This is a genomic window from Paenibacillus wenxiniae (assembly GCF_039822605.1).
Classification (GTDB): Bacteria; Bacillota; Bacilli; order Paenibacillales; family Paenibacillaceae; genus Saccharibacillus; species Saccharibacillus wenxiniae.
Genome location: NZ_JBCGUH010000001.1, coordinates 410,289 through 467,959 on the forward strand (window position 1 = coordinate 410,289; position 57,671 = coordinate 467,959).

Annotated in this window: 51 protein-coding genes, 1 tRNA gene, 1 other RNA gene and 1 pseudogene (1 of these 54 only partly in view); 11 read left to right on the forward strand and 43 right to left on the reverse strand. The window is 43.8% G+C overall.

Annotated elements, in window-relative coordinates; all coding sequences use genetic code 11:
- On the reverse strand, window positions 1–470 hold a 470-nt coding region (locus AAHF22_RS23835; protein ID WP_371833996.1), incomplete at its 3' end, for a hypothetical protein.
- A 104-nt stretch (window positions 471–574) separates the two neighbouring features.
- On the opposite strand from AAHF22_RS23835, the gene AAHF22_RS01745 reads away from it, so the two are divergent.
- Window positions 575–1,222: a bifunctional 2-keto-4-hydroxyglutarate aldolase/2-keto-3-deoxy-6-phosphogluconate aldolase gene (locus AAHF22_RS01745; protein ID WP_347323244.1), complete on the forward strand. Its 648-nt coding sequence runs from the start codon at window positions 575–577 to the stop codon at window positions 1,220–1,222.
- Between the two features lie 166 nt (window positions 1,223–1,388).
- Here AAHF22_RS01745 and AAHF22_RS01750 read toward each other — a convergent pair whose 3' ends face one another.
- The 6 genes from AAHF22_RS01750 to AAHF22_RS01775 all read right to left on the reverse strand — a co-directional run bounded on the left by AAHF22_RS01750 (window position 1,389) and on the right by AAHF22_RS01775 (window position 6,586).
- Window positions 1,389–1,676, reverse strand: a complete 288-nt coding sequence (locus AAHF22_RS01750; protein ID WP_347323245.1) for a barstar family protein — start codon at window positions 1,674–1,676, stop codon at window positions 1,389–1,391.
- A gap of 228 nt (window positions 1,677–1,904) precedes the next feature.
- On the reverse strand, window positions 1,905–2,348 hold the full coding sequence (locus AAHF22_RS01755; protein WP_347323246.1) for a ribonuclease: 444 nt from the start codon (window positions 2,346–2,348) through the stop codon (window positions 1,905–1,907).
- A 553-nt stretch (window positions 2,349–2,901) separates the two neighbouring features.
- A complete protein-coding gene (locus tag AAHF22_RS01760) occupies window positions 2,902–3,210 on the reverse strand; it encodes a barstar family protein (protein ID WP_347323247.1) in 309 nt (102 codons plus the stop codon).
- Window positions 3,211–3,625: 415 nt separating this feature from the next.
- Window positions 3,626–4,744 carry a glycerol dehydrogenase gene (locus AAHF22_RS01765; RefSeq protein WP_347323248.1) on the reverse strand — a complete coding sequence of 373 codons (1,119 nt, stop codon included), beginning with the start codon at window positions 4,742–4,744 and terminating at the stop codon, window positions 3,626–3,628.
- 476 nt (window positions 4,745–5,220) lie between these two features.
- Window positions 5,221–5,541 carry a cupin domain-containing protein gene (locus AAHF22_RS01770; protein WP_347323249.1) on the reverse strand — a complete coding sequence of 107 codons (321 nt, stop codon included), beginning with the start codon at window positions 5,539–5,541 and terminating at the stop codon, window positions 5,221–5,223.
- 226 nt (window positions 5,542–5,767) lie between these two features.
- Window positions 5,768–6,586, reverse strand: coding sequence for a helix-turn-helix transcriptional regulator (locus tag AAHF22_RS01775; RefSeq protein WP_347323250.1), 819 nt, complete (start codon window positions 6,584–6,586; stop codon window positions 5,768–5,770).
- 136 nt (window positions 6,587–6,722) lie between these two features.
- On the opposite strand from AAHF22_RS01775, the gene AAHF22_RS01780 reads away from it, so the two are divergent.
- Complete coding sequence (locus tag AAHF22_RS01780) at window positions 6,723–7,928, forward strand: MFS transporter (RefSeq protein ID WP_347323251.1); 1,206 nt, start codon at window positions 6,723–6,725, stop codon at window positions 7,926–7,928.
- A gap of 100 nt (window positions 7,929–8,028) precedes the next feature.
- Here AAHF22_RS01780 and AAHF22_RS01785 read toward each other — a convergent pair.
- The 5 genes from AAHF22_RS01785 to AAHF22_RS01805 form a co-directional block, all read right to left on the reverse strand.
- A tRNA-Leu gene (locus AAHF22_RS01785) sits at window positions 8,029–8,112 on the reverse strand.
- A 657-nt stretch (window positions 8,113–8,769) separates the two neighbouring features.
- Window positions 8,770–9,522, reverse strand: a complete 753-nt coding sequence (locus AAHF22_RS01790) for an HAD family hydrolase (protein ID WP_347323252.1) — start codon at window positions 9,520–9,522, stop codon at window positions 8,770–8,772.
- A 65-nt stretch (window positions 9,523–9,587) separates the two neighbouring features.
- The gene (locus AAHF22_RS01795) at window positions 9,588–10,625 is read right to left on the reverse strand and encodes a zinc-dependent alcohol dehydrogenase (protein WP_347323253.1); all 1,038 of its coding nucleotides are present in this window, start codon (window positions 10,623–10,625) and stop codon (window positions 9,588–9,590) included.
- A gap of 21 nt (window positions 10,626–10,646) precedes the next feature.
- Window positions 10,647–11,888 (reverse strand): aspartate aminotransferase family protein, encoded by a 1,242-nt coding sequence (locus AAHF22_RS01800; protein WP_347323254.1) that lies wholly within the window; start codon window positions 11,886–11,888, stop codon window positions 10,647–10,649.
- Window positions 11,889–12,594: 706 nt separating this feature from the next.
- The gene (locus AAHF22_RS01805) at window positions 12,595–13,794 is read right to left on the reverse strand and encodes an MFS transporter (RefSeq protein ID WP_347323255.1); all 1,200 of its coding nucleotides are present in this window, start codon (window positions 13,792–13,794) and stop codon (window positions 12,595–12,597) included.
- A 129-nt stretch (window positions 13,795–13,923) separates the two neighbouring features.
- Here AAHF22_RS01805 and AAHF22_RS01810 point away from each other — a divergent pair, with 129 nt between their 5' ends.
- Together AAHF22_RS01810 and AAHF22_RS01815 are read left to right on the forward strand one after the other, a co-directional pair.
- Complete coding sequence (locus tag AAHF22_RS01810; protein WP_347323256.1) at window positions 13,924–14,556, forward strand: DUF1349 domain-containing protein; 633 nt, start codon at window positions 13,924–13,926, stop codon at window positions 14,554–14,556.
- 502 nt (window positions 14,557–15,058) lie between these two features.
- A complete protein-coding gene (locus tag AAHF22_RS01815; RefSeq protein ID WP_347323257.1) occupies window positions 15,059–15,553 on the forward strand; it encodes a YhjD family protein in 495 nt (164 codons plus the stop codon).
- Window positions 15,554–16,045: 492 nt separating this feature from the next.
- On the opposite strand, the gene AAHF22_RS01820 is transcribed toward AAHF22_RS01815, so the two are convergent.
- The 19 genes and pseudogenes from AAHF22_RS01820 to AAHF22_RS01910 form a co-directional block, all read right to left on the reverse strand.
- The gene (locus tag AAHF22_RS01820; protein WP_347323258.1) at window positions 16,046–16,294 is read right to left on the reverse strand and encodes a hypothetical protein; all 249 of its coding nucleotides are present in this window, start codon (window positions 16,292–16,294) and stop codon (window positions 16,046–16,048) included.
- Between the two features lie 251 nt (window positions 16,295–16,545).
- Window positions 16,546–16,875 (reverse strand): hypothetical protein, encoded by a 330-nt coding sequence (locus AAHF22_RS01825; protein ID WP_188776511.1) that lies wholly within the window; start codon window positions 16,873–16,875, stop codon window positions 16,546–16,548.
- A gap of 850 nt (window positions 16,876–17,725) precedes the next feature.
- Window positions 17,726–18,295: a xanthine phosphoribosyltransferase gene (locus tag AAHF22_RS01830; protein ID WP_347323543.1), complete on the reverse strand. Its 570-nt coding sequence runs from the start codon at window positions 18,293–18,295 to the stop codon at window positions 17,726–17,728.
- A gap of 237 nt (window positions 18,296–18,532) precedes the next feature.
- Window positions 18,533–19,711, reverse strand: a complete 1,179-nt coding sequence (locus tag AAHF22_RS01835) for a glycosyltransferase family 4 protein (RefSeq protein WP_347323259.1) — start codon at window positions 19,709–19,711, stop codon at window positions 18,533–18,535.
- A 445-nt stretch (window positions 19,712–20,156) separates the two neighbouring features.
- Entirely contained in the window at window positions 20,157–20,978 is an 822-nt protein-coding gene (locus AAHF22_RS01840) for a Cof-type HAD-IIB family hydrolase (protein ID WP_347323260.1), read from the reverse strand.
- Window positions 20,979–21,156: 178 nt separating this feature from the next.
- Complete coding sequence (locus AAHF22_RS01845) at window positions 21,157–21,918, reverse strand: pseudouridine synthase (RefSeq protein WP_347323261.1); 762 nt, start codon at window positions 21,916–21,918, stop codon at window positions 21,157–21,159.
- A gap of 3 nt (window positions 21,919–21,921) precedes the next feature.
- Window positions 21,922–23,643: an RsmB/NOP family class I SAM-dependent RNA methyltransferase gene (locus AAHF22_RS01850; protein ID WP_347323262.1), complete on the reverse strand. Its 1,722-nt coding sequence runs from the start codon at window positions 23,641–23,643 to the stop codon at window positions 21,922–21,924.
- 268 nt (window positions 23,644–23,911) lie between these two features.
- Window positions 23,912–24,400 carry a DUF309 domain-containing protein gene (locus tag AAHF22_RS01855; protein ID WP_347323263.1) on the reverse strand — a complete coding sequence of 163 codons (489 nt, stop codon included), beginning with the start codon at window positions 24,398–24,400 and terminating at the stop codon, window positions 23,912–23,914.
- The gene (gene yjbM, locus AAHF22_RS01860; RefSeq protein WP_347323264.1) at window positions 24,390–25,208 is read right to left on the reverse strand and encodes a GTP diphosphokinase; all 819 of its coding nucleotides are present in this window, start codon (window positions 25,206–25,208) and stop codon (window positions 24,390–24,392) included. The genes AAHF22_RS01855 and yjbM overlap by 11 nt, the downstream gene beginning before the upstream one ends.
- Window positions 25,209–25,266: 58 nt before the next feature.
- On the reverse strand, window positions 25,267–26,361 hold the full coding sequence (locus AAHF22_RS01865) for a quinone-dependent dihydroorotate dehydrogenase (protein WP_347323265.1): 1,095 nt from the start codon (window positions 26,359–26,361) through the stop codon (window positions 25,267–25,269).
- Between the two features lie 214 nt (window positions 26,362–26,575).
- Window positions 26,576–27,991 (reverse strand): L,D-transpeptidase, encoded by a 1,416-nt coding sequence (locus AAHF22_RS01870; RefSeq protein ID WP_347323266.1) that lies wholly within the window; start codon window positions 27,989–27,991, stop codon window positions 26,576–26,578.
- 385 nt (window positions 27,992–28,376) lie between these two features.
- Window positions 28,377–28,613 carry a ferredoxin gene (locus AAHF22_RS01875; RefSeq protein WP_347323267.1) on the reverse strand — a complete coding sequence of 79 codons (237 nt, stop codon included), beginning with the start codon at window positions 28,611–28,613 and terminating at the stop codon, window positions 28,377–28,379.
- Between the two features lie 305 nt (window positions 28,614–28,918).
- Window positions 28,919–30,214: a DNA polymerase IV gene (locus AAHF22_RS01880; RefSeq protein ID WP_347323268.1), complete on the reverse strand. Its 1,296-nt coding sequence runs from the start codon at window positions 30,212–30,214 to the stop codon at window positions 28,919–28,921.
- A 320-nt stretch (window positions 30,215–30,534) separates the two neighbouring features.
- Window positions 30,535–30,978, reverse strand: coding sequence for a hypothetical protein (locus AAHF22_RS01885; protein ID WP_347323269.1), 444 nt, complete (start codon window positions 30,976–30,978; stop codon window positions 30,535–30,537).
- A gap of 100 nt (window positions 30,979–31,078) precedes the next feature.
- A pseudogene (locus AAHF22_RS01890) lies at window positions 31,079–31,789 on the reverse strand (SDR family oxidoreductase).
- On the reverse strand, window positions 31,779–32,144 hold the full coding sequence (locus AAHF22_RS01895) for a MerR family transcriptional regulator (protein WP_347323270.1): 366 nt from the start codon (window positions 32,142–32,144) through the stop codon (window positions 31,779–31,781). The pseudogene AAHF22_RS01890 and the gene AAHF22_RS01895 overlap by 11 nt, the downstream one beginning before the upstream one ends.
- Before the next feature lie 231 nt (window positions 32,145–32,375).
- Window positions 32,376–32,738 carry a hypothetical protein gene (locus tag AAHF22_RS01900; protein WP_347323271.1) on the reverse strand — a complete coding sequence of 121 codons (363 nt, stop codon included), beginning with the start codon at window positions 32,736–32,738 and terminating at the stop codon, window positions 32,376–32,378.
- Between the two features lie 147 nt (window positions 32,739–32,885).
- Window positions 32,886–33,578 (reverse strand): metallophosphoesterase family protein, encoded by a 693-nt coding sequence (locus AAHF22_RS01905; protein WP_347323272.1) that lies wholly within the window; start codon window positions 33,576–33,578, stop codon window positions 32,886–32,888.
- 486 nt (window positions 33,579–34,064) lie between these two features.
- Complete coding sequence (locus AAHF22_RS01910) at window positions 34,065–34,625, reverse strand: Imm50 family immunity protein (RefSeq protein ID WP_347323273.1); 561 nt, start codon at window positions 34,623–34,625, stop codon at window positions 34,065–34,067.
- Between the two features lie 283 nt (window positions 34,626–34,908).
- Between AAHF22_RS01910 and cimA the strand changes: the two genes are divergently transcribed.
- Window positions 34,909–36,528 carry a citramalate synthase gene (gene cimA, locus AAHF22_RS01915; RefSeq protein WP_347323274.1) on the forward strand — a complete coding sequence of 540 codons (1,620 nt, stop codon included), beginning with the start codon at window positions 34,909–34,911 and terminating at the stop codon, window positions 36,526–36,528.
- Between the two features lie 126 nt (window positions 36,529–36,654).
- On the opposite strand, the gene AAHF22_RS01920 is transcribed toward cimA, so the two are convergent.
- Together AAHF22_RS01920 and AAHF22_RS01925 are read right to left on the reverse strand one after the other, a co-directional pair.
- Window positions 36,655–37,863, reverse strand: coding sequence for a modification methylase (locus AAHF22_RS01920; RefSeq protein WP_347323275.1), 1,209 nt, complete (start codon window positions 37,861–37,863; stop codon window positions 36,655–36,657).
- A 19-nt stretch (window positions 37,864–37,882) separates the two neighbouring features.
- A complete protein-coding gene (locus tag AAHF22_RS01925) occupies window positions 37,883–40,261 on the reverse strand; it encodes an ATP-binding protein (protein ID WP_347323276.1) in 2,379 nt (792 codons plus the stop codon).
- Between the two features lie 314 nt (window positions 40,262–40,575).
- Between AAHF22_RS01925 and AAHF22_RS01930 the strand changes: the two genes are divergently transcribed.
- Window positions 40,576–41,193 carry a M67 family metallopeptidase gene (locus tag AAHF22_RS01930; protein WP_347323277.1) on the forward strand — a complete coding sequence of 206 codons (618 nt, stop codon included), beginning with the start codon at window positions 40,576–40,578 and terminating at the stop codon, window positions 41,191–41,193.
- 16 nt (window positions 41,194–41,209) lie between these two features.
- On the opposite strand, the gene AAHF22_RS01935 is transcribed toward AAHF22_RS01930, so the two are convergent.
- The 3 genes from AAHF22_RS01935 to AAHF22_RS01945 are packed head-to-tail and all read right to left on the reverse strand — an operon-like array spanning window position 41,210 to window position 44,453.
- Window positions 41,210–41,941, reverse strand: coding sequence for an exonuclease domain-containing protein (locus AAHF22_RS01935; protein ID WP_347323278.1), 732 nt, complete (start codon window positions 41,939–41,941; stop codon window positions 41,210–41,212).
- The gene (locus AAHF22_RS01940) at window positions 41,938–43,011 is read right to left on the reverse strand and encodes a DUF294 nucleotidyltransferase-like domain-containing protein (protein WP_347323279.1); all 1,074 of its coding nucleotides are present in this window, start codon (window positions 43,009–43,011) and stop codon (window positions 41,938–41,940) included. Before AAHF22_RS01940 ends, AAHF22_RS01935 begins: the two co-directional genes overlap by 4 nt.
- A gap of 50 nt (window positions 43,012–43,061) precedes the next feature.
- Complete coding sequence (locus AAHF22_RS01945; RefSeq protein ID WP_347323280.1) at window positions 43,062–44,453, reverse strand: ammonium transporter; 1,392 nt, start codon at window positions 44,451–44,453, stop codon at window positions 43,062–43,064.
- Between the two features lie 416 nt (window positions 44,454–44,869).
- Here AAHF22_RS01945 and AAHF22_RS01950 point away from each other — a divergent pair, with 416 nt between their 5' ends.
- Both AAHF22_RS01950 and AAHF22_RS01955 read left to right on the forward strand, forming a co-directional pair.
- Window positions 44,870–45,304: a MerR family transcriptional regulator gene (locus AAHF22_RS01950; RefSeq protein ID WP_347323544.1), complete on the forward strand. Its 435-nt coding sequence runs from the start codon at window positions 44,870–44,872 to the stop codon at window positions 45,302–45,304.
- A 31-nt stretch (window positions 45,305–45,335) separates the two neighbouring features.
- Window positions 45,336–46,013 carry a zinc metallopeptidase gene (locus AAHF22_RS01955; RefSeq protein ID WP_347323281.1) on the forward strand — a complete coding sequence of 226 codons (678 nt, stop codon included), beginning with the start codon at window positions 45,336–45,338 and terminating at the stop codon, window positions 46,011–46,013.
- Between the two features lie 486 nt (window positions 46,014–46,499).
- On the opposite strand, the gene AAHF22_RS01960 is transcribed toward AAHF22_RS01955, so the two are convergent.
- Window positions 46,500–47,219, reverse strand: coding sequence for a rhomboid family intramembrane serine protease (locus AAHF22_RS01960; protein ID WP_347323282.1), 720 nt, complete (start codon window positions 47,217–47,219; stop codon window positions 46,500–46,502).
- A 282-nt stretch (window positions 47,220–47,501) separates the two neighbouring features.
- Between AAHF22_RS01960 and tpx the strand changes: the two genes are divergently transcribed.
- A complete protein-coding gene (gene tpx, locus AAHF22_RS01965) occupies window positions 47,502–48,023 on the forward strand; it encodes a thiol peroxidase (protein ID WP_347323283.1) in 522 nt (173 codons plus the stop codon).
- Window positions 48,024–48,251: 228 nt separating this feature from the next.
- Here tpx and AAHF22_RS01970 read toward each other — a convergent pair whose 3' ends face one another.
- The 5 genes from AAHF22_RS01970 to AAHF22_RS01990 all read right to left on the reverse strand — a co-directional run bounded on the left by AAHF22_RS01970 (window position 48,252) and on the right by AAHF22_RS01990 (window position 54,084).
- Window positions 48,252–48,647 carry a DUF1499 domain-containing protein gene (locus tag AAHF22_RS01970; RefSeq protein ID WP_347323284.1) on the reverse strand — a complete coding sequence of 132 codons (396 nt, stop codon included), beginning with the start codon at window positions 48,645–48,647 and terminating at the stop codon, window positions 48,252–48,254.
- Window positions 48,648–48,931: 284 nt separating this feature from the next.
- Window positions 48,932–49,122, reverse strand: a non-coding RNA gene (gene ssrS / locus AAHF22_RS01975) — 6S RNA.
- Between the two features lie 880 nt (window positions 49,123–50,002).
- A complete protein-coding gene (locus tag AAHF22_RS01980) occupies window positions 50,003–50,878 on the reverse strand; it encodes a YesL family protein (protein ID WP_347323285.1) in 876 nt (291 codons plus the stop codon).
- 589 nt (window positions 50,879–51,467) lie between these two features.
- Window positions 51,468–52,676, reverse strand: coding sequence for an ABC transporter permease (locus AAHF22_RS01985; protein WP_347323286.1), 1,209 nt, complete (start codon window positions 52,674–52,676; stop codon window positions 51,468–51,470).
- Between the two features lies 1 nt (window position 52,677).
- Entirely contained in the window at window positions 52,678–54,084 is a 1,407-nt protein-coding gene (locus AAHF22_RS01990) for an HlyD family secretion protein (protein ID WP_347323287.1), read from the reverse strand.
- A gap of 331 nt (window positions 54,085–54,415) precedes the next feature.
- Between AAHF22_RS01990 and AAHF22_RS01995 the strand changes: the two genes are divergently transcribed.
- Window positions 54,416–55,318, forward strand: coding sequence for a LysR family transcriptional regulator (locus AAHF22_RS01995; RefSeq protein WP_347323288.1), 903 nt, complete (start codon window positions 54,416–54,418; stop codon window positions 55,316–55,318).
- Window positions 55,319–55,468: 150 nt separating this feature from the next.
- Here the strand turns inward: AAHF22_RS01995 and cshA are convergent, their stop codons facing one another.
- Window positions 55,469–57,070, reverse strand: a complete 1,602-nt coding sequence (gene cshA, locus AAHF22_RS02000; RefSeq protein ID WP_347323289.1) for a degradosome RNA helicase CshA — start codon at window positions 57,068–57,070, stop codon at window positions 55,469–55,471.
- Window positions 57,071–57,495: 425 nt separating this feature from the next.
- On the opposite strand from cshA, the gene AAHF22_RS02005 reads away from it, so the two are divergent.
- A protein-coding gene (locus tag AAHF22_RS02005) for a YitT family protein (RefSeq protein WP_347323290.1) crosses the window boundary here: on the forward strand, window positions 57,496–57,671 show its start. The gene runs 646 nt beyond the window's last position; 176 of the gene's 822 nt are visible here — the first part of the coding sequence; the start codon lies at window positions 57,496–57,498; its stop codon lies off the right edge, out of view.

Genomic DNA, 57,671 nt, shown 5'->3' on the forward strand with positions numbered 1-57,671 from the left:
TTGCGACCAGAAGCTTTTGGCAACAGACCTTCGCGATTACTGAACGTATCGCCACCGATACTTTTACCCGGTGCCACTTCAGCTAGATTGCCCTTAGAAGAATCCCAACCCAGGCGTTCAGCCTGCTTTTTCGTCATATAATTGCATGGCAGCTCGCCATCATGCTGACGCAAATAATTAGCAACACCGTCAAACGTATTGATAACTGTACAGGTTTTCGATGTGGTTGCGCCTGACGTTGCTTTACCTGAATTTGCTGTACCTGAATCGGTCCCATCTAACGTTCCTGTAGCAGATGTGCTGCCATTAGACGAATGATTGGAGCGATCGGAGCTAGTTTCCTGATGGACTGTAGTTGAAGCAGTCTGCTTGGCAGGTGTCTGCTGTCCATCAAATTCATTAACACCAAATAACACCGCCACCATAGCGATAATGACAAAAAGAATACTCGATAACATTTTTCTGGACATAATTTCTCCTGTCTGTTGTAGTATGATTTATATATTATACAAAACTTTGTATCGATATGTATCATACATATGACAAAGATAGACGACAATAAGGGGGATATGCTATGTGGAGAAAGCTTGATCATCTGAATCGGATTGCCAGTACAGGGATTGTGCTCATTATTCGTACCGATAGCGAACAGGAAGCGCTGGCTGTAGCAGAAGCCGCAATTCAAGGAGGCATCAAAGCGCTGGAGATTACGATGAGTGTACCGAATGCATTGGACATTATACGCACACTGTCTCAGCGTCATAAGCAGAACGATATTTTAATAGGTGCAGGCACTGTGATGGATGGGGAAACCGCTCGTGCTGCGATCCTTGCCGGGGCAGAGCTGCTGGTCAGTCCGCAACTGAATCCGGATATGCTGCGCGTTGCCAATCGCTATCAGGTCATTACGATTAGTGGCGCTTATACACCGACCGAGATTGTCGCCACACTGGAAGCGGGCGCGGATATCGTGAAGCTATTCCCGGCAGAAACACTCGGACCGGCTTATATCAAAGCAGTTACGGCTCCGATCTCACAGGCACCGCTTGTACCAACAGGCGGCGTAACACCAGCTAATGTACATGAATGGTTTCAGGCTGGCTGTATTGCTGTCGGCGTGGGCAGCTATATTACAAAAGCAGCGCAAAAGGATGGCAACTATAGTAAGGTCACAGCAGCAGCGCAGCAATTTCTAGCTGCCGTAGCAGACGCCCGATCCTAATAAAAAAAAGCAGTTCCTCCTCACGCGCCCGATCGAATGATCGCTGCGATAGGATCGGACTGCTTTTTTCATTGCTCGTCTGTGTTTCCATATGCAAAAATAACGCTTGTATCCATCTAGCATATCTACAGATGAATTGGCATGTCTAAAAAAATGAAGTGTATCCTCACGTCTGCACTTCATTTTCCACGATCACTCGGAAGCCGATTCCTTCTTCTTCCGCTTCCTCCAGCAATGCTTTTACATGTTCGGCACGCTCACCCAAACGCTGCTTGCTCACATTATAATGATGCCAGTGAAGTTCCAGCGGCAGCTCGATCATCCCTGTCAGGCAATCCCACAGTGCATCCAGATTCGCACCGTAAAAGTCCGGCAGTTCCAGCTTTTCTTTCAGCTGCTCATGCAATTGTGCAATCGTAAAGAAATCACGTCCATCGATATATACTCGTTTCATGCTGTCACGTCCTTGTCTGGCATAATACTCATCTGATCCATTTTCTTATTTCATCCTATACTAGCATATCATCACACAACAAGCCCGTCTTCCTATCGCCATCAGCGATTACGAGAACGGGCCTGTCCTTTCAATAACGTATATCTGTGTCTGTATGCGTCTGTTTACACGTCTTTTATTACGTGGTTCTGTTACGTACTACGTATTTGTACATGATCATTACCGAAGTTATCTCATGCGGGTAAAACTTTCATAATGATCTGTCGTTTTATAGATCAATCCATCATTAGAGTACAGGATACGCTTGGAATTGCGGAATCCAGACGTGTAGTCGATATCCGCTTCACGCCATACGCGTCCGCTTGCTTTGGGCAGTAAGCCTTCACGGTTGCTGAACGTGTCGCCACCGATACTTTTGCCTGGTGCTACATCAGCCAGATTGCCTTTGGAGGACACCCAACCAAGTGAGCTTGCCTGTGATTTCGTTATGTAATTGCAAGGCAGCTTGCCATTGGCATCTAAATAATTAGCGACACCGTCAAATGTGTTAATAATCGTACATGTTGCCGCAGACGCTGTTTGCGCATTTGCCGCAGGAATTGCCTGTGATCCAGTAAAAAATACCACTACCAGCATCATTGCAAGTAAAGCTGTTGACCAAAACCGTTTCATCCTGTCATCCTCCTGTACACCGTATAATGTTGAATTTGATACCCTAAAAACGACTAATCACTTATAGATATCAACCTTCACTTACCAGTTATACCATATGATGTTGTTAAAATCTTTAATTTTATGATTCAATTTTGTAAAATTTTAAATAATTGTGTGCTATATCCATATTTCAATATCCCTACATTTCTATATTTCCAGATTGCTATGTCTCGATATTTCTGTACCGCTATACTTTTGTATTTCTATTTCTCCATATTTCTGTATTTGCCATATTAGGATGAGCTGATTCCTTTGACATACGATGATTGATATGACCGTGCATACGAATACGCTCATAAACATATTGCTAAACAGAAAAAAAGCCGCTGTCCTTTATCGCCCAAATTCCTCTTGCTGATTCATATCAGCACAGAATTTCGGCCATCCAAAAGACAAGCGGCTTTTCAATTACGAAATCAAGCAGTATGGCGTCCACATCGTATACACAACGTGCACAATGCAGATCATTATATGTCACGCTGGCTTCATGCTGACAAGCTGACGGCCAAGCTCAAAATGCCATCGCATCGCTGCTTTGCAGCACCCAAACCCGGAAGCCATTGCCTTCACTTTGCACTTCTTCCATCAGTCCAAGCACCTGCTCTGCATAACTACCGAGACGTTCATAGCTTAGCTCGTAGTTGAGCCATTCAATTTGCAGTGGCAGCTCGATCTGCCCGGTTAATCCATCCCACAGTGCATCGAGATTGGCACCATAACTAGCAGGCAATTCTAACACCTGCCGTAGTGTCATATGCAGTTCTTCCACCGTTGCAAAATCTTCCCCGTTTAATACGACTGTCTTCATATTTGTTCTCATTGCCCACACCCTACCTTGTTCAACATTTGTATACCTTATTTGCAGTCTCCGGCATCTCAACGTGAACCTGTACGTTTGCAGTCGCCCACTCCCGAGCGTTGCTGTAACGTGACAGCCGTTTCTGCACCTGTCAGAATCGGTACTGTCTTTTCATGCCTGTCCAATCATTTGTTGCTTGCTGTTTACTTCCCCCTATCTTTTATATCATATTCAGGCAAAAAATAGACCGATTTTATTGCGAATGTTTGTAAAAAATAAACACGCTGGAGCAGCAGCAAAACCCTGCTACCGGGTGACTGGCAGCAGGGTCTGCACAGATGCTAGTTGTTTATTGTTTGGATAAACCAGATGCTTCTGATTCGTCAGTAGCCGTATCCTATGGAGACTCTGTTGTATTGCGTTTACGTGCTAGCCATCAGTGACGTGCATGCTTTTGCTTATATGCATGCGAATATTGATCAGCGGCGATAATCGCGTCTTTCACATCCGCAGCTGTGACCGGGAATGGCAAATTATGTGCCGTTTCATCCGGCTTTGTTGCTGCTTCGGCTACACGATACAAATCTTCATCAGACACATTACCAATATGCAAATCTTCCAGCGTCACCGGCAGACCGAGACTCATATAAAAGGCGATATATTTCTCAATTTCATGAATCGACCGCTGTTCTAATGCTAACTGAGTCAATGTACCAAAAGCAACTTTTTCGCCATGCGTCATATGGTGAATATCACCTTCCAACACAGTAAACCCGTTATGGATCGCATGCGCACCAGCAAGACCGCCGCTTTCAAATCCAAGACCGCTGAGCAACGTATTCGCCTCCACTACCGCTTCCAATGCAGGTGTGACGACTTTACGTTGCACAGACTCGTAAGCGAGCAGACCGAAGTCGAATAATGTTTCTTCGCATTTGCGAGCAATCGCTTCTGCTGCCAGTGTCGGCAGACCACCAGCCATCGTGTTCGCACGGGCTTCGATCACTGCTCTTGCTTCCACCCATGTTGCCAGCGCATCGGCAATGCCTGAAGCGAGGAAGCGTGGTGGTGCGCCTGCAATGATTGTCGTATCAACCAGAATCAAGTCTGGATTTTTATTGTAAAATTTGTAACTTTCAAAAATACCTTCATCTGAATAAATAACAGACAACGCACTCGTTGGTGCATCAGTAGATGCGGTAGTCGGCACGATCACCGTATAGCCGCCAAGTGAATCACTTACTGCTTTCGCGGTATCTAGCGTTTTACCACCGCCAACGCCAACGACAATCCGTGCATCCTGTTCGCGTCCGGTCGAGGTCAATCGCTCAATCTCATTCGTCGATGCCTCACCATTAAAGACAACTTTCACATATTCAACCGAAGCTTGCTCCAGACTATGCAGTACATCATTACCTGCAATATCCCATACAATCTCGTCAGCAATAACTAACGCCTTACCGCCATCCAACGCTTTTACATACTCGCCTGCTTTGGCGATCACACCGCGACCTTGTACGTATTTGCCTGGACTAATAAATACTCGTTCTGTCATTGAAATTGCTCCTTTCAATTATAGACATCGTATTATGCACGAAGGCTACGCTCTCCAACTATGTACCTGTCCATATCGTGTACTTGCTCCTATGCTGCTTAGAGGTAGATATCATTCGGACGGCTGCATGGGCATAGCCCTCTTACTCTATTCACCATAACAGGCCGCAGGTAACCGGGCAATTCCGCACAATCCTGTGAAGACATCGTCCAGCTCCTGCGGCCTATACAGTTGAGTGTATATAGCGGCTTGCTACAGCGTATCGATTCGCTCATGCTGCATGATCGTTTATATGATTTATATCGTTTACGTTCATATTATAACTGGACGACTCCATACTTTGACGATGTTATAACTCCACGACTTTATAGCTCTGCGACTTATGAGTTCATGACTTTATGAACTCATCACTCTGTGACAGATGGGCTTAACGCGACTCTGCTTCAGTTCGATATGAACGGTTTAACCAAATGAACTTAACGCTTCAGCAGATCCTCACGAATCGGCGTAAATGTATCGAGCAACGCCGAATTTTCCTCCAATGCGACCACACCATGACGCGCATGTGGCGGAATCGCAATCGTCTCGCCTGCGCTGACGATCGTCTCTACATCATCAATCGTAAAAATGAACGAACCGCTCAGACAATAGCTCATCTGTTGATGCGGATGGCTGTGCTGATAGCCCTCTGCTCCTTTTTCAAAATGAACTTCCATCATCATCAGCTCACCCGCAGCATTCAAAATACAGCGTTTCACGCCTGGCTCTGCCGATTCCCATACTCCAATATTGCTCATTATGCACAGCTCCTTTTTGTTTACGATTCCAACCTACTACAGAGTCTCCACTATTGATCTGTACGATCATGTAAAGCCGACTCTCTTGTTTGATTATAAAACATATTTTTTCGGAGCGGACACGGACAAATCTATTTCGGAAGGGGGGATAAAACAACTGAACTCATCACGTGTGATTCGCATATGAGCATCTAGCGCAAGCATTGGCGTAAAGGAACCATTTTATTCAATCATTTAATAGTCGCTCAACCTTTTGCTTGGAAGTGCTGCCTGTCAGCATATGTATTGTAATCGAAGCTTGAGGCACATCTTCGCATTGAAATGAAAGATAATCCAAGCGAATCTCGCCTACAAGTGGATGAAAGATACGTTTGCTGCCTTCGGGAGTGCCGGATACATTTCCTTGCAACCACCAATTTTTGAATTCATAGCTCTGTTCGATCAATTGCTCAACTAAACGAAGCCCATTCGGATCATTTGGACATTGGCCCAAACGCATACGCAACTGGCTAACACGGAGCTTGGCATGACTTTCCCAATCTTCCAGCAGATCCTTCATACTCGGATCGGTAAAGGCGCGCCAGATGGAATTACGCTCAAGAGGCGACATTTTATTGTAATTACCAAATACTACACTCGCGGCACGATTCCATGCTATGATCGTCCAATAATAATCCATTACATACGCTGGATGTGGTAGCTGAACGTCAAGAAAACGCTGCATTCGCTCCGAAACGCCGTCCAGCATAGGAACCGTTTCTGGCCATCGATGCTGTGCCAATGAGAACAAATACTGTTGCTCTTGCATATTTAGCTGCAAAGCATGAGCGAGCGACGCTAACACTTCAGGTGACGGATGAACAGCTCTTCCCTGCTCTAACCGAACATACCAGTCTATACTTATATTCGCCAGATCAGCAACTTCTTCTCGGCGTAATCCAGCTACCCTGCGCGTCCGCTTATCCATGATGCCTAACTGTTCAGGACTAAGGCTATTACGTTTACGTTTCAAAAAATCGCCCAGTTCACGATACTGTTGCTTCATCATGACAACCTCACTTTCTCATTATCGGGCCGATACTCAAGGTAGTATTGTTAATCCTAGGATTAAGGCTCCCTTCAACAACGTTGCTGCTCCTTTTACAATAGGACACAAATGAAGGGAAAGCAGGGATAGACCTATGCACGCATTTCACTCTAAACGTCAAACGATTTCATCTACAATGGAATGGACATTAAGCATCATCTGTATGCTGGTCGTTGCCAATTTGTATTATGACCAGATGTTATTACCTGATCTTGCACATACTTTTCATCTTCCTTTTCAACATATCGGAGTTGTATTAACCGTCCTACAACTTGGTTATACAGCAGGTTTATTGCTTATTGTGCCCTTGGGAGATCGATGGGAACGAAAACGACTCATTATGCTCAGCCTAGGATGCTCTGCATTATGTCTGTTTATGATGACGATAGTGCATTCATTTGGCTGGCTGCTCTTTTTTGCCACTTTATTAGGCTTTAGCGGATTCGCTGCACAGATGATCATTCCTTATCTCGCCTCTACACTTGTAGCTCCGCGCAAGTCGGCTGCTATCAGCAAATGCTTAACCGGAATTTTTCTCGGTACACTACTAGGCAGACTCAGCGGCGGCTGGATTGGACAATTATGGGGGTGGACTGCTGTACATGATGTTGCAGCGATCGCTTTGTTAATCGGGATGATCATTGTGTATATCTATTTGCCAACCGATTATGCGCTTAAAGAACCTTCCTATGTACGCATTATGAGTTCCTTATGGACACTAATACGCACGGAACCTATTTTAAGAGAAACGATGTGGATTGGTGCAATTACTTTTACTGTATTTAATATATTTTGGGCACCACTCTCCCACTTGCTGCATCAAGCTCCCTATGATCTGAATAGCGGGATGGCAAGCAATTTCGGATTGATTGGTATGGCAGGTGCATTGGCTGCCGGTTTTGCAAGTAAGCTACCCAATCGTGTCCATATACGATACTGGAACATGTTTGCGCTTGGCTTGATGTTGATTTCATTTATCGTGTTAAGCATCCCATGGAATCAGTTATGGATATTAATTGCAGTTACATTTGTACTAGATATCGGTTCACGCATGAATATGTCGCTTAATCAAGCACGTCTCTATCAATTAGCTCCAGCCTATCATAGCCGCTTGAACTCGATATATATGGTCAGTTATTATATAGGCGGTGCGATCGGCTCCTATATCGGAACGACGGTCGCAGCAAGTTATCATTTTCCTACATTAGCATTGATCGCGATCTTGTTGTTGTGCATCGGTTTACTATCCATCTATGTCCATATCGTTCGTGACGCGAATGCTGAGTCTGTTACCAAATAAGGCACCCTAACATAAAGCAATATATAAAAACTCCTGAATCGTCACAAGGACAGACTCAAGAGTTCATATATCATGATATTCACTTATCATCATCACAAAATGCGGTCGAGAGGACTCGAACCTCCACGGGGGTAAGCCCACACGGACCTGAACCGTGCGCGTCTGCCAATTCCGCCACGACCGCATAATCACATGTTACCGTTACATGATCATAATCATCCATTTCTCGGCGACAAAAAATAGAATACCATATTAGTTAGCAAGCGTCAAACGTTTTTATAGGTTTGCTCATTTGGTTTGTTTACTCGATTTACTCACTGGGTTTGTTAACTTGATTTGATTACTACGTTTACTCACTGGATGTGTTCACTTGATTTGATTACTAGGTTTATTCACTCGCTCTGCTTACTATATATATTACCTTTTACATCAAACCTTTGTCTGCTTTAGGCTACTTTCTTTGGTGCACAGTAGTTAGAAAGATGTACCCAGCGGTAGAACATTTTTGTTCATCTAACTTTAAGGAAGATCAGCATTTGGGTTCCTTTTCTATTTTCGATTTCCGATTGTATATGTATTCCATACAACGATACCCGTCTATATCCGCAGCGATCAGGTTCCACCTGTATATACCTGACCGCTGCTAGTATAGATAACGCCAGTAATGTCATCATTATTCGGTGGTGCTCATCGTTAATGCTCGATCAGTCGCCACATCATTCGCTTTCATTTTGCAATTTGAGCACATTTAGGACGAAGACCAATCTTCAATACCTATCTGGCCTTTACTACATAGCTGTATGAATGAGACCATTTCACTTTGCTTACCGCTCATCCTGTATTATGATTCCGCGTTTCTTCTATAGAAAGGCAGATGCTCACGAAGCGCGAACAATTGATCATAACGATGAATAACCGTATTCGCTTGCTCCAGATTTTGTGAACCAGAACCTGGATTCTGGTGACCGATACAGCGCATGCCTGCTGCACGAGCTGCTTTTACACCATTGCGTGAGTCCTCAATCACAAGGCAGCGTTCCGGTGGAATGCCAAGCATCTGTGCAGCATGCAGGAAAATGTCAGGCGCTGGTTTACCATGTGCAACTTCTTCTCCGCTTACCATGCCTTGAAAATAATTCCGTAGCTCTAACCGCTCCAAAATTAACTCAATCAGCGCACGCGGTGAAGACGAAGCGACAAACATCGGTATATTCGCTTCTTTTAACCAATCCAGCCAGGCAATCAGCCCTTCAAATGGACGTAGCTGCGGATGCTCACGAATTACATCCATGACATGTTGCACATGAAAAGCGAGCATATCTTCAACTGTACATTGCAGACGATGACGCTGCTGCACCTGCTGGAACATAGATGCCAGCGTCACCCCTACATACGTATGATGCTCTTCTTCTTCCACCTGTGCACCGAAGTGAACAAATGTACTTTTTTCAATATCAAAATAGATTGGCTCACTGTCAATCAGCACACCGTCCATATCAAAAATAACGCCTTCAATAGGTTCAACCAGCCAGTCGGCACGTTCACCTTTATTCGTATCTGCAAGTGCCGAGGCACCCGATTGTTCAGTTGTCATCATTCATTCCTCCTTCCATTACAGACCATTACACAAGTTACGAGCATACCATACTTATTTTCACATCAGGTCGATTGCAATACAACTTTGATCGCGCTGGAAGCGGTCTTGAGTGTACCATCATCCAGATCACAGCCGAGCATCCGGAATGCTTCCTGATACGATTGCAGCGGATACGTATGTGTAATTAGCTTTTTCGCCGGCACGAGACCACGTTCGATCATATAATGCGCGGTGGCAAATGTACCAAGCGAATCGATCGAGCCAATGATTTTCAGACTGCGATCCACGACTTCTTTCGGATTAAAGCTACTCACTCCATCGCGCAGACCGACCAGCATCAAATAGCCACCATGCGCCAGATTGGATAGCACCTGTGTACCGATCGCACCTGTCGTATCTACAATCAGATCCACCTGATGATCATCAGGCGAAATGCCCTGTACTGCCGCATCAAAAGAAGCATACGTATCCCACTGATCGGGTGCGATCGAATGAGCCAGCTCTAATCGTTCCTCGGAAATGTCCACGATACTGCCGATCACACCTTTTGAAGCAAGTGCGTAACTATATAGCATACCGATTGGACCTGCACCTAGAATGATCGTGCGGAAATTCGGCAATAATTGAATCTGATTAATACCGGTCAGCATGCAGCTCAGCGGCTCGGTCAATGTCGCTTCTTCATAGCTAACATGATCAGCAAGCTTGTACAGAAAACGATCTTCTGTCACATAATAATCGGTAAATGTACCATCACTGCTCACGCCGGTCTCGGTCGTGCTTTTGTGCAGGCAATGATTTTGGCGTCCGGTACGACACATTTTGCATTGACCACAATAATACGTTGGATCGATTACGACGCGATCGCCGGGCTGTAAATTTTGTACATTCGGCCCAATCTCGATCACTTCGCCTGCGGATTCATGACCCAAAATAATCGATGATTTGGCATGATATTTGCCACTAATGATACCGAGATCAGTACCGCACACACCGGTAGCGTGAATGCGCACGATGACGTCATGGTCACCTCGAATTTGTGGGCGTGGGCGTTCTTCAAGTGCCACATCCCAGGCGGAACGATAAACTAGTGAAAGCATAGTGATTCCCCTCTCTGTTCGTTAACCCATTTTTTGCAAAACGCGTTCCAGACGACCGATAATCTCCACAATCTCATCTTCGGTTACGGTCAACGATGGACGAACTTTAACGACATTACCAAATCCATAACGCGAGCCGCGCAGGATCAGGTTCTCATCACGGAATGCCATATCGATAATTGCATTGGCTTTGCGCGAATCCGGCGCGCCATCGCCATCCACGATTTCCAGACCCCACATCAAACCAACGCCGCGTGCTTCGCCAATCGTATCGGGATACAGCTCGGCCAGTGGAGACAGCAGATTGCCAAGCAGTTCTCCTTTGCTGCGTACGCTTTCCAGGAAGCCCGGTGCCGATACGACTTCCATCGTCGAACGTGCCGCCGTCAAAGAAATCATATTACTGCCCGATGTAAAAGAATGCTCGTGCTTTTCCAGTATGTTCAGACGAGACTGCATAAGTACTGCTGCTACCGGTACACCGATACCGCCCAGACCTTTAGCCAGCGTAATGATATCAGGTTTAATATCAAACAGTGTACTCGCGTACATATAGCCTGTACGTCCGATCCCTGTCTGTACCTCGTCAGCAATCAAAATCATATTATGTTCATCACACAGCTTACGGAGCTGCTTGAAATATTCCATCGGTGGAATGATATTACCGCCATTGCCAAGAATCGGTTCAATAATCATGCATGCAGTGGAACCGGAGCCACCAAATTCAAGCTGATCGGACAGCGCTTCAATACATTGCATCGCGCAATGATCTGGATCACTCTGGAACGGGCAACGGTAGCAATACGGTACAGGCACATGAAGTGAGTTCGGTACAGTAGAGTTTGGGAAGCCTTTACGACGGAATGCGTTACCAGAAATGCCAGTCGCAAATTGTGTCTGCCCATGATGCGAATAGTACAGGCTGACAATATCGCGCTCGCCTGTATACTTTTGCGCAATCTTGGTTGCACACTCGTTGGCAGTTGAGCCTGTAATGTCACGCATCCAGCCTGCATCAATTCCATTTGGCGCTTCCTCCAGTAGCAGCGACAATACTTCCTCCACATAAGGCTCGGTAAATGAGGAAGACATATGCGTTAGATTACCAACCTGCTCCTGAATCTTTTCCACAACATAAGGGTGATTGTAGCCTAATGACAGGTTAAACGTACCGGATACACCATCCAGATATTCATTTCCGGCATCATCGATCAAACGGATTCCTTGCCCTACTGAAAAACGGCTTTCTGTAGTTGTTGACATGTATAATCCCTCCACATGGATAGAATAGCAATGCAATCGAAAACCAATATTGCGACATGATCGTCCTGTGTATAGCGGAACTGCGTTGGTCTCTTGTATACGCATTCCGTCTTCCTGCTTGCCCTTATGATCTGCACTACACCTCACCAGGATTGTACGCCTTTACAATCCGCTGCGATCCGTTGTATCTGTTGTCTACACCGCGCTTGTGACCTGTGATTGGAAATCATTAGCTGCATCACCAGCATAGTTATTGCAAACAAGTCATTATCCACTTTTGATATCATATATACGTTGTTATAAGAATTAATTTCCTTTAACCGCATATAGACGATATAGCGATATTTCGAATCGCTGCTATTTATAAATATGCCTGTTTGCTATGTTGATGATAAGGTGAGACTGTCGCTTTTTCCTGCTCACTGTCACTATATCTATTGCACGTCATCCGTTAGGGACTATGCACTCCCGAACCATACTGTTCTTTACATGTCCCTATGCTGCTGCATGATGTATGTTACCGATTCCCTTTTCGGCGAATGTTTAACCGAAAAGGCAGGCACCACCTCCTTCACGTCTATCCATTCTTATGCTACTGATGTGATATAGCACAGTTGTCTGGCTGGCAAAAATGTATGTAGCGACGTGTAGCAAAGCACGAAACCCAAACGGCTCCACTACACCTGCCTGTATATGTTGGACTTCCTCATTTCGATTCTATTCCTGCACGTACAGGGGCATTCCCCGTGCGAAATTGCTGGACAAGCACGATGCTGATAAGCAGTACAAGCGCAAACACCGCAAAAATCCACAATGTCGGTCTTACTGACCAGTTATCCATACTCCATCCGATCATATATTGCAGTACCGATCCGCCAATACCGCCTGCGGCGATCAGTGTACTTGTCGTCCGCTCTACCATTCCCGGCATGAGCGTATTGGCGAATACAAGTCCGATCGAGAACAGACCTGAAATGCAGAAGCCAACCCCAAAGATGAGCACATACATCATAATCGGACTGGAAAAGAGCGCCAGTGCGACAATGAGCAACATCGAGGCAATCGTACTGCCAATTAAAAACGGTGCATAGCTCATCGATTCCGCCATCCGTCCGACAAATAGACGCCCAACGGTGATCGCGCCCCAGAAAAAGGTAACGCTGAGCGAAGCTGCCGAATCGCTAATTCCGATACTTTCGATCAGAATCGAAGGCAGGAAATTCATCATCCCCAGCTCAATGCCCATATAGACAAAGAAGAACAGGACGAAAATCGATAATATTTTGAGTTGACCAGCTTGATATTTCGGCTTGGCTGGCGTAGCTGATAGATCAGTCTTGATCTGATCCTGATGCAGATGAGCTGAGCTATCCGCAGGCATTCTCATCCAGAACAGCAGCAGGACGAACGTAGATAACGCCACCGTATAAAACGATAAATTCCATACTCCCAAATAAATGTACAGGCTTGCCAGCGCCGGAAGCAGCATCGAGCCAACGCCAAAATATACATCCAGCTTGGTCATGGCAACCGCTTTTTGCTCCTCAGCAAATTCAATCGTAAACGCACCGATCGAAGATTCGATAATCCCGGAGCCAAAGCCAACAAAAATCGTCATCAACACCATCAGTCCCCAGGCAGGCATCGTCCCCATCACGGCATAAGCAAGTGTAATCGCTATCAAAGCAATTAAAAGCAAACGTTTGCGTCCAATCCCAGCTGAGAGTGCAGGCGAGACCAATACCCCTGCTAGAAAACCGATAAATTGCAAAAATAACAGTGTGCCACCATCGCTATAACTACGATGATAATGCGGCAAAATGACCGGCAATAACGCACCAAGCATAACGCTCGTAATACCGATCAAAAAGTAAAATGCACAGCTTAATCTGAAAATTCGTTTCATGTTCACCGTCACCTTCCCATAATTATGTTTAGGAGCTTGATATTTCCAGTCAATTTCCACATAATGAATGAGCGCACAACCTGTAAGAGGCTGTTGCCCATAATAAACCGCTGCAAAGGAGCAATGATAATGACGAACGTGCTGGAAAATTTCACTGAGACGACATTGGACGAACGACTGAAATGGCATTCTCCACCTGAAAAATGGTCGATTTCTCCCGAAAAGCAGGTGCTCACTTTCGAGCCGCTGGCGGAGACTGATTTCTGGCAAAAAACGCATTACGGCTTTCGTGTAGATAACGGACACTTTTTATTTGCTGAGGTCAAAGGCGATTTTCAAATGACCACACGTGTCCGTACATATCCTGTGCACCAATATGATCAAGCCGGGTTAATGGTGCGGTTTTCTGATCGCTGCTGGTTAAAAACATCGGTTGAATTCGAAACCGACGGTCATGCCAAACTTGGTGCAGTTGTGACCAATAACGGCTATTCAGACTGGTCCACGCAAAATTTTAGAGCTGGCTTTACCGAGTTGATGTTCCGAATCACCCGCGTGTCTGGCGACTACACGATTGAATATGGCGAACCAGCAGACGATACAACAGCAGAACCGACATGGCACCAGATGAGAATTGCGCATCTGTTTGATGATGTGGATGACCAGACCCCTTTCCAATGTGGTGTCTATGCATGCTGTCCACAAGGACATGGCTGTCAGGTCGAGTTCGACTTTTTGCACATTGTCCAACAGGGCATATAAACCATATAAACCTACCATTTAATTTTATGTATATTAATTATATATATTACAATTATTAACTATAGTCGCTTTTATGATGACGTTCAATGTAAAATTTACGTCAACTTTTACATGTGAAAGTTGTTTAATAGTCCATACCTATTATCGTTCATGGCATAATATGGAAGACGGAAGCTTGTTGCTACGATTATTTGATGTGTAAGTATACCAATATCCGTTTTACTATATAATGGAAATCAGTTCAAATTGAAAAGCAGAAATAAACACGAGCCTGTTCGTGTTTGTTCCTGCTTTTTTCATATTGTTAACTATAGTACCTAGCAACTAAAAAATGTTGGTGAATGAGTTGATATTGCGCCTAATGACGGTATTTTCAGCATAATGGCTGCTTAACCATTTATTTGATTATTTTATAGCAATAAGGCTTGCCAATATGCAATCTGTTCGCTATAATGAGAACATAAGTTCCCAAAACATTAGTTCCCATAAGGTGGTGACATGAATGGCTGTCTTTTTATCCACAGAAGAACGTTCCCTGGTAAAAAGCTATTTGCTGCTGACGCATATTCAAAAGAAATTCGACCATGATGCCCGTGCTATGGAGCATCAAGACGCACTCGATAATGGTGCATTGTACATGGAAGTAATCCAGGGCGGTGCAGATCGCACCAATTTGCTACTGTCTGAAGTACGGCGCGATTTGCGCAAACATCAGCTTCGGCTGTATGAGGTCAATCAATCTGAACATAACGTGGAAGCGCAGATCCTTTGCAAGGGTCATCATGGAACCTTTCACATCCCTGCTGACGAGTTTCATCGCGAAGCCTCTGCACGCATGCGTGCGTACCTGGGCTTAGGTCCGATTAGCGCAGCTGCTTCGGTCTCTAAAGAGCGTGCAGGTAAAGTAGATCAGGACACCGCTGTTCCTTCTCCTTCGCGTGTACGTGAGCCAGCACGTTATGCAGGCGGCTATGTGCCTTATCGTACAGGAACATAAGTATCACCCTAGCATAGATATGATGATGGAATCGACGCGGTTTCACTGTCATCTAGCATGCTAGCTAGTATAGGTTTGCCTCTGTCTCTGCCTGTAGCACGATACACAACTACCCGGCTTTATCCATATATGAATAGCTTCAACCCGATAAGTAAGACGACCTATATCATAACTAGCAATATCTTAGCTAATTGGAAATCCGTACTTCGATATAGAAGTATAAGCTTTGTCCTTTCCGACACACAGACCGTAATTATCCCCCTATAATTACGGTTTACACACTTACGACGACGATATTCAGGCTCTGGCAGAGACAGTTTGAGCATATGTAGCTTGGCCATCCCATCTTGAGCAGTCTTCTATAGCTACACCAAAGACCTTGCACCGCATAGCGGATGGCAAGGTCTTTTTTGATCGGTATTATAGCTTTGTATTGTTATAGCTTTGTTAAAATTGTTCGAAATATTCAATGTGCCTACGGTGCAGCATTCATTATTCCTCAGTGTTTGCTTCCGCTGGAATCTCTTCATCCAGCGGGCTACGCCGTTCTTCTTTTGACGGCTGAATCAGGTAATGACGACTCAACTTGACCACATTTCGATTAGGACGACGAATCAATACATGCTCATCATCCCAGGCGATCACGATTCCACGAATATCATTGTCGCGAATATCGTCGCGCACGACGCGTACCTTTTCGCCAGATAGACGATAGGCATCCAGTTGTTCCTCACTAATCATATTGCTCTCCTCCTTCTGATTCAAAATATAGAATATACATCGCCGCATAACGACGTTACATGGCATTATTCCCGTTCCTATTGCCGGGATATCACTTGAGCGGCTTGTCGTACCGCAATCTCTATTGTACCGAAAGTACACAATATATGTACATATTCCGAGCCATATTCCAACGATAACAACAAAAAAAGACCTAAATGAATAGTCATTTAGGTCTTATTACAGCTAATAGAATGATAATCCAGATATGATTAACGCTGTGCGTGCTCTTTGGAATCGTTTTTCTCGAACCAATAATCTAGCACTTTAGCGGACATCACACGCTCATTAACGTACTCTACCTGATGATCGGAAAATTGTGATTCCCAGGCGAAGTCCAGTTCTTTAGACAAATTCACGATGGTTAGCAATTCAGACCATGCTACATAACGTTTGTACCAAAAGAACTGAGGATGCTCAATCATATAGGGATACAGGTCATCAAATTCAGTGTGCTTACAATCCAAAGCACGTTCGAAGTGTACTTTTGCGTCAGCCAGTTTGTTCAGGAAAAACTCTTCAGTAATCGGCTCTTTGCTCATTAGTCTGCCTCCCCTCCCTAACATATCTTTATTATAAGACAACGAGACCCCATTTGGAAAGAGAATATCGTATTTCGGTAAAATTGATGTAAGGTTATCCACGTCTGATGTTGCTTCATGGGGTTATATTTACACTATCGGTTACGTATGCCTATATCTTAAGATAAACCATAATAAAAAGCATGAATAATTTCAACAAATTATTTTAGCAAATTATCGTGCAACCTTGAGTGATGAAGCATCAAGGAATAAGCGGACGGACTCAGGTGGAGCCGCGAGAATCTTTTGGATGAGGTGAAAATGAAGATTCTCGCCCCTCCAAAGCAGTAAGATATTTTGCTTCGCAAAAATCATTTTTTCATCGAACCTCGTGTTAGGAAATCGCTAACACTAGAGCAGTAAGATATTTTGCTTCGCAAAAATCACTTTTTCATTGAACCTCGTGTTAGAAGATCGCTAACACTAGAGCAGTAAGATATTTTGCTTCGCAAAAATCACTTTTTCATCGAACCTCGTGTTAGGAAATCGCTAACACTGTAAATCGTCTTTTCCCTTTATTTCCTTGCCTCCGTTCTGTGCTTATCGCATCATATTAATTTCTTCGTCGTGTACACGATCATCATCGTATACATTACAACTAATATGCACAAAGCTACAAAAAGAAAATAGATTGGACGATACAAAACAGGATTAAAGTATACACAGAAAATCAATTCTAATAAGCGTAAAGGCTAAGTTAGAATGAGCTTTAAAGTTAACATAAACTTTAAAGCTCATCAGACCTATTAATAAAACTACTTACATAGCATGACGTAATAACATTACTAGCATTTCCTACCCACTTACTTGATTAACCGAATGTAATATTGCCACCCTCTAGCGAAGCGATTTTCACAAGCGAATCGAGGCGAATGCCCTGTTCGCGGATGGTGTTGGCGCCGTTCTGGAAGCATTTTTCGATGACGATGCCTACGCCGACGAGGGTCGCGCCAGAGCGTTGGATGATTTTTACTAATCCACGAGCTGCGTCTCCGTTAGCGATAATATCGTCAATGAACAGAATGCGGTCATTTTCAGTTACGAATTGTTTGGATAGCATAATGTCGGTGACGATGCCTTTAGTGAACGAAGGAACACGTTCTACGAGTGCATCTGGGTCAGCAAGCAGTGTTTTTTTGCGGCGTGCGAATACGAGTGGTACGCCCAGTTCCAATGCGGTTGCAAAAGCGACCGGGATACCGGACGATTCAACGGTGACGACACGTGTAATGCCTTCCTCGCGATACAGGTTAGCGAACTCCTGTCCCATTTTCATCATCAGTTGTGGATCGACCTGTTGATTGAGCAATGCGTCCAGCTTGAGCACATCGCTTGATAATACGGTTGCTTCTTCCAAAATACGTTGTTTTAATTGTTCCATCATCTGTCCTCCGTCACTCATATCGATCGTGCCGAATGCATGCAAACAGTCGGCTCCTTGTCGTGGTGCTCCTTTGATGCTTCTACGATGTTTCTACGATGTTTCTTCATTGTTTGTTCAACACTTCTCATATCATAGACTTGTGTCTCTTATTAATACCTGCCTTGCGCTTTGAACCTTATACTCATGTATTCGTCATCTGGCATTCATTTCCTGCCTGCATAACCTATGCAACGACTACTCACTATCCGATTGGCTCACCGTCATATCGGTCATGCTCGTAATCGGTTCCTCAGGTACACATTCCAAATACAGCTTTTTCAACTCGTTCACAACATGGCCGAGTGAGTAATGATTCTTGGCTTTTTCCCAGCCTGTACGTGCCAGCTCATAACGATAGGAAGGGTCGGTAATGACTTTTTCCAGCGCTACGGCAAGCTCTTGCTCATGATCCGGTGGCACCAGCAGACCGTTGACACCGTCCTCGATCTGTTCAGCAATACCACCCACATCTGTTCCGACCAGTGCGAGCCAGCATAAGGCAGCCTCAGCAAATACCGAACCAAATGCCTCTGCTCGTGATGGCAGTACAAAAATATCGAAAAACGGCATGAATTCTTCAGGATGAAGGGTATATCCGTAAAAGATCGTATCTTCGTAAATACCAAGCTCACGCGCCATATTTTCCAGCTCGGTACGACTTGGGCCATCTCCAATAATATGCAGCACATACGCATGTCCACGTTGCTTTAAAATAGCACATGCTTTCAGCAGCGTATCCAATCCTTTAGCCGGTACTAGACGACAGACCGTCATCAGTTGCGGCACTTCATTTTCATGCGGGATCGGTTTAAAACGCTTTTCATCAAAGCCGTTCGGCAACACAACGATGCGTTCAGCATAGTCCACATACGGAGTCAGATAGCTTTTGAACGATTGCGAGACGGTCATCAGTCGGTCGGTTCGCAGCTCCAGCTCACGATAGAGTGAGATCAGGAACTGCTGCTCCATACTGCCGTCCTCAATTTTTCCGTTCAAGATCAGCTCACGTTCGTAGCTGGAGTGGATCGTTTGAATGATCGGCGTGTCTGGAAACACTTCTCGCATCACCAATCCAACGAGCGGATGGTGAGAGTGAATGAGATCATATGGCTTGGTTAGCCTGAGCTTCGCCCACCAGCGATAATCACGATACGTTTGAATGTATTTTTGCACGATCGGGCTTTCACCATAGATCGTCCAGTCAAATGTTTCAAATACGACATCGTCTTTGCCTTTGTTGCGAATGCGTTTGGGCAAAGAAAATAACTCCATCTCCCAGCGAGCCGAGCTAAAACGCTCCTGCAAATATGGAATCATCGATGATACGCCTCCCGGTTGTTCAGGAGGAAAAAATAGGGCTTGCAGCAATCTCAAGAATATTCCTCCTTTCCTGCCAGTTCATTGTCCGATGGATCATTCATCGGTACACACGTCTGCGCTTTCTACTACCCGATTGTATCACGGATTAGCAACAACCAACACAACAAAACCGCTCAAACATTGAGCGGTTTTACGGGAATATGCTATTTGTCGTTGTATTCTCTGTCATGAATGCTATTTTTACAGCTCGATTTCAAGTGTTCTTTATTTTATTGTTACTTATTGGACAGCTATTTAGCGATGACAGGCAATGATGCTGTATCCAATCATAACATGGCTATATGCAAGATGAAGATGTATGCGGCTGCATATAAGCTGATTACAAATTAAGTACAATACATAGTCGAGAAATTCAACAGTATCATCCATAGTAACAAGCTCAAGCATCACGGTTCATGTTCATAACTACGTCACAACCATTTTACACAGTGAGCTTGTATTACACCCTCACATCACAATACTTTTTCAGCATATGGTAGACGCCATCCTCATTGTTGGAAAGTGTCACCTCATCTGCCGCTGCCTTCACATCGATTGGTGAATTATCGACAGCGATACCTAGCCCTGCATAGCGGATCATTGACAGATCATTATAATAATTGCCGATTGCCATAATATGCTGAGGAGCAATTCCTTTTTGTTCCGCGAAAGCTTGCAGCGCAGCCCCTTTCGAAGCCTGCTGGTGCATCAGATCGATGAAAAACTCGCCACTTCGCTGAATATTAAACGTCGGTGTCCATACATTCCAATCGGCATATGCCTGTTCCAGTTTGTCCGGTTCGGCAAATACGCTCATTTTCAGCACCGGTTCGCTCAGCTCACTCCAGTGCGGCAACAGCAGCGGCTTCATATCAAAGCTTTGAAATTGAGCATACATCGCTTGAGCCGCCGCTTGCATATTTTCAAGCGAATCGACATAAATGCTATACGCGGTATTCACATCAAAATGCAGATCATGACTGCGGCAATAGCTCATATAGCTGTCTAATCCAGCTACATCAAGTGGAAATTGATGCACAATCTTGCCTGTTCCAGTATGAACGGTTGCTGCGCCATTATGAACGATCACATGTCCTTCCTCATGCAAACCGAGCTGCTTCATATACGGAATCGAATTGGTCGGCGTGCGTCCGGTACAAAATACAATTTCTACACCACGTCCAGCCAGCTCCTGTAACGCCTGCGCTGTACGTGGCAAAATCTCATGATCATCCGTTAACAATGTACCGTCCATATCCAGTGCAATCAGTTGATAGTGCATCTTTTTATCCCCATCCTTTGTTAGGCTGTTCTATCTTCGATTCGTTAGATGTACCTTTCTTTTACGCATACACTACGCTTTTACATTTATCTGATGCCATATTCCATCACCTCTAGCCATCCATCCAGCAATGGTTCGTTTTCAGGCTATCGGTTCTTCACTCTGATTTCGTTCATGCTCAGACTGTAGGTTCTTCACTCCGACCAAGCAGCTCCAGCTCAATCGCAGTTAATTCACGATAATGACCAAGCGGCAAGCCCGGATCAAGCTCCAACGCTCCCATTGAAATACGTTTAAGATAGATCACCTTTTTCCCTACTGCTTCGAACATACGCTTCACCTGATGAAACTTGCCTTCAGAGATTGTCAGTCGAATTTGCGAAACCGTGCCATCCGGCGTTTGCGATGATCCGGTAATCTCCAGTGCAGCAGGCATGGTCAAATATCCATCATCCAGCGTTACGCCTTCCTTAAAACGCGCTACATCTTGCTCGTTCACATCACCCAGCACATCGGCGATGTATATTTTGGGTACATGCTTGCGCGGTGATAGCAGTTCATGTGCAAGTTGACCATCATTGGTAAGCAATAGCAATCCTTCCGTATCTTTATCCAATCGTCCGACCGGAAATGGCTCAAAAACGCGAGATTCATCGTCCAGCAGATCGATTACTGTCCGATCGCGCCGATCTTCCGTTGCCGAGATTACGCCCTGCGGCTTGTTCAGCATAATATAAATAAATTCGCGGTATTCTACACGCTGTCCATCAAATTCGATCTCGCTATGGTACGGGTCCACCTGTAGACCGCTATCTTTAATCGTCTGTCCATCCACTTGAATGCGTCCCTGTTTGACAGCACGCTTTAGCTCGCTGCGTGTACCGTAGCCGAGATTGCCTAATATTTTATCAATTCGCTGTTTTTTCGCTGTAGTTCCCATTATCTACATCCATCTCCATCCTGCCGGGTATTCATTTTTCAGGTTGCCATCTTGTTGCCATTTGCCCCAGCCTACGGAATAGCCGTCAATACATACAAGCACATATCCTTTTGCTGTTACATCAGGATCACATTCGATGCGCTCCTCAGCAACCGACAACGTCTGTCCTTTCAAATAAGCAACCGATTCCGCCGAATCCAGCTCCAGATTCAGCCGTCGCTTCGCCTCCGCTGGGACGAGCGCTGTAGCCAGCGCATGACTGGCGGTAAAACGTCCATTTTTGAATGTTCCGAGATACCAGCCAGGTCGAATGACTTTCAATCCATGCAGTCGCTGTTCATCCAGTGGCGATACGTACAGATTGCTACCGTACACGATCATATAACGCGGATCAGCACTATCCTCATCATTTAACTGCATATTTAGCTCCTGCTGTTGGAAGGGTTCCCATGCAAGGATGCCGTCTTCCCGTTCATGGACTGGCTTAGCAGCATGACGTGTAGCCTGTCCTTTTTTGTCACTTTTCCCGTACTGTTTACTTGCTTTATCATTCCAGCGACGATCATGCTTGTCATGCGTAGAACCGCCATGTGTACGTTGCGGCTCCTTGCCTGCGTGCGCCGACTTATCCCGGCGCATACGTCCCGAAGAAGACACATCGCTCGCTTTATTATATGTTGAACCATCTGCTGCCCTAGTCGAACCGATAGCGATAGAACGATCACGGTTGCGTACTCCGGTATGATCAAGCACCGCCAGATAATGACCTTCACCTTCAATATGATGCGGCCACAGACGCACCGTATGATCTGTTTGCGCTATCGCTTCAGCGGACGGAGGTTGCTCACCGGCTGCCATTGCATTCAGCACAGAGCGCCCTTCGGCAAGTTCCTGTTCCACCCGTGCTGCCCATGTGCTCTGACCAGGCTGGAAATGTTCACTACCAGCTGGACGTGTCGCTCGAAATTCGGGATGCTGATCGAGAAAGACGGCAATGCTACGCTCATTTTCCTCCGGTGCAAACGTACAGGTGGAATAGACAATTCGTCCGCCCGGCGCCAGCATACGTGCAACCGTGCGTAAAATATCGCGCTGCATGATCGAACAGCTCTCTACCGAATGGTGGAGCCATTGCCGCGCCGCATCCTCGTCCTTACGAAACATCCCTTCACCTGAACAGGGGGCATCAACCAGAATTTTATCAAAAAAGCCTTCAAAACGAGCTGCAATCCGATCTGGTGTCTCGTTTAATACGATCGCATTACGTACACCGCTTAGCTCCAAATTTTTACCCAGTGCGCGAATCCGATCGGCGCTCAAATCATTCGTTACGAGTACACCCTGTCCCTGCAAAGCGGCTGCGATCTGCGTTGATTTACCACCTGGCGCTGCGCACAGATCAAGCACACGATCACCCGGCTCCACCTGCAATGCTTCGACCGGACTCATCGCGCTTGGCTCTTGAATATAATACAATCCGCTGTAATAATACGGATGCTTACCCGGACGCGCCTCCGCGTTCAGATAATATCCTGTTTCACACCACGGAATTGGACGCAGTTCAAACGGAGACTTGCTCCGAAATTGTTCATTGCTTATTTTCAATGTATTCACACGCAAACCTGCACGCGGTGATTGCTCATAGCTCTGGAGAAAGGCTTCATACTCCTTTCCTAACAACTGCTTCATACGCTGCAAAAATTGCGGTGGTAATTGTACCGCCATATTCCATACTACTCCTTTACATTCAAAATCAGTTCGTTTTATTTATACTAGATCAACCATCATTATCCACTAGATCTCGAATCAATCACAAGCAAATAGCGAGTACGCCAGCAACTATTTTAGCACAATCCGGGCGTGATCGGTCCCTTCAAATCAAAAAGCTTGCCGATGAAGGCAAGCTTTTGTACGTATGTGTAGCTGTTCCGTTTTATAGCTAGCGGTTTGCTGTACAATGGAATCGCGTAGATCGCTAATTTGCCAGCCATCGCTAATCTGTTGGCAGTTCCTTCGCTTTTGGCCCGCGTTCATAGCCGATACGTAGCGGCATATGGGGAGATAGCTTTTTGGAAGCTGCCTGTACCTCTTTACGCAGCAATGGATCGGTAATGTCAATCTCGATAGGGTAGAAATCAAACGGCTCGCGCTCATAGCGCTCCAGACGCGCGATATAGTCGCGCACATCTGCGATCAAGCGCTGCATATCAATGCCCAGCTTAGAATGAGAAGCTGCCGTCAGTTTGCGCAGACTGCTTTTCAACATTTTGATCGCACCGAGGCGTTTATTATAGATCGAGTTCACCGTCCCATTACGAAAATGAAACAGTCCCACCGCGACTTGGAGCAATCCTTTGTATACCGGCTCCCTGTCCTTTTCCAACCATAACTCCTCCAGCACCTCATGACATTCAAAATAGTCACGATCCCGGTTAAAATAGATCAGATAGGCGATATACAGCGGATCAAACTCATGACTCATTATGTTCCTCTTCGATCAAACGTGGGCCGGATTTGCGCAGCTTTCTCACCGATTCCCCTAGTTGTTTCAAGCCTTCAAAGTCCTGCTTTTCCCACAGTTCATTGAATTTCTGCTGACTTTCCAATGCCTCGGTCACTTTGTGCAGGAAGTATAAGCGATGGATATCTTTCAATACCCGCTGTACCAGATTCGCTTCATCTTCAAAACTTTTTTGTGCATCCAAAATATCCTCACGAATACTGGACATTTCATTATCCAAAATCATCGCTGCCTCCGCTGCCGTTTTCAGACGATCTCGAATCGGCGCAGGCAAGCTCTGACGATATTTATAATTGAGTGAGTGCTCAATCGTAGCCCAGAAATTCATAGCCAGAGTACGAATTTGAATCTCAGCAAGCACGATTTTTTGACCGAATGCGGTTTGCACCGGATATTCGGCAATCATATGGAAGCTGCGATAGCCGCTTTCCTTAAAGTTCGTCACATAGTCTTTTTCATAAAGAACAGTCAGATCTTTGCGGGCACGAATATATTGCGCGACCCAGCGAATATCTTCCACAAACTGGCACATGATCCGGATGCCTGCGATATCCTCAATTCCTGTATCAAACTGATCCATTGGAACGTCCAGACGTTTAGCTTTATCCAGAATGCTAGATATTTTTTTGACACGTCCGGTGACAAATTCGATCGGCGCGTACTCTTCTCTCTTTTTCAGCTCAGCACGCATCGTTTTGAATTTCACCTTCAATTCTTCAACCGCTTGTTCGTACGGAAGCAAGAATAATTCCCAGTCTCTGTCATCCATCTTCATGCCTCCTCAGTGTATGACCTGTGTCTTTTAACATCTATAGAAATGTTACCTGTTAGCGGTGCGCTGCTCCAACCGCCTCCGAAATATGTGCGAATCCGTCGCGCTGCATTAGCTCGCGAATCCCATTATGAAGACGCCGTGTAACCTGTGGGCCTTCGTAAATAAACGATGTATAAATTTCCACCAGACTGGAGCCTGCCTTGATTTTATCATATGCATCCTCGCTCGAAAAAATGCCCCCGCATCCAATGATCGGCAGCTTTCCTTCCGTTTGGCGATACACACAAGAGATAATCTCTGTTGAACGTTCCGTAAGTGGGCGTCCGCTCAGTCCACCCGTCTCCCCTGCATGATTATGGGTGAGTCCATCACGGGACAGCGTCGTGTTCGTCGCGATAATGCCTGCTGCACCGCTTTGCCGAATCGTCTCCACCATATATTCCAGCTCAGCGTCACTCACATCAGGTGCAATTTTGACCAGTACCGATTTGGATGTACCGTGATTTTGAGCCTGCGCATTCATCTCCTGCATAACCTCAGCGAGCAATTCCTTCAATTCATTACCATGTTGCAAGTTACGCAAATCCGGCGTATTCGGTGAGCTAATATTCACGACGAAGAAATCCGCATACGTATATAACTCACTAATACATGCTTTGTAGTCTGCCGCTGCTTGCTCATTGGGCGTCGCTTTGTTTTTACCAATATTAACCGCGATCGGAATCGGATGATCGACCAGATGACGCAGACGATCCGCCATTGCCCAAGCACCTTCGTTATTAAAGCCCATCCGATTAATAAGCGCTTGATCAGATGGTAAACGAAACAGACGCGGTTGCTCATTACCCGGTTGCGGCTTTGGTGTAACGGTACCGACTTCCATAAAACCGAATCCAGATGCAGATAAGCCAGTGACAGCCTGTGCATTTTTGTCCAGACCGGCAGCAAGTCCTACTGGACCGGGAAACGTAATGCCGAATAGCTCGGTCGTCATATCCGGCGTGCTTGTGATGCCATACATGGACTGCATTGCCGCGAGGGTGCCGGGAATGCGAACCCCCGCGCCTAACCCTCCAATGACCAGATGATGCGCCTTTTCCGGGTCCATCCGAAAGAGTACAGGCTTAAAAATATTACGGTATAACAAATTCCATTCACTCCGTTCCTGGCATAGGCCTAAAGCCATAATGCATAACGTTTTGCAAGGCTCCTTGAAGCTCCATGCAAGATTATTCTCTAGTATAGTTTATCCTGTTCTGCCCCAAAAGAAAAGCGATCTTCTTGTTTTAAGAAGACCGCTCGCGTGCATAGGATAGCTATTCGTTACAGATCAAGTAAGCATCCGTTCTGCTTGTACGATTTTAGTTTAGCCAGTGATACATCCGACTTGGATCGGTTTGATCCTGCTGGGGCTTTTTATTGGAAGCATAACGCTTCTGAGGCACCTGGATGTCATCCGGCAACACATCGCTGGCAATTGTCACTTTGGTGCCAAGCGGAGCCATATCGAATAGTTCCTCCACATCGTTCTTACTCATACGCACACAGCCCAGCGATTCATCCGCGCCGATGCTGTCCGGATCATTCGTACCGTGAATCGCATAATTCGTATCGGAGAGCTGCATGCCACGACTGCCAAATTCACCATCTGACTTGCCATTCGGATTCATCACTTTAATTGACAGATGAAATACACCTTCCGGCGTTTTCGTTCCCCCTAAGCCAACCGGATAATTCCGCAGCAGCTTCGTGCCGCTGACCAGACCTAATCGATGCTTTTTTTTATCAACGACAATTTCAAGTGGCTCGCTAAAATACGGTCGATTGCCCAATGTGCTGGCAAATAGTTTTTGCATCGTACCGCTAAACCCATTTTCCGGCATCGCACTAGCCGGATCTAGCGGATACGACCGTAACGTCTGAAACGATTGATCCATCGGTTCGGTTGTACCGGAGAGCCAGTTGGTTGGGAATGATTGATCTAGCTCCCCCAATCCCTGTGGCAATTGTCCGCGCGCAGCCTTAAAATTCGCCAGCGCTGTCTGCATCACAGCCAGCTGCTCCTGCTGCTGCATCCATGTGGCTACATCGGTAGAGCTTACCCCTGTATCGCCCGGCTTACAGCGACAGGCAACTGCATTATACGATTGTACCTGTACCTCTGCTGGTGTATCGTTCGCCTGCATCGTGTACGCAACCGGCAACCTATGCTTCCACAGTTCCCATTTTCCGGATTTCTCCATCCCCAGAATCGCTGCACGATCTGGCTCTGTGCCATTAAGCTGCTGGGATATAAATAGCGCCAGCCCACTTCCTGCTGCTGCACTTCCGCCTGATGCGGCTGTAAAACTAAGCGGAGCATGATAAGCAGGGACAATTTCAGGCTGTTGCTTCGTTACGGTTCCGCTATTCACCCCATTCGTCGTTGCTGCTGGAGCATTCTCCATTGCCATTTGATCGTCCGCCGCCGGTAAACCGATCGAACGCATCATTATCAAAAATAACAACACGATGCCAAACCAGATCATCCGCCGCTTATGCAGCTTACGCTCGCGCGCATGCCCCATCTCCATCACTTTCGCTTCATAATCTTTCAACACTTCTGCTGGAATCTGACTTTGTTCAAAAGCCTCATACACATCGCCTGCACGATTGTAACAATAGTTGGCTTTGCCCATTTGTCCATCGGATTCGTATTCCTTGCCAAGCAAATACCAGCCCATGCGATTATCGGGATGCATTTTCACATAACGTTTTAAATAAAGTAGGTTTTTCATAGTATGTCCGGACTCCCGCTCCGGATCTCCTTTCCCGGGCTTCACAGCCATTTTATATGTATTCAGCTTGGGCTGTAATGCCAGGTCTTTTTGCCATGACACACGAATTTACGGCAAAAAAAGCGTATATCTCTTTTTATCGGTCAAAAGCAGTCATTTCTCGATAGAGCCGATGTAGGGCTGTCGAATCAAATTATTTGCTCATGCTGACGTTTTATTTTCAGAAATATGAAATCCAATCTATGCGTAAGGAACCATATGTCTTACGCTTATCCTCCATATAAGTGAAAAATTGTAATAAAAAAAGCACCGTACTGGCTATACAGCCAAAACGGTGCTCTTTCTCGCTGATCGCGTTGCCTATGCCTATGAACACGCCTCGGAATTATTCCGCGTGCGGCTCATCAGCAATGATGATGGAATCGGTTGGGCAACCGTCGCAAGCGTCCAGCATGTCTTCATGCATATCTTCTGGAATCGCTGTTACACCACGGTTACTGTCGCCGTTAAAGATTACTTCTGCCAGGCCTTCATCATCATAATCGTAGATGTCAGGTGCAGTAGCGCCGCATGCACCGCAAGCGATGCATGTATCTTTATCAACCCAAGTATATTTGCTCATGTGTATATCCTCCTATCATTACTTTCCAGTTGTCTATTTATAGGACACCAGTCTGTACAGATATTCAAAATATAATACAAAGACTCAACAATTTCAAATAAAATCCGCTTGACGCGTGCATCGTATCCGCTCACACTGTCACACAATGATCATGGAATGAGAACATGGATATGTCCTTTTTACCCTTTCGTATCCGCGGTTAAACGCCGTGGAAGTAGCAATAAAGTCAGTATGACGTCAAGTGAATCGGTCGAAACCCTTTGCTTGAAAACAGGTGAACATGCTTGCTTCACCTATCCTTCACATCATTCCGTTTCATCATAATCGAAGCGTCGGCCGTCTTTCTGCAATGATGTTCCTCTCAGTTTGTGGTTGCGAATCATTACCGATGGATCATTGCCAAGCATGCCAGCGGTCAACACGGCACTCTCCCCGAATTTGTCACGTAGCTGGTCAATGGTTTCATTCAGCTGCACCTTTTGCGGCTGGCGTTCATAGTCAAACAGATCAAGCTGAATGGCAGCTTCACTGCGCGGCAGCAGATTTTGCAGCGTCACACCAAGCAGTCGAACAGGTCCTTTACCATGCCAGTGTTTAAAATACAGCTCCCATGCCTCATGATACACCTCTTCTGCCGTCTCCGTCGGTACGGTCAATGCGCGCGAGCGAGTAATCGTCTTCATATCCGGCGTCCGAATGGTAATCTGTACGGTATGTGCCATCAGTTTCTGCCGACGCATACGCCGACAGACCTGATCGCTCAGATTAAGCATCACGCGCCGAATGTCCTCCCGATCCTGAATATCAGCAGGCAATGTCGTCGTATGTCCAATCGACTTATTCGGCTCGTTATCCGGCTCAACAAGCGAATGATCGATTCCATTCGCCGCCTGCTTGAGCCAGCTTCCCATCACGCCAAAACGCGCCTTTAAGCGCGCCTCATCGGCTGCTGCGAGCTGACCGAGCGTACGTATGCCCATCTCGCGCAGCTTGGCTGCTGTTTTATGTCCGATGCCAAACAGCTCCGCACACGGCTGCTCCCAGAGCAGCTTCGGCACATCACGAATGCGCAGGATCGAGATCCCATTCGGTTTTTTCATATCTGAAGCCATTTTGGCAAGTAACTTATTCGGCGCTACCCCTACTGAACAGGGCAAACGCAGCTCATCGCGAATGCGATTTTGCAAATCGGTAGCGATCTCAAGTGGCGTCCCAAAGTAACTGGAGCCTGTAATATCGAGATAACATTCATCGATCGATGTCGCCTGTAGTAGTGGCGTATAGCTGTAAGCGATATTCATAAAAGCTGCCGAATATTTTCGATACAAATGAAAATCCGGAGCGATCAACGTGAGACGTGGACATTTTTGCAATGCCTGCCCGACAAGCATCCCCGTCTTCACGCCCATCCGCCGTGCATCATAGGAAGCGGTAACGACAATGCCTTTACGCAACTCTACGCTACCAGCGACCGCAGTTGGCTTGCCTGCATACTTGTCCGGTTGCTCGGCTGCATGGACCGAACAGTAAAAAGCGTTCATATCAACATGCAAAATAACCCGTCCACGGGTTGGATAATGACTGCTGGTGTCTTCTCTCATCTGCATCTTCCCCCTGTCATCTCCGACTTGTCGTAGACCATTGTTTTAACAATTTATAATGGTTCTGATCATTTATAATGGTTTTGATATTTCTAAAGGATCGTACCGTTCTTCTGTTATTTATGAACGATCTATAGTTTCCATTTTCCGAATATATGTTTTCCAGCATATCAAATCAAATAGAAATGAAGCATGATGATCGATGTTACCGTCGCCAAATTCATTGTTTATGGAAATCTGTATCCGAAAAAATTGAACCCGATATGTAGCGAATATGTGTTCTGTTTTATTATAAAAAAAGAATAGTCATCTGACAATGACTATTCAGCGTGATGCTCGTTTGGATGCAGCTCTAATTGATAACTTTGACAGGCAATCTCAAACACATCATCATACGTGAACAGAATAAAATGACGCAGTTCCTTTAGCTCTCGCTTTCCCTTCTGCTTCGCTCGCTCTAGCAATGGCGACTGACGATATTCTAGCCAATCCGACTTGATATCTGTTTTCCCTGTCGGCAGATGATCCCCGTGCAAATCCAGCTCTGTCGCCTTGAAATAATATACTCCTTCAAAGCAAAGCGTGTACTTTACAAAATCATCTGATTCACTTTCACTTGCTAGCCCCCCATTAAACTCACCTGTTAACGTCACCTGACGATGATTCAGCTCATAGTCCAGCTTGTCCACATAGATCGCATCACGTCCATATAGATGACCGAGTGGCGTATTAACCGCTTCGATTTCACTTTTTTGCTGTTGCAATGGCAATCCCCTCTTTCACAATCCATGTTCTTTAGTGTATATTCTTTTGTTCATACCCATGAAGCACTTAAATAGTGTATAGGATAAATACTATCCCATTTTACCACGGAATAGATCGGGTATCGTCAAAGAAACTACCCGTAGGGCCATCTGCATCCAATGTCGCCAGTTGAACAGCAATCACAGCACCCTCTTCAGGCGTACGGGTTCCATTAAAATCGTTAAAATCCGTCGCTACATGCCCTGGTGCCGCCGCATTCACTTTTATGCCTTCATTTGCTAATTCTCTCGCATAATGAACTGTTATAGCATTAAGTGCAGTTTTGGAAGAGGAATAGGAAACCGAAGGCTGACCTACAAATGCCCCCTCATCTCCAAGCGACCCTCGCAAGCTTTAGATATTAACTATGCGTGCAGATGATGACTTTTTTAGTAACGGTAACATCTGATTTATTACGGAAACGACACCAAATACATTCGTTTCATAAATGGTTCTAAATTCTATCACATCTGCTTCTCCAGGTTTTTTTCTTGAAGCAGCTATGCCTGCATTATTAATCAAAATATCTAAATGTCCATACTGACTCTCAATCACTTGATAAGCCTTTTCAATAGCATGTTGATCAGTCACATCAATCTGCATAAAGTAAACCTCACCTTCATCCTGTAGATCAGCTACAGCCATCATTCCTCGTTCAGCATTTCGACTACCTAAAAATACAATAATACCTCGATTGGCGAGTTGTTTCACTATCGCTTTCCCAATACCTTTGTTAGCTCCTGTAACAAGCGCGATTTTTTTAGACTCCATTTGGTTTATGCTCCTGTTCGTTTTTAAGTTTGATTTTGTTCAGCTTGATGTCGATCACGTTCTGTAATTCCATCATTTGCTGCGCAAGCTTTTCTTTATGCTCATGAAGTCTTTGATATCGTTCTTCAGATATTTCGAGCTGTAGGTAGCTTTTAATGTCCTCCAACGACATCCCCGTTCTTTTTAGACAGGCAATAAGATTAAGCGTGTCGATATCTTCCTGACTATATACTCTATAGCCCAGTTCATTTCGAGCAGTCGTAGGAATTAATCCTATCTTTTCATAAAAAAGTATCGTATCCTTGCTCAATCCACTTAGCATAGCTGTCTGCTTTAGAGCATACCTTCCATTCAATTGCAGCCCTCCTTTATGTTCTCGATATATTTGATACTACACCCCGGAGTTAACTCCGGGTCAACAGTAAAAAAAGTATATTTCGAAATTTATATTTCCATCTTATTGTTGTAATATATAACAGAAAGCCAGCATGATTAGCTGGCCCCCCTTCTCTCTATAGCAAATATGCATCTGTTCTATTTACAGCTCTATAATACGCTAATCTCAAATGATATATCCCAGTGTAGCCTACAATTCTTCACGAACCGATCCTGGGACCAGCTCACTCATAACTTCATCTATCGCCGCGAACCATCGTACAGCCAGAGCTGAACCTGTATAGGATATAATATACAAATAGCGCTCGCCGCCTATGATTCCTGCCAGTTCTCCTCCTGAAGCTTCATCAATGTAGGTATTCATCACATCCGGCCATTTCTCATCATCCTGCAAAATGGCAAGCTTGCCCTGATCGTACTTGATCCGGTAATCTGGATCATGATTCAAAACTATCGCAAGCCGAGAATACAGCTTATCCATAATAACTTGCTCTTGCTTCCGGTCAGGCGCTATAGCTCCATTCTTTATACGTACACCATATTCCATTCCCATATAAAACCCTCCAGCCATCACACTATTTATGTAGCATCTTTCTGCTAAATCTCCATCTTATAAACAGATAGATATTTTGACACATTGAGATTTCAGTCCGCTTCTTACACTTTAATAGGGTAGATTAGATCACTCGCTCTATTCGATTTAAATCTGCACCAGATCATAATAAATCAACCGCTGACGATTAGGCAGCTCTACATCCTGATGGAAATGTCCAAACCACCATTGACGATAATTCAATTGATCCTGAATGGTTTGAAAATAATCATGCATTACATCTGGCTCAACATTCGTATTATAATGCTGCGTAATCCAAGCTAAACTTTCTCGCGAACATGTATGAGTAATAACGACATCCACATCCCAATTATACTTTTCCAATTGCTGTAATCCATACTCATATTCTTCTGCGGAAGGCAGCTCACGCGCCCACCAACTTTTGCCCTCTTTGCGATATTCCCGATCATGCGAAGCCGCACCACCAAATGTAAACAAGCGTTTTCCTTCTATTGTATACACTTGCCCTCTCATCAGATGTAGCACACTATCATTGATTCGATGCACGTGCCCGCCATTCCACTGCTCTATCGGAAATTGCTCCAGCAAATCAAAATTCTCATGATTGCCATCGATAAATACGGTTGTAAAAGGCTTCACTTCATCTAGCCATTTTAACCAGAACTGATCTTCTTTCTGCCAATCCCAGATCAATCCGAAATCGCCTACAATGATGACGGTGTCCTGCTTCGTTAATTGTTTTTGCTGGGGAAAAGAGCGCGTATTCAGTCGACGACTGAGCCAGGGCATACCATGCGTATCTCCAGTCACATAGATCATTACTATTCCTCCTTATAATAAAATATACTGATGCTGTTGGAGCAGTGCAAACGCAACAATAGGATCAAGAGGGGATAATGTACTTCTAACATTCGCATTCATATCTGTGCTTAAGTATTAAATACATAAAACAAATCTGAGAAAGAAAGCTATCGACTGTATCCGCATTTGATATCTGCCTACACCTAAAACAAACTATCAAGGTAAACGAAGCTTGTCTTGTAGCATAAAGCCCAAATACAGCTTAGCATAATCCAAATACAGATAAGAATAACCAAGAAGCATTAAAGAAGCCGGATGATTATAATTAAAAGTTACCAAAATAAAGAGAAGACAGATGCTACACAAATGTAGGTGCACCTGCCCGCTGTATAATTTATATTCTTTACATTCTTTTAGACGACAATGTCAGGGTCTAATCTTAACGAAGCCCATCCGCTGCATCGTACTCACCAAATGATCCGCTTCACTGCATCTGATTCTCACTCAACCTTTTATAAGCTCAGCCTGAATCTTGCCACAGAAGAAGCTTCCCGACAATCCCTGCGCCGCTTCAATGTCGACCACCAGATCGGTCACTTCATAGCGAAAATCCATTTCGGCAATCACATTGAGACGTGCATCAGGTGGAGAAAACTCCACATCAAATGCTTCCAAAAAGGTCAGTTTCACTTCCTGCTGTTCATTCGGTGCAGGCAATTGTATCGTTAGTTCTACTCGCTCTTTGCCGATATCATAATTCGTAATGATCGCTTGCTCAAAGTCGGGAAAATAACCTAATTTTTCAATAATTGCAGCGCTACCTTCGATCGAAACCGTTGGCGAGAAGGCAAGCTGAATAACCGTCTGCTCCCCCCACTCCAATTGTTCTTCATTAATATGCAGCGTAATCTGCTCTTCATCCAGCGCACGCACACTACCCACCACATAATCGCCCGCCTGTACCATCACAATATCGTGCAGATCAAACGGCAACGGCTGCTCCAGTGTATAATCGATTGTATAGTTTTTGCCCTGCTGCTCGACTCGTTTAATTCCTATCTGCATGATGACATTCCTCCAAGAGTTTACATTTATCTTTTTCCATTGTACCAGAAGCGTGGGATGCAGCCTATGCTACCATCCATCCCCATGTTCCAGCTAAACGACCTTTTTGTGCATGATGCACAAACAAAACGATGATTTTCACCCGATATTCCAGCAAAATTACCGTATACCTCACATAGCCGATAGTGCTATAATAACCAATTATACTCAGGTTTCATGTGTCATCTATAACGACAAATGAGTGCTTATGAATCTTGGTCCAATCAAAGGGGGATTCCACATCATGTCCAAATCCATCTCGATTTTCGATACGACGCTGAGAGACGGTACACAGGGGGAAGGTATCAGTCTATCGGCAGACGACAAATTGAAAATTGCGCGCAAGCTCGATGAGCTTGGTGTGCATTATATCGAAGGCGGTATTCCAGGTAGCAACGGTAAAGATATCGAATTTTTCAAGCGCGTGCAACAGCTGAATTTAAATGCTAAAATTACCGCTTTCGGCAGTACACGCCGCAAAGGTAGCACCGCACAGGAAGATGCCAATCTGAAACGGATTATCGAATCAGGTGCACAGGCAGCCACGCTGGTGGGCAAATCGTGGGATTTCCATGTGCATACCGCATTGCAGACGACGCTGGAGGAAAATCTGGCGATGATTGCTGACTCCATCGCTTATTTGAAGCAGCAGCAAATGGAATTGATTTTTGATGCAGAGCACTTTTTTGACGGCTATAAAAATAATCCAGAATATGCCGTTTCGGTTCTGCGTGCAGCGAAGGATGCCGGAGCCGATTGGCTGACGCTTTGTGATACGAATGGCGGCACATTACCGCATGAAGTATATGAGATCGTATCCAAACTAATGATCGAGCTGGATGGTGCCTCGATTGGTATCCATACCCATAATGATTGTGAACTGGCTGTTGCCAATACACTGAGCGCGGTTCAAGCTGGAGCACGTCAGGTGCAGGGAACGATGAACGGCTATGGTGAGCGCTGTGGTAATGCTAATCTGTGCTCGATCATTCCCAATTTACAACTCAAACTCGACTACACCTGTATTGCAGAGGAACAGCTGGCACAGCTGACCAACACGGCTCGCTATGTAAGCGAAATTGCCAATGTGCATATGCCGATCAATCAACCGTATGTTGGTAATGCGGCTTTCGCCCATAAAGGGGGGATTCACGTCTCGGCCATTTTACGTGATTCTCGTACTTACGAGCATATTGAACCTGAGCGCGTCGGCAACAAACAGCGCATTCTTGTTTCCGAACTTGCCGGTCAAAGTAATATTTTATCCAAAGCAAAAGAAATGAATCTGGAGCTAAACCCGGAAAACGAAGAAACAAAACAAATCATCGGCAAAATCAAAGATTTGGAGCATCAAGGCTACCAATTCGAAGGCGCAGATGCATCGCTCGAATTGTTGCTACGTGAAGCCAATGGAGAACGAAGCGAGCTATTCGTCTTTGAATCGTTCAAAATGCTCGTCGAGAAAAATGCAGGCGCAGCCGTTGTATCCGAAGCGTTCGTTAAGCTACGTATCGGCGGTCAGAGCATCTACACCGCTGCCGAAGGAAATGGTCCCGTTAACGCACTTGATAATGCCTTACGCAAAGCGCTGGTTGAACATTATCCAAGCCTGCGCGAAATGCATCTGTCTGACTATAAAGTTCGTGTACTCGACGAAACCGAGGCAACGGCATCTAAAGTACGTGTATTGATCGAATCACAAAGCTTGCAAGACAGATGGAGCACAGTCGGTGTATCTGCTAACGTTATCGAAGCGAGCTGGGAAGCACTCGTAGACAGTATTCGCTACGCGCTACTCGGTCAGCAATTGCCTGCACATCATGGCGCGACTGCTTCTGGCACGCAGGGTATCGTGAATCATTAATTACAATTTAGAATTATAATATATTCGTATTACACTAAAATAAAATCCCAGCGTAAAACTACGCTGGGATTTTATTTACTTAATTGTTTTAAAAGTGCATAGCAATAACTAATATATTGCCTGTATTCATTTTATTTTTTTTAGAACTATAACATATTCTCTATTCATTGAAGATACGGATTTATTTTTGACACGTGATACTCTTTTAGGTATTCTTTTAGAGATAATTTCCCTTTCCATTTCTTCTTCCAAATGAAAATTTTTATTTTTTAAATATTTTAAAGTTATATCTGTTAAATTAATTTTTATACCATCCACAGTTCTATTGCCTAAAGTCATAACAATATACGAATTGGTCACCCTAGAGATTTCATTTAAAAATATAAAATAATCATTAAAAAAACGTTTTACTTTGACTTGCTTTTTTAAAGATATATTTTCTATATAGGGAGAAACTAAATTATCATTTTCTTGATATTCTTTTAGATCAGATGCTGTCCCACCAAGGCTTTTTGAATCAATTATAGAATAATTAGTCATTTCCCAACCTTCTAATTCAAGATCCTTTGAGTCTATCCAATGTAATGCTAGCATAGAAAATTGACCATAAGGAACTGTAGTACTGTTATCCCCATAGGGAGGAGAAGTAATACAAATATCAAATTCGTCTCTTTGAAAGTTCTTAATTAAAGCTAATGTATCTCCCTTAATTAAATTAAAAGACTGAGCCTTTTTTCTAAATAATTTTTCGTTTTTCTCAATTAATATTATAAAATCATTTATTATATTATTATTCATTTTGACTATATTTTCTTCTTGTTTTATATGAAGTTTATAGGTAGAACTTCTAGAATTACTATATTTTCTAACTATATTGCTAAACATACACCAGAAAAATAATCTATCTTTATTTGTTTTAATTCTCATAATACAGAATCTAATTCGAGACAAGCTAGATATTACATCTTCTCTAAACCACTTCTCAACATTTGGAAAATGATGCTTTGGTATTTCCATAGTATTTATCAACATTTTTTTCAGTTGACTTATACTTTTTGAGATAACCTTAGAAACTCCTTGTAACTTGACTTTTGTAATCAAATTAGCTAATGGGTTGATGTCTAATCCAATAAGTTTAGTATCACTAGATATTTCCATAGCTTCATACAAAGAAGTACCTGAACCATGAAACGGATCAAAAACACTCATATTTTCTTTATTTATTATATCCTTTAAAATCACTTTTTGTACTGGTGCAACCATAACAGCAGGATATAAAACTGTTCCATGAATATCGTCTTTTCGTTTATATTCTTTAAAAGCTATATTTCTCATCTATATACTTCCCCTTGAATTATAAAGTATGGAGGTCAACTTCGATTGGCGCGGCTATTTTAGAGTTATTTATGATTTCATTGGCAATTACAATAAAAAGTGATAACTTTTTTCCAATATCAACTAAATCATTTTCCGAAATGGAATTAGTCGATTTATGAGCTCCTAAATGGCACTTTTTAATTGTTATTTCGTAATCTTGAATTATTATAACGTTCTTAAAATCTTGAAAACTAGGCAGCCCTAATCCTGTGTAAATTAATGTTATAAGGCTATTATCTTCACTTATTTTCTTTATGAGAAAATTAATTTTACTTAAAAGAATATCCTTTGTTTTATTAAGATTTTTGTAAGAAACTTTAGTTGACATTTCTAATTCATAAATCGTCAATTCAAATAACGCACGGAGGGAGCAAGCAATCACTTCATTATAAGAAGCAGAAGTATTATATAACTTATTTATTTGCTTAATTAACTCTTGAATAGGAGTTCTTTGAAAATTAATTCTGTAATCATCTCTAGCTTCGTTCGTAATTAATACTCGTTTCTTTTTTCCGCTTTCCAAAGGATTTACTTTTTTCAGAACATTTACAATTAAATCTTTGGAGATTTGACCCTTATTTAAATCTTTATACATATAGGAAATACGATATATCTCGTTATCGTCTAATTTTAATTCTGCGCTTTGCGTAGTGACTCCATTTATTTGATATGAAAGATCACCATAGTTTACTAAATTACCTTCACTATCTACAACTGTTTTTATATAATTGTTTAAGTTAATAAATCCGTTAGAGCTATCTAAGTTAATTTCAGAGTGTGTTAATATTAAAATAGGATCTTTTATATGGTTGCCTCCTGATGTACCTGTACCTCCTGATGCATCTGTACCTCCTGATGTATCTGTACCTCCTGATGTACCTGTACCTCCTGATGCATCTGTACCTCCTGATGCATCTGTACCTCCTGATGCATCTGTACCTCCTGATGCATCTGTACCTCCTGATGCATCTGTACCTCCTGATGCATCTGTACCTCCTGATGCATCTGTACCTCCTGATGCATCTGTACCTCCTGATGCATCTGTACCTCCTGATGTATCTGTACCTCCTGATGTATCTGTACCTCCTGATGTATCTGTACCTCCTGATGTATCTGTACCTCCTGATGTATCTGTACCTCCTGATGTATCTGTACCTCCTGATGTATCTGTACCTCCTGATGTATCTGTACCTCTTGGTAGTTTATTCTTGCTATTTTTTTTTACTTTTTTCTTAAGATCAGAGCCCATTTTTTGTATAAATAAATTTAAATCTTCAAGTTCTTTTTTTATAGCATTTGTTAAATCATTTTCTTGAAACTGGGTTCTATCAGAATTGAATTGTATATATTTATGATCGCTTATAATTTCTACATATCCTATCATTTGTGATAAACTTTCCCCAGATCTCTTAGATCGAGTTATTTCAGGATCAAATAAGGAATAATTATTAAAAAAATTCTTATTTATAAATACAAGAGGAGTTATCTTTCCCCTATTAATAGTACTTATGAACAGTTGATTTGGACTACTTCCTTTCCCCCCAGTAAAATCATATATTATTAAATCCAACTTAATTTGAACGTTCGATAAAGTTGTAGAATTCTTGAATTCAACACTTTCATTTATTACTTTCTTCTCATACTTAGGATGATTTAGATACTCAATATTTACTTTATTACCATTGCTCGAATCATACTTAATATGAAATAATTTTTTATCTGAATAATAATCTAGAAGCGATATATTGTCCATTGTTTGATATTCTCTTCCATCTATATCTAAGTAAATTTTAAAATTTCTATCTATAAAAGAATTCAAAATTTTATCGCGATTCACTTCTTCCATAAGATATTCGCTAAGTTGATTTGCAATATTGTTAGCTCTCAAATTGATCTCTATTAAAGTTCCTTTTTTTATGCTTTGGATTTCTCTTTCGAGTATATTGACTTTATATTTTGATACATCATCTAATTTTAGTATTGCAGAATAATCAATTGTAAAGCTTCTTTCTTTGTTTGAAATTGTTATCCATGTTACAATATTCCCAAATTTAAAAACTGACAAAAAGCCTAATCCCTTTGAGCCTTGTATATACCGCCCTTCTTCAAGTTTGCCGTATTCCTTTTTACTTTTAGATATTTGCAATAAAGAGAATATATCGTTCTCATTCATACCTTTTCCATAATCACGTATGTATAGTTTGTTATTCTCAGTATCTAGTTTAATTTCAATTGATTCTGAACCAGCGTCATAAGCATTTTTTATTAATTCATTAAGAGCAACAATATTTGATGGTATTTTTTCTGAAAGCTCACCTATTGCATTGCCCGCAACTACCAAATTATGTGTTATCATACATTTTTCCCCTTTTATATAAATTTAAAATTTGAATACAAATGATTCTACAGAACTAGGTATTTGTATCCACTTAAATATACCATATAAAGGAATAAATAAAAAGAATTAGATTAATGATATTTATTTAGAGACCACCGTATATATTTCATAGTAAAAAGACTGATACGTAAAATATCTATCAGTCTTTTTACTATAAAATATAGTTTTAAAATTAGGATGTAAATTTTAATTCATTGATATAAATTTTATATTGATAATTTTAATATATATTGAGATTAAGAAATATTATTAAAGTCAGAAAGGAATTAGTTATGAAAAATTTACAATTCCCCATCAAAAATACTACGATCACTATTTGTTCTTATGCTTGGGAACAATTAATAGCTCATATGCAATCTTCTGAACATGAAGAGGTATGTGGAATTTTAACAGGAAAAAAAACCGACACTACGAGTATTAAAATAAAAAACTATCACAAAATACGTAATGTAGCTACTGATTCAGCTAGTACATTTATTTTAGATCCTAAAGAATGGATTCAATATTTTTACAATGAGACAGAAATGATAGGTTTATTTCATTCTCATCCTAATACTATTCCTGTTCCTTCAATTGAAGATTTACAGCAACTTCCTAAATTTGCTTCATTACTGTCAGTATATTTAATCGGCTCAAAAATATATCGCCCTTCTTCCTATCAAAGATCTTTATTGGAAACAGTACCTGTCGTTCCATCAGAATTAGAATTTGGTTTGTATGATGAAACAGTAATCAACGAAATTTATTTTCAGTTTCCAAACAGTCTTTCCTTCCCTAAACTATTAAATCCGATTATACCTTGGGTAAATGGATCTTCAGTATGTTCATATACAATTGAAAGAGCGAACAGCTACATACTGAAACCAGCACCACTTATAGTGTGTTCTTGAATTTTTATACACTTAATTAAAAATTACTCAAATGCGCATACAGCTCTTCCAGCGTATCCACTTGCTTGTGACGCATGAGACGAAGATATTCCTGCCATAGTCCAGCTGTCATTTTTGCATCTTCCAGCGCATGATGTCTGACCGTCACAGGAATGTTAGCCTCCTCCAGCACCTCATCTAATCCGTAACTACCAAGTGAAGGCTTCAGCCATCTGGCGATCATCATCGTATCTAATATGCGATGAGTTAATTGAATTTTGGACGTTTTCCATAAGGCCGCATTGAGAAACGCCTTATCATGCCCTGTACCATGTGCAATGAGTACCGACCGTCCGGCAAAGGCCATAAAGTCATGCAGTCCATCAATTAAAGACGGTGCACTATCAATCATTTCCTGGGTAATACCGGTCAGCTCCGAGATATTATCCGGTACGGTCACCTTTGAATTTACAAGTGTATAAAACTCTTCTTTCACCTCACTGCCCACAAGCTTCACCGCGCCAAAAGACAAAATTTCATCTCCATGCTGAGGGTGAAAACCCGTCGTCTCCAAATCGAAAACGACGGTTTCCAGCCTGCTCAGTGGATAATGAAGCACTTCTGGACGACGCTGCTCACGTGATAGTGAACGTATAAAAGCCATCTGCTGTGCAGATGGTGCACCAAATACCGAAGCAATCGCAGAGGGAACCCCTCCACTACGTAAGCTCCGCCAAAATCCGCTCCCAGCTTTTGTAGGTTCTTTCATAAGCGTCTCCTTTCCAGAAAGCGTAGTTGTCGTTGCAGCTCGCGATGCGCTTTTTTGACAATACCGAGACTTTCTCTCAGTTCATGGAAAAACGGCTTTTGCCGCCAATCCTTTTGCAGCATAAAGCCTGTACTCATATACAATCCGTCTTCTTCCTTCACCGGCGTCGAATTACGCATCCGTAGTGCTGTTAAAAATGCTTCCTGCATCATTTCCAGCAACGCAAGCGATGCCGCCTCTAATTGAATCAATCGATCCAAACGCTTTAATGTAGACGACTCATAAATACCGTTTTGCACAGCCAGAAAACGCGATGCATTCACGAGCGGAATATATATTCCATATTTTACATCAAAATCGCCAGCATGTTCACCAAAACGCTCCGGCACAATCTGTCCAAGCACATTAAGCGTCGCTTTATGACGAACCGTATTACGCAAAATCGCCGCCGCCATTGCAGGCGTCTCTTTCAACCCATCATAAAAATGCCTTTGCCACTGATCTGCAAGCGCTGGATCGCCTGCCATATGGCGCATATCGGAAGCAATGATCCAGTTGCGCACCGGCTCCCAGCTTAATTCCTCGCGCCAGCTGTCCAGTTGCCGTTGCCATGATGCCAGCGTCTTGCGCCACATCGGTTCTGAGCACATCACTTTGCCCTGACACTTCTCATACCCGACCTGCTCCAAAATGTCCGCCAGACGGCTGCCAAACGCTTCAAAATAACGATCTTTCTGCTCGTGCTGTTCATCACTTATGATCAAGCCATTATCCTGATCACTCCAAAGTGTCTGCTCACATCTTCCTGCGCTGCCAAAAACAATAAAAGAATATGCAACAGGAGGCGGACCGTAGCCCGCCTCAACTAATTGTTGCTCACATATTGTTACTGCCTGCCGCATAATCCTGTCATGCATATCGTTGACTGTCGCTACCCATTCCCGAATATCGCTATCGTTCAGGGAAGCATACAGCTGCTTTTGGATCAGGATACGTTTGGTTTTCAGTGATTCCGGACAAACGGCATCGGTCAGCTCCAGCAAGGGAAGATGGAGAGAAGTGTTCTTCATCGGCTTCATCCCCTAGCACTTGTAATGTTAATCGATATGCTATGTGTAGATTAGCTATTCGCTTTGCTGCGATCCACTTCACCCAGTGCTCTCATTTGCTCAGGATAGCCGTAGGAACCGTGCTCACTAATGTCCAGACCCATCATTTCCTCTTCTTCGGTTACACGAATGCCACCCAGTGCTTTCATAATACCGAGAATAATGAAGGAAAGTACCAGTACGAAAATGAATGTACCGATCATACCAAGCAACTGTACGCCCAGCTGGTGGAAGCCACCGCCATAGAACAGACCTGCCCCACCTACATTTACCTGCTTAGCAAGCTCTGGTGTAGCGAACAAACCTGTAGAGATTGCCCCCCACATCCCTGCGATACCGTGTACGGAGAACGCATAGATCGGATCATCAACACCTGCTTTTTCAAACCATTGTGCAGTGAAGAAAGTAACGACACCAGCGACCAGACCGATCACAACAGCTGCCCATACATCAACGAACGCACAGGAACCTGTAATCGCTACGAGCGCAGCCAGTACGCCGTTCAGCATGCTAGGAATATCGCCCTTGCCCAGTACAACCCACGAGATCAACAGTGCTGCGATACCGCCCGCTGCTGCCGCCAGGTTCGTAGTCAATGCTACATAAGTGAAGAAGCCGCCACTTGGAGTCAGTGCACTACCCGGGTTGAAGCCCATCCAGCCGAACCAGAGAATGAATACACCGATAACGGAGAACACCTGGTTGTGACCTGGAATAATGTTAGGCTTGCCATCTTTGTTATATTTACCAAGACGTGGTTTCAGCATCAGCGTTGCTGCGAGACCTGCTGTTGCACCTGTTAAATGGACAACGGTAGAACCAGCGTAGTCCTGCATACCGATTGCTGCCAACCAGCCGCCGCCCCATACCCAGTGAGCGATGATTGGATAGATGATAATCATGAACAAAACACCGAAGATAATATAAACGCTAAGCTTTGCACGCTCAGCGAATCCGCCAAAAGCGATCGACAGCGATACCGCTGCAAATGCCAGGTGGAACAGGAACATCATCGAGATTGGAATATCCAGACCGGAAAGTGCGCCAAACAGCGGCTTCATTTCCTCGCCACTCAGGAAAAAGCCCTGATAGCCAAAAAATCCATTACCATCTCCAAAGCCAAGTCCAAAACCGAAAGCCCAGAAGGCTACCAGTGCGATGCCAAGAGTCAAAATTGTTTTACCGGCAACGTGCCCGGCATTTTTCATCCGCACAGAACCTGCTTCCAAAAAGGCAAAGCCTGCTTGCATGAACAGTACAAGTGCGAATGCGAGGAAAACAAAAAATGTATCCAGATTCGTTTGCACCGTTGTCGCAGTAACCTCATCCGCAGCAAAAGCGCTAAACGGAAAAGCTAGAAGTGCGGATGCCGCTAACCCCATAACGGCCCATTTTTTTCTCATTTGACCCACTCCCCATGTTATATTACTTCACATATCGTGAAATCCTTAATGTCATTATAATCAGATTAAAACGCGAATGACAAGCATTTATTTTCAAAATCGTGAAAATAGTTTCTTGACACTTCAAAAAGCGTAATTTTTATACGTTTCAGCATGACTTCATATGAATTTCAGGTATCTTTAAGCCTGAGCATGTATGCTATATACAAATACTTCAATATATTGTTATATCAATACTTCTATATTTACTTTTTATAGAAAGAAACAACGTTTCTCCCCTTATATTATAGGGTATATTCGCTTAAGCATTACGTTTGACTGTATGGTTTAAGTTCCTGTAGTATAGGCAATAGGATTCAGCAGTGTTGAATCCTCGTTTAATTATGAACAAAAACGGGGGTGAATACTTTGGGGATATGAAATTATACCGAATTGGAGAGCTTTCCAGAATCGCAGGGATCAGCGAACGCACGGTAGATTACTACACGAAGCTAGGTCTGATTGAACCTGAGAGTCGCTCTCTTAAAAACTATCGTCTATATAGTTTTGAAACGTTGGCTCGTCTGGAACGTATTACAAAGTTAAAGCAGGACAAGTACACGCTTGAGGAAATCAAAGACAAATTGAGTGCATGGGATCGGGTTACCGATGAAGAGCAGGTCACCCAGCGCTTGAGCGAAATCGAGCTTCATATGGAACAATTGCAGCGTGAGGTTCGTGAGTTGGAGCCGTTACTGCAACAGATGAAGCCGAATCAAGCTAGACGTGCATTTATGAATCTCGTTCCTCAGAGTGCTGCTTGCATCGAAGCGCTGAAGTTCCTGCTCGGCCAGGGCCCCGGCATGATGTAGTCTGCTTTATATTTATATGGAGGAATGAACAATGAACGCTATTTTTCTTATACTCATTATAGCTGCGTTTGGTTTAACGATCTGGGCACAGTTCCGGGTCAAAGGAACATTTAACAAATATGCGGAAGTACCGAATATGCGTGGCATGAGCGGTTATGATGCTGCTCGTCATATGCTTGACTCTAACGGGCTGCATGATGTACCGATCGAACCGATTGCCGGCGCACTGACAGACCATTATGATCCGGTAAATCGAGTGGTTCGTTTGTCAGAGCCTGTATATTATGGAACAAGCATCTCTGCCGTTTCGGTAGCGTGTCACGAGATTGGTCACGCGATTCAGCATAAGGTTCATTATCCAATGCTGGCAATTCGTCACCGTATCTTCCCAGTGGTGAATTTTGCATCTGGTATCGCACCACTACTATTGTTAGCAGGTTTCCTGTTCCAATCGTTTAACCTGATCGGTATTGGTGTTCTGTTCTTCTCGGTTGCTGTGGCATTCCAGCTGATCACATTGCCAGTTGAGTTTAACGCAAGTAACCGTGCTCGTGACGTAATGGTCGCTGAAGGCTATGTCACTCATGAAGAAGAACGTAGTGTAGGTAAAGTGTTGAATGCCGCTGCACTGACTTATGTTGCTGCCGCATTGCTGTCTGTACTGGAACTAGCGCGTTATCTGTTCTTGCTCTTCGGTAACCGCGATTAATGTATTGTATCGTACAAGTGTTAACTAACGATCAATCATATTGATGTGAAAGCTGCTGTTCGATTCCATGTGTGGAAAAGAACAGCAGCTTTTTTGTGTATATACTTGTCGTGGTGTTATTAGCTTCCGTGCCTACCCTTTGCGCGGATCGATGTACTTTTTTATGTACACTTGTTGTGGTGTTATTATGTTTTAATCTTGTGCCTGTGTTCTAACGATCTTATCGTCCTTCACCTGTGGTGTTATAGTCTTATCTACTCTCATCCTGTTAGGCTTACGTTCCCCAGTCTTTTACTGCTGCGAGTATGTACTTTTCTTATGCAGATTCATAATGAGAGTAGGATCACTACATAACAACAAAGGCAAGCCATCTGGAATACAGACGACTCACCTCATCATTTATACTTTATAGTTTTATACGCCATGCTTCTATTTTGTTCGTTTGATTCATCTTATTCATTCCATGCCCAATGAAATGTTTTCGACTTATAGCGGCGGATGGTTACGTTCCTGTTCTTCCTTCATTTGCTGCTCTTTCCGTTGTTGTTCCTTCATCAGCTGCTCATGGTAGCGCTCGTAGATACGCTGCCAGCGGCGTTCTAAGCCCGTTAGACGCAATAGTAAGCCATAGATGAAGAAACCGGAAATCAGACCGCCTAGATGCGCCCAGATGCCGATTCCGGGCATAATAAACGTATACACGAGGCCAAGTCCCAAAATCGTATAGATCGTCTGGCGGGAAATACGATCTAACATACCGCGCTGAAATAGGGCGATATATAAAAAGGCGCCGTAAATTCCATAAATCGCTCCGGAAGCGCCTGCTGCCAGATGTCCCTCGCTCGATTGTCGATACAGCTCAAGACTAATAATATTTCCGATTAGGCCGCTAGCGAAGTACAATAAGCCATAGCGCAGCGTACCGAGCAATCGTTCCAATGGCGGAGCAAATACAATAATAGCAAATGTATTAAACAGCAAATGATCAAATCCAATATGGACAAACATTGCCGTAAATGTTCTCCACCACTGATCATAGCCGATCAGATTCGTAAGTGCTCCATACTCGACTAGTGTCTCGTTATTTTGTGAACCACCATTAAATGTCATCAATAAGAACACGACTACATTGGCGATAACGATAAGCGAAGTCAGCGGATAAAAACGTAAAAAGCTTTTCCAATTCTCATAGCGGACAAATAACATAGAATCTCCTTTGATTATGACATGATGTTAAGATCATTCGAAGATAACGCTGCTTCAGATCAACAATACAGGAAGCCCAGTATCCCGATTGTGCATACAGACTTTGCTTTATTGCTTCTCCTTTATTATAATGAATTCCGACTGAATATGCGAAAGCAGCAATAGTACGGACAGCACTTCGGCAAATCTGTACTTTGTACACCTACATACTATGTACCCCGTTGGCTGTCCTTTTATTTAGTTATTTATTTCATTTTGAACATCCATAAGGAGGAATTTATGATGACGCAAGAACGTACTGGTGTAGCTGCATTTAAAGGTAACCCGATTACATTGATCGGTCCTGAACTCAAAGCAGGTGATCCTGCTCCTGCTTTTACGCTGAGCAAAAACCTGCTGGAGCAATCAACACTGGCGGATTATGCCGGTAAAATCAAATTGATCAGCGTCGTTCCATCGCTCGATACAGGTGTATGCGATGCACAGACACGCCGCTTTAATGAAGCTGCTTCCGAGCTAGGTGAAGACGTAGTCGTACTCACGATCAGTGCAGATCTGCCGTTTGCACAGGCGCGCTGGTGTGGCGCAGCAGGTGTAGATCGTGTCGTTACGCTGTCTGACTACCGCGATAACTCGTTTGGCAAAGCCTATGGCGTACTGATCAAAGAATTCGTCATCGATATGCGTGCGATCTTCGTCATTGATCGCGAAGATACGTTGCGTTATGTGGAATATTTGCCTGAAATGGCAGAGCATCCAAATTACGATGCAGCGATCGAAGCTGTTAAAGGATTGCTCGGTTAAGTCATTCTGGTTACAGAGAACATGTCTGGCTAGCTTGACATCGAATCTATTCAAACCGAAAAACCCCTTCTCGCTATGATACTGGAGAAGGGGTTTTTCTTATGATGACTATCATGCTGCTGAATCGTATGTATCCGCATTCAAAACAGATGATATAACAGCACCGACCGAATAGTGATTTCCGCTTAGACACAAGGTCTATTCGCAGCGGGTGCTGGTTGTCTGTACTTACGGTTGATCGATCTTGTATTGAGATAGCTTTTTATCCAGTGCGCTGAACAGCGTCAAAATATTGCGGTAGTTCGCACCCAGATCTCCAAGCGATCCGCGTGAAGCCGAATGAATATCGATCGCACTACGCACAGGACTAACCGATACGATCGAAACGGTAATATCCATAATACGCCCGAAGCCCGTTTTACGCTCCAGCGTGATCTCGCCTACACTATGTACCTCATGCAGAACTTTAAAACCCGGAATTTTTTTCAATGTGGATGAAACCTCTTCCCAGGCACGCTCACGGGAAAGATTATAGTATCTTGTTTTCATTTGTGGATCTTTGGCGCGATCTCCCGTGCCTTCCTGGCTACGGATAATTCCAATTAACGTTCTCTTAAGCGACAACACGTTTCCCCCTTTACATGTACAGACCTATCATTACTATCAGTGTATCATTAGTACGTAAATAAGAAAACTAATATTCTTATACTAACGGCCTTCCTGCCAGCGTATAGATCGCTTTATCGCTTCATGAGAATGGCTAATATATATCGCTTTAAGACGCATATATTCAGCTGTAGACATACACAAAAAGCGCTCTGAATGTTGGATCATTATAATCCAAATCAGAGCGCTTTTTGTTTAGAGCATGTCGACATGTAGTCGGCACCTACCTTGAAAAGATTTTAGACAGTCCCGCAAATGCCGTCCGATAACATTGTCTTCGAACCTGCTTAGCAGGTGGGTGATCGCACAACATGTATTTGAAGTCCCCACATCCGATGGATAGGGCCGGTCAGCCACAGTTGAATTTGGATCTCCCGAGACATTATCATTGGTTCAAAACAACGAGATATCGAGGCGTACATTGCAGGATGTAAACTTATTATAAACTTCGTGCTGGTATTTGTAAAGTCGATTTCGCTTTTGTATATCGTATTTTTGTAATCGCTTACAGGTATAGGTTTACACTAAATAGATCGCTTCTATATTGTTGTATGCTGTCTTACTTAGCGAAAATATGGCGTTGCAAACTTCAGCATTTTGTCATTCGCTATAGTGTTCTCAATTCCACGCTAAATAAGATATTAACGCTAACTTGTAGTGTAGTGGTAGGATATGCAAACTGTTTTGTCAGGTTAGATCCCACTACCGCGAGGAACAAGGTACAAATTACGGTCTGTTAGATCTGTTAGGTTTCTTAGGTTTCTTAGGTTTCTTAGGTTTCTTAAGTCTTTTAAGTCTTTTAAGTCTCTTAAGTCTCTTAAGTCTTTTAAGTCTCTTAAGTCTCTTAAGTCTCTTAAGTCTCTTAAGTCTCTTAAGTCTCTTAAGTCTCTTAAGTCTCTTAAGCCTCTTAAGCCTCTTAAGCCTGTTATATAATGTTGCAAAGTGGAAAGAGATTTAAATCCCCTTATTCCAACACATTAGATATCTTGCTTTTACAAAACCACTTTTATTGAACGATGTGTTAGAAAATTACTGACATTTCAAGTCTCCACCTCATATTATTTTTTCTTTCTTCTTTCTTCTTTCTTCTTTCTTCCTTCATTTTTCCTTCTTTCTTCTTATTTTTGCCCACAGTGAAGTTCGACTTGTACTCATACGAGTACGAGCTTATGTCACTTTCTAACTACTTATTCCTCCACTATGAATTCAAACCATAAAAAGACTCTGTCTGCATCTCCCTAATCGGGATCATACAAACAGAGTCCTACGTATGAGTACTGCTATTATGTTAGCCGTTAGCGTAACACTACAACTTAACGTTCGCGCTCTTTATCTTTGGTCATGCTGTTTTTGACATCATGATCCATAGACGGCTGGTGGGCTGGCACATCTTGCAGACGTTTGGCCTGTTCAGTAGGCGATTCTTCGCCGGTAGCCAGCTGCTCGTCTGCTTGCAATTCCTTTTCTTTTTCAGCGGCTGCTTGCTTCTCGGATTGCTCCTGCATTTTCAGGAACATACCATAGAAGTTAAAGAATGCAAACCAGGCAATCGCTGAAGCAAGACAGAGCACGAACAATACAGGATAGCGTGTACCGATGAACAATAGCGCTACCGTTCCGAGCAAAGTGGAGAACAGACGGAATGGACGCACAATCGAAAGTAAGATCGCATTTTTGATAATATCTTTCAATTTCATATGATAGTGCGCAATCATCGAAAAGAAGTTAAACAGCGATACAAACAGCACCAGCAGGAAGATTAACATTACGATTCCGAGCAGTTGCAGATGCGGGAATTGATTCATGTAAACCGTGTAATCCACGTACATGATCACAAACAGCATCGTATAGAAAATACCACCGATCATACTTTGTCGATAATTCTCTTTATATCCGCGGAAAAAAGTTTTAAGAACGGATACATCCCCTTCACTCATCACCCATTTACGAACGACTGTGAACAAAGCTGCCGTCGCCGGAAACAGGGTGAAAGGTGCCAAAATGCCCATCGCCCAGTTCGCCTGCAAAATGTCATTTTGCGTAAACTGAGGCTGGCTAAAAATAAAACGCATCACCAGAAAAAACAAAAATGGCGAAGAACAAATGACCCATAACAGATTGCTACCGGCCAAACGCATAATCCATTCGGATATCCGATATAATCCGCCCATTACCCCTCTAAACTCCAAAGCATTTCCCCCTTGTCTACACGGGCATCACAATGCCACAACTCTAATGATATCTATTCTAACTATAACCTAAGTTCACATGACAATACTAGCCCTATTGCAAGCGTTATCGCGGCAGCATAAGCAAACAGGCCACCCTGCCTTCACTCACGGCAAGGAGTAGCCTGCATTGCAAGAATAGTTCATAATGACATCTCCATATGGCTTTTTGTCAGATATGTATACTATTCTGATTATGTTACACCATACACTTTATCATTGTACTGAACGTTTAATCATTATGCTAAAACTTCAATGATCGCGATAAAAACTAAAATATACGCTGTTATGTTGACGGCAATTCACTTCAATTACGATTCATTTCAATTACCATTCACTTCAGTATTGAAGCTGATTTCATATTTACACAATTGTGATAGCAGCACATCATAAAAACGGTTATTTAATGGGCGTACTATATGCTGCTACAAGGAAATAATTAGACATATTTATGTGCTCATTATACATAAATGAGCCGATGCCTTATTTCTCTATTTCTGGAATAACCAAATGAATGTACTTGACTACCTACTTCACTTAACTACCACATTCACTTCACTGCTGATTCTGCTGTTAGTGTCGCTGAACGATGATCATGCGCTTCATACTGTTCACGATAACGGCGCATCGTCAGCGGGAACAGCAGGAATGACAATAATAATGTCACCAGTCCGATTATGCCAAGTGCAATCACATTCGACCAGACTTGCTCCATCGGTAGCCCTTTTACAACAATACTGCGCACGCCTTGCAAAAATTGAGTCAAAGGTAGACATTCGCCAATCACACGTAGCATTTTAGGCATTGCTTCCAGTGGCCAGGTGTAGCCGGATAACATAAACGATGGCATGGCAATGAGCATCAGTACCTGAATCGCATCGACCTGACGTTTGGACACGATGCTGAACAAAAAGCCCAGTCCACACAAGGCAAAGTTAAATCCAAGCGATAAGATGAACATCGGCCATAACTGTCCGACAAATGGAATTCCAAAGCCAAAATGTGCAATGGAAAACGATACGATCACATTGATCAAGCCGACGAGGAAATAAGGTGTTAATTTGGCCAGTGCCAGCTTCCACGGAGCCAGACGCCAATCGTAAAAACGATGCCATAGACCGGCTTCTTTTTGCCATGTGCAGGATAGCGCGATACCAAGCAGCAAACATTGCTGTAGCGCCGCCGAAATTACCCCGATCGGCATATAATATTCATAGTTAAAGACCGGATTATACAGCACCCTGGAACGATACGGAATCGTATTCAGTAAAGCACCAGCCTGCTCGCTGCTCATGCCCTGCTTATCCAGTGTTTGCAATGTCGCTCCGCTGCTAATGCTCATAATGACCTGATTGGCGATGCGAGAAGCACTGTTGGAATAGATCATATTACTGCCATCGATAAAGGTCATAATCGGAATATTTTCTCGATGTTGTAATCCGCTGGAGAAGTTAGGCGGAATAATGATTCCGACACGTGCAGTTCCATTCTGTACTTCCTGCACCACATCCTCTTCATTCCAGCGCTGCCCGATCACCTTAAACGTATCGGTCGCATCAAACGCTTGAATCACCTGTCGACTCAGTGCCGAATGATCGCCATCATAGACAACGACCGGCATATCCGTAATTCGTTGATGAGAATACAGGAATCCGAATAGCACCGCATAAAGCACTGGCATCAACAGTAAAATGGCTGCCAGCTTGGGGATGCTAAACATATGCTTGCATTCTTCTGTAATTGCCCGCCCTATGCTCATCTTACTGCGCTCCTTTGCCTGTATAGAGAACAGTGCTTCCGGTTGGGACAGCGGCTGGTAATCCTGTCAATTGTACTTTCACACCAAAGGAGCGAACATCCGTATCCCCCGAACTCTGACTTGGCTTTTGAATAGCAAAATCGGCTGCCGCATCGATCACTTTAACTTTACCGGTGAAGGTGGCATCGTCGCTAAGCAGTTGAAGTGTTACCGTATCGCCTACCCGAAGACCATTCATCGCCGTCTCGGTCATATAAAATTTAGCCCAGCGCTGTGATGTCGTTTCCAATGAATAAATAGTAGAGCCTGCACTTACTAGCTCGCCTGTGCGAATTGTACGTGTTTTGATCACACCATCCGCTGGTGCATACAACTTAGAATAGCCAGCATACGTTTGTGCTTCCTGTAGTGCAGCTTTCGCTTGCTCCACTTGTGCTTGTGCAGCTTCGACTTTTGCTTGTGCAAGCGTCTGATTTGCCTGCGCTTGCGCTACCGTGCCATTCGCTTGCTCTGCGGCTCCCTGCGCTTGATTGACTGCCGCTTGCGCTGCTTTCACATCCTCCTGCCGGAGACTCACCTGTCCCTGACCTGCCTGTGCTTCTTTTACTGCTGCTTGTGCCTGTTGGTACTGGGCATACGCTGCATCGATCTCTTCCTGACGGCTGCCTTTTTCCGCTAGCTTTTGCTTTTCGAGCGCAGCATCATATTGTGCCTGTGCTTGCTGCTGCTGTAATTTTGCCTGATCCAGTGCAGCATCGGTAGCCAGTCCTGCCTCGTAGAGCTGCTGTGTACGGCTCAACCCTTTCTGCGCCGTAGCCAGCGCATCGCGTGCGGATGCTGTCGCTGTTCGTGCCTGTGCAATCTCTTCGGGACGTGCACCACTTTTGACCGCCTGCCATTTGGCTTTCGCGGCAGCTACTGCTGCTTCCGCCTGTTGCACCTGACTTGCTGACGATTCGGCTGTCACCTGTACAGCTGTCGTTCCCTGTGATACTTTTACCTGTGCTGCTTGCTCTGCTGCTTGTGCCTGTGTCACACCAGCTTGCGCCTGCGTTATACCTGCCTTCGCCTGTGCAACACCGGCTTGCGCCTGAGATACATTTGCCTGAGCCGTTTTGAGCGCTGCCTGTGCCTGAGCTACTTTATCCTGTAGCTCACCGCTATCCAGCACAGCAAGTAGTTGTCCTTTTTTGACATGATCCCCTTCATCAACGAGCAGCTTGCTGACGCGACCAGCTAGCTTAAAGCTCGTGCTTGCGGTATCTGATTCCACATAGGCGGTTGGTGTGGAGGCAGAATGATCGGTTAATGCATTACTCTGACGACTGATTAATAGACTAAGCGCATAAATCGCTGCTACGATACCGACTACAATGACACCATATAATACATATTTTCTTCTAGTCATGTCTCTTCACTCCATTTTCGTTCTAGTTTTTCATTCTAGTTGATCAGTGATAAACCGTAAGTTGATCGATTTCAAATAAATTTCAGATACATTCTGAATTCATTTGGATGCATGCAGGCGTACAATCTGTTTTTGCCAAAACAAGCTGTTCCATTTCCAATCTGCCACTATGTATAAAGGTATGAACATAGCAAATTGGACTCTAGTTTGAATATATCATATACCTGAAGTACAATAAATTTACGAAAAATAGAGTAAAGTGAACTTTTAAGCAACTATAATTAAAGAAATTTGTATAGTATGAACACTATGTATGAAAGAGGTCGTTATTATGAACATCGAACAGCTTCAATATATTGCCGAGGTGGCTCGAACAGGCTCGCTCACTAAAGCAGCCGAGCATTGTCATTTAACCGTCACCGGTGTAAGTCGAGCGATCACGCTATTTGAGCAGGAACTGGGCACACGGATTTTCATCCGCTCACGGGCTGGTGCTACCGTTACAACTGAAGGAGAAAAGATTATCGCCAAAATCGCAACCATTCTCGGACAAATTGATGAGCTTAAACGTGAAGCAAGCAGCTATCACGAACTGAACAATTCCAGACTTCGTATCGCCTCCATTCCAGGCCCGATTTCGCTACTCATTGAGACGCTATCGGATATGAAGCGTGAGTTTCCAGGTAGCCGATTTGATTTGATCGAAGATCATACAGAGGCGGTATTGGAAAATGTGCTCACAGGCAAAAGTGATATCGGCTTTGTTTTGTTACCCGAACAACGAGTGATACAGCCTGATTTGCATTTTGAACGGATTGTCGAAGATCGGCTTATTTTGCTCTGTCATATAGAATCTCCACTGGCTGAGCGTAAATGGATTCAGCCTCAGGAGCTGGCACGCACGCCGCTTGTACTGTACAATGATTCCAACATTTTGACGCTTGTACAGCAGCTTGTACCGGATAACGATATTTTATTTAAAAGTAATAATGTCGATGCGCTGCTGCGTGCGGTGCGTGCCAATCTAGCAGTAACGATCGGCACTACGTATTCACTGCAAACGTATGGCAAAGCATTTAATAAGGAAGTGTTGAGCATTCCGCTACAGCTGCCAGATCGCGGCGAAACATTCCTCTGGCTCGTCACAGCTACAGGTGTGTCTGCATCTCGCGCAACAGAGCTTTTTATTCGTCGTTTCCGTCATGCTCTTCAAGTACAGCAACAGCCTTTATAGTGTTGCTTGGTGTATGCTTTGCGTATGCTTGGTGTATGCTTGGCATAAAAAAAGAGGCTACCGATAATCGGTAGCCTCTTTGGGGTGTTGCCCAGCCATCATCATATTTAGTTATTCATCATGATATAGCTTGTATATTCACATTCACTCTTATTCAAAAGAATCGGTACGGTTGCTGCTGGATGGACGACGGTCGCCGCCACCATTATTGCTGCGTGGTTTACGGTCACGGGAATAGTCACTACGTCCGCCTTCGCTGCGTCCACCTTCACGGTTGCCGCCTTTGTAGCCGCTACCGCTGCTGTATCCACCACGATTACCGCTACCACCTTCGCGGTTGCCGCCTTTATAGCCGCCACCACTACGGTTGTAACCGCCGGATGGTTTACGTCCGCCAGAGCGAACGTCCGGTTTACGACGTTTTGCACGAATTGGATCTTCTGGAGTCAGGTCAACCTGAGCATCCTTTTTGTCGCCTGTAAGCAGCTTCATCGCTGCTGCCAGCAGGTTAACGGAATCATAGCTTTCCAGCAATTGGATCGCGATACCTTTGTATTCGTTCAATGGAGCTGTATCGTCCTGTACCAGTTCAAGCAGACGTTCTGCTGTGATACGTTGTTTACCTTCGATCGCTTCAGCCAGGGATGGCAGAGGTTTACGAGTAATTTTGTGACGAGTTACACGCTCGATAAAGTGCAGGTGATCGATCTCACGCGGTGTAACGAATGAGTACGCTGCGCCTTCTTTACCAGCACGACCTGTACGGCCGATACGGTGAACATAGCTTTCTGGATCTTGCGGCAGGTCAAAGTTCACAACGTGAGTTACGCCGGATACGTCCAGACCACGTGCTGCAACGTCCGTTGCTACGAGTACATCGATGCTGCCGTCGCGGAATTTGCGCATTACGTTATCGCGCTGGTTCTGAGACAGGTCACCATGCAGACCGTCTGCGGAATAACCACGTTTTTGCAATGCTTCAGCCAGTTCGTCTACACGACGTTTCGTGCGACCAAATACGATTGCCAGCTCAGGAGATTCCATGTCAAGCAAACGGGACAGTGCATCAAACTTTTGACGCTCGTTCACTTCGATATACGATTGATCGATCAGCGGTGCACTCACTTGTTTTGGAATAACCGATACGTGTTGTGGCTCTTTCAAAAACTGACTTGCCAGACGTTGAATGTTTGGCGGCATTGTTGCAGAGAACAACATCGTTTGACGCTCATCCGGTACTTGCTTCAGGATCGACTGGATGTCCTCCATAAAGCCCATATCCAGCATTTCATCCGCTTCATCCAGGATTACGTATTGTACGTCTTCCAGTTTGATTGTTTTACGGTTGATATGGTCAAGCAAACGACCTGGTGTACCGATAATGATTTGTGGTTTCTTTTTCAATGCACGAATCTGACGGCCGATTTCCTGACCACCGTAGATTGGCAACGAACGAATACCTTTAAAACGAGCGAGCTTTTCGATTTCTTCGGCAACCTGGATCGCCAGTTCGCGTGTTGGTGCCATTACCAGTGCTCTAATTTTTTCATCCGAACGTTCGATCTTGTTAATAACAGGGATGCTGAATGCCGCTGTTTTACCCGTACCTGTTTGTGCCTGACCGATCAGGTCACTGCCTTCCATTGCAATCGGAATCGCTTTAGATTGGATTGGTGTTGCTTCCTCAAAGCCCAGTTCCATAATTGCTTTTAATACTTTTTCGTCTAAACCAAAGTCTACAAATTTTGTCAAAATATTCAAACTCCTTCTATGATGGTGGACAATCCACTAACTTGTTTGTATTCTTAAGTAGCAATTGAGTAGCATATCGCTGCATATCAGGAGGTCTCACAGACCACCATATCCGTTAGCTGGTGTTGATTATTGAATAAGTCCGGTCACTTTTAGAGCATCTAGTGCAATGCCTGGTATGTCAAAGTTGGTTAAAAGGGTTATTCAATACTCTCTATGATGAAATAAACCCGTCTTGCATTTATTAAAATTCTGAATTTCATTCAGCAAAACATCCCTACTCAAGAATATCTAAATCATTATACCATAAAATACAGATGTATGACTAGCCGATTCATAATATAATTACGAATTGGAAAGAAACTTCCCCTTTTGGGCTTCACACACTTTATATAACTTACTAACTAACACTTGAGGTGACTTGCATGTTAAAAAAATCAATGCCCATCCTTGGCGTATTGATCGGCTCCATTTTTACAGCCGTAGCGTTCAATATGTTCCTGATTCCTCACCAGCTGCTCAGCGGAGGGGTATCAGGACTTGCTATGTTAACGGGTTATTTTACACCGCTTAACATTAGTATGCTGTACTTTGTTTACAA

Excerpts from the sequence above, each read along its gene's own strand:
- AAHF22_RS01745 (WP_347323244.1), top strand. The coding sequence starts at position 575 with ATGTGGAGAAAGCTTGATCATCTGAATCGGATTGCCAGTACAGGGATT.
- AAHF22_RS01750 (WP_347323245.1), bottom strand. The coding sequence starts at position 1,676 with ATGAAACGAGTATATATCGATGGACGTGATTTCTTTACGATTGCACAA.
- AAHF22_RS01755 (WP_347323246.1), bottom strand. The coding sequence starts at position 2,348 with ATGAAACGGTTTTGGTCAACAGCTTTACTTGCAATGATGCTGGTAGTG.
- AAHF22_RS01760 (WP_347323247.1), bottom strand. The coding sequence starts at position 3,210 with ATGAGAACAAATATGAAGACAGTCGTATTAAACGGGGAAGATTTTGCA.
- AAHF22_RS01765 (WP_347323248.1), bottom strand. The coding sequence starts at position 4,744 with ATGACAGAACGAGTATTTATTAGTCCAGGCAAATACGTACAAGGTCGC.
- AAHF22_RS01770 (WP_347323249.1), bottom strand. The coding sequence starts at position 5,541 with ATGAGCAATATTGGAGTATGGGAATCGGCAGAGCCAGGCGTGAAACGC.
- AAHF22_RS01775 (WP_347323250.1), bottom strand. The coding sequence starts at position 6,586 with ATGAAGCAACAGTATCGTGAACTGGGCGATTTTTTGAAACGTAAACGT.
- AAHF22_RS01780 (WP_347323251.1), top strand. The coding sequence starts at position 6,723 with ATGCACGCATTTCACTCTAAACGTCAAACGATTTCATCTACAATGGAA.
- AAHF22_RS01790 (WP_347323252.1), bottom strand. The coding sequence starts at position 9,522 with ATGACAACTGAACAATCGGGTGCCTCGGCACTTGCAGATACGAATAAA.
- AAHF22_RS01795 (WP_347323253.1), bottom strand. The coding sequence starts at position 10,625 with ATGCTTTCACTAGTTTATCGTTCCGCCTGGGATGTGGCACTTGAAGAA.
- AAHF22_RS01800 (WP_347323254.1), bottom strand. The coding sequence starts at position 11,888 with ATGTCAACAACTACAGAAAGCCGTTTTTCAGTAGGGCAAGGAATCCGT.
- AAHF22_RS01805 (WP_347323255.1), bottom strand. The coding sequence starts at position 13,794 with ATGAAACGAATTTTCAGATTAAGCTGTGCATTTTACTTTTTGATCGGT.
- AAHF22_RS01810 (WP_347323256.1), top strand. The coding sequence starts at position 13,924 with ATGACGAACGTGCTGGAAAATTTCACTGAGACGACATTGGACGAACGA.
- AAHF22_RS01815 (WP_347323257.1), top strand. The coding sequence starts at position 15,059 with ATGGCTGTCTTTTTATCCACAGAAGAACGTTCCCTGGTAAAAAGCTAT.
- AAHF22_RS01820 (WP_347323258.1), bottom strand. The coding sequence starts at position 16,294 with ATGATTAGTGAGGAACAACTGGATGCCTATCGTCTATCTGGCGAAAAG.
- AAHF22_RS01825 (WP_188776511.1), bottom strand. The coding sequence starts at position 16,875 with ATGAGCAAAGAGCCGATTACTGAAGAGTTTTTCCTGAACAAACTGGCT.
- AAHF22_RS01830 (WP_347323543.1), bottom strand. The coding sequence starts at position 18,295 with ATGGAACAATTAAAACAACGTATTTTGGAAGAAGCAACCGTATTATCA.
- AAHF22_RS01840 (WP_347323260.1), bottom strand. The coding sequence starts at position 20,978 with ATGCACTATCAACTGATTGCACTGGATATGGACGGTACATTGTTAACG.
- AAHF22_RS01845 (WP_347323261.1), bottom strand. The coding sequence starts at position 21,918 with ATGGGAACTACAGCGAAAAAACAGCGAATTGATAAAATATTAGGCAAT.
- AAHF22_RS01850 (WP_347323262.1), bottom strand. The coding sequence starts at position 23,643 with ATGGCGGTACAATTACCACCGCAATTTTTGCAGCGTATGAAGCAGTTG.
- AAHF22_RS01855 (WP_347323263.1), bottom strand. The coding sequence starts at position 24,400 with ATGAGTCATGAGTTTGATCCGCTGTATATCGCCTATCTGATCTATTTT.
- yjbM (WP_347323264.1), bottom strand. The coding sequence starts at position 25,208 with ATGGATGACAGAGACTGGGAATTATTCTTGCTTCCGTACGAACAAGCG.
- AAHF22_RS01870 (WP_347323266.1), bottom strand. The coding sequence starts at position 27,991 with ATGAAAAACCTACTTTATTTAAAACGTTATGTGAAAATGCATCCCGAT.
- AAHF22_RS01875 (WP_347323267.1), bottom strand. The coding sequence starts at position 28,613 with ATGAGCAAATATACTTGGGTTGATAAAGATACATGCATCGCTTGCGGT.
- AAHF22_RS01880 (WP_347323268.1), bottom strand. The coding sequence starts at position 30,214 with ATGAGAGAAGACACCAGCAGTCATTATCCAACCCGTGGACGGGTTATT.
- AAHF22_RS01900 (WP_347323271.1), bottom strand. The coding sequence starts at position 32,738 with ATGGGAATGGAATATGGTGTACGTATAAAGAATGGAGCTATAGCGCCT.
- AAHF22_RS01905 (WP_347323272.1), bottom strand. The coding sequence starts at position 33,578 with ATGATCTATGTGACTGGAGATACGCATGGTATGCCCTGGCTCAGTCGT.
- AAHF22_RS01910 (WP_347323273.1), bottom strand. The coding sequence starts at position 34,625 with ATGCAGATAGGAATTAAACGAGTCGAGCAGCAGGGCAAAAACTATACA.
- cimA (WP_347323274.1), top strand. The coding sequence starts at position 34,909 with ATGTCCAAATCCATCTCGATTTTCGATACGACGCTGAGAGACGGTACA.
- AAHF22_RS01920 (WP_347323275.1), bottom strand. The coding sequence starts at position 37,863 with ATGAGAAATATAGCTTTTAAAGAATATAAACGAAAAGACGATATTCAT.
- AAHF22_RS01925 (WP_347323276.1), bottom strand. The coding sequence starts at position 40,261 with ATGATAACACATAATTTGGTAGTTGCGGGCAATGCAATAGGTGAGCTT.
- AAHF22_RS01930 (WP_347323277.1), top strand. The coding sequence starts at position 40,576 with ATGAAAAATTTACAATTCCCCATCAAAAATACTACGATCACTATTTGT.
- AAHF22_RS01935 (WP_347323278.1), bottom strand. The coding sequence starts at position 41,941 with ATGAAAGAACCTACAAAAGCTGGGAGCGGATTTTGGCGGAGCTTACGT.
- AAHF22_RS01940 (WP_347323279.1), bottom strand. The coding sequence starts at position 43,011 with ATGAAGAACACTTCTCTCCATCTTCCCTTGCTGGAGCTGACCGATGCC.
- AAHF22_RS01945 (WP_347323280.1), bottom strand. The coding sequence starts at position 44,453 with ATGAGAAAAAAATGGGCCGTTATGGGGTTAGCGGCATCCGCACTTCTA.
- AAHF22_RS01950 (WP_347323544.1), top strand. The coding sequence starts at position 44,870 with ATGAAATTATACCGAATTGGAGAGCTTTCCAGAATCGCAGGGATCAGC.
- AAHF22_RS01955 (WP_347323281.1), top strand. The coding sequence starts at position 45,336 with ATGAACGCTATTTTTCTTATACTCATTATAGCTGCGTTTGGTTTAACG.
- AAHF22_RS01960 (WP_347323282.1), bottom strand. The coding sequence starts at position 47,219 with ATGTTATTTGTCCGCTATGAGAATTGGAAAAGCTTTTTACGTTTTTAT.
- tpx (WP_347323283.1), top strand. The coding sequence starts at position 47,502 with ATGACGCAAGAACGTACTGGTGTAGCTGCATTTAAAGGTAACCCGATT.
- AAHF22_RS01985 (WP_347323286.1), bottom strand. The coding sequence starts at position 52,676 with ATGAGCATAGGGCGGGCAATTACAGAAGAATGCAAGCATATGTTTAGC.
- AAHF22_RS01990 (WP_347323287.1), bottom strand. The coding sequence starts at position 54,084 with ATGACTAGAAGAAAATATGTATTATATGGTGTCATTGTAGTCGGTATC.
- AAHF22_RS01995 (WP_347323288.1), top strand. The coding sequence starts at position 54,416 with ATGAACATCGAACAGCTTCAATATATTGCCGAGGTGGCTCGAACAGGC.